We start from the raw sequence: 45236 nt of genomic DNA, 5'->3' as shown, positions 1-45236 counted from the left end.
CCAGAATCAAAGGTGCACAGCTGATCGTATGTATTGATGCCCACAGCGAAGTTCTCTGGAATCTTTTTCCCAAGCAGAATCATCTTGCGAGGTCTCGTTTCCGTATACAAGGCATCCTCCCAGTAGCAGTCGTCTCGGCTACTGAATTTCACAATCCTACGCCTTACTTCATCGGCATCCTCGCGGCTTATATATGCCACACCCATCATCTTTAGTTTTTTGTTCGTATCACTTCCGATATCTATGAGCTCCTTGTTCCTGTTTAGTTTAACTCTGCTGTGCGCATTCTTGCTATCCGACACCATATACCAAGAGTATGGTTCGCACTGTCCAAATGGATTTTCCTTGAACCAGATATCTGACGGAATCACATAGGTATTGCCAAGCTGCTTGCTTGCGAGTTTGAGGGAGTGGAGGTTCTCCTTACTCGCATAGTCCCTATTTGTAATCAGATTTACGCCATATTCATCCATGAGGTATTCAAAGCTTTCTTTCATGAATCCAACCACAACGTCAATCTTGGTGATTCCAGCTTCATGAAGCTGTCTGATTAATCGTTCAATCAGAACTTCGCCATGAACCTTGAGCATGGCCTTCGGATATACGGTGTTAATAGGAACCATTCTCATGCCAAATCCAGCTGCCAAAATCACTGCATTCTGCGGCTTCGATCCCGCTAGCAGCTCTTCCGCCTTTGCTGTAATGTTGTTGTCTGCACTTAGGAATCCGAGTTCTCTTAGTTTAACGATTGCACCGTTCACACTTCCTAGAGAAGCTCCATTAGCCTCTGCAACTTCTCTCTGTGTGGCTCTCGCGTTGCCTTTTAAAGTTTTCAGAACATCCAGTTCAATAGTAGATAGTTTTGTCTTCATATCGTATCTCGCAATTTATCATGAATTAGCTTGTTTGTAGTTTTTTGTTCGCTATATACAATATCATTATTTTCATGAACATGCAATATATGTATTTAATGAACACGTTTTTCTAGCCATAATATAATCCGATAGTTGAGTGCTGACAAAAAAGACCAGGCTTACGCCTAGTCTCTTTTATACTATTATTTTCATCCTGCGAATCGCTAGTGCGATTTAACGCTTTGGACTGAATATATTTCTGATATTCTTGGAATATCTAGTTCTGATTGCAACCTTTCCATTATTGGTATTTCCCTCAAGTGTAGTGAAGGTACCATCAGCATTCTTAGAAATCAGGAATCCAATATGGTCTCTATCACCACGTCCGCTATTGTGACCCTGACCTGACCAACAGAATACAATTACATCTCCAGCTTTTGCATCCTTGTAATCTACCCACTTGTAGTTGCTATGCATCCATTGCTCTGCATTAGGCACATATGCTGTCTTCTTGAAGTTAATTCCGCAGTTATACATAACATACGACACGAAAGTGTTGCACCAAGCCCACGAGCGATACTTTATGTTTCCGTTGTAGTACCAATCGTTGAATCTGTCACCGTTTTCGCCAAGGAACTGTATACCATAGTCGATAACGTTACTTGGCTCGCTCACGCTCATTACAGCACCTGATTCATCCGCAATGTATTTTCTACCCTTAAAAGTGAATGACTTGGTCATCATCACACCATCAGCGTTAAACACGTAATTGCGTCCAGCAATGTTCTTGATAGTATCTCTAACGAGAGCATAGTTGCTTTCGAGATAGTACCAATATCCACCGATCTGCTGCCACCCCTTCTGAGCTACGCCTGACCCATTAGAGTAGTACCAGTTGTTACCTTCTTTGAACCAGCCAGTCTTCATCGAGCCGTCATTAGCACCGCCAAGGTAATAAAGGCTTCCAGAGATTGTCTGCCAGCCTGTCTTCATAAGGCCAGTCCTGTCGAAGTAGTACCAGTATCCACCAACGGTGTTCCAGCCTGTCTTTGCAGAGCCGTCGCCAGAACCATTTAAATACATCCATTCACTACCGACTTTCTGCCAGCCTGTCTTCATTGCACCATCATTAGCTGCTCCAAGGTAGTAATTTTTACCACCTATGTTCTGTCTGCCAGAATACATGTATCCAGTTTCATCAAAATAGTACCAGTTTCCGCCAACGTACTGCCAGCCCTTCTTCATAGCACCGTCATTTGCACCACCGAAGTAATAGTACAGGTCATAAATTGTCTGCCAGCCTGTCTTCATTGCACCGTCACTAGATGAACCAAAGTAGTAGACCGAAGAGCCAACGTCAGCCATTCCATATGACATTACTCCATTAATCTGGAAGTAATACCATAATCCGCCAACGTACTGCCAGCCAATCTTAGCGGAACCATCACCCGCTGCACCGAGGTAGTAATAATATCTACCTACCTTCTGCCAGCCAGCTTTCATTAGGCCATCAGTTGGTCCAAAGTAGTATTTCTTACCATCAATATAGCAAAATCCCTTTTGCATTACGCCAGACTTGTTATAAAAACGCCATCCGCCAGCCTCTCTCTTCCATGTGCCTGTAACAGATGGTGCATCTGCAATATTATTGCTTGATGCAGCTGCTACTCTTGTCTCACGGGTTCTGTCCACCGCCTCTGCAGGCGTTTTGTTATTGGTGCCTTCCTGAGTTTCTGTAGCAGCTTCGCCCTGCTCAGTCTGTGTCACGGTTTCACTTTGTCTCGCTTCAACAGCTGTTTCATTAGTCACAGTCTCAGTAGTGGCATCCTCTTCAGTTGAAGCATTTGCTACTAAGCAAAAACTACAAACAAGCATCGACACACACGCAAATGTTAATGCAACATGACGCCAACGATTATTCATATGTGATATATAATTCGCTGTTTTTGCCATTAATTACCCCCTTTCCAATTAAAAATTGAATAGACACCGTAAATTCATTACACTATATAATATTTTTATTCTTAAATCAACCTAAAAGGGGGGCTTCTTGCCTGCAGCCCTTAATGTACATAAAACATAAAAGCAGGGCGAAAGTACTGTTTTTAAAGTTATCACCTATACTTCTTACCTTCTTCAGTGAGCACATAACGAGTTGCCCTTCCTACGCCCTGCGCCTCAAGGTACCCACCATCTACGATTCGGCCGAGCAACTTACTTGACTGCGAAGGAGTGAGCTTGCAAAGGTCTATCACGTCCTTTCGCCTTATTCCGTCAAATGCCCTCGCATACTGCAGTATAAGCTGCATGCTTCGGTTATAATTCTTCCCTCGCGGCTTTGCCGGCCTTAGACCATCTATTTCGAAACTGCTGAGCCACGGTTTCTCTTCGTAGCGAATACCAATCTTTCCAGTTTTGACAACGCTTCGCTTCGGATAATAAACTTTGCCGAGTTCACTCTCTTCCACACGGTACCCGCGCTCAATGTAATACTCTACATCTTTATCCTTGTCAGCAAAACCTACTGACATCTCCATCTTAGGAGGCGCGCATCAGCTTGTAAATTTTATAACGTCGATGACAATGTCCGAGAAGCCCATATTCTTGATGTATTTTATAGCGCTTTCGTTTAAATTAACCATTTTGCTTCCTTATCCTTTATGTCTTTATAATACTAATTACAAATATTATAGAAACATCTCTCTATTAATTCAATATTCGCTCCCTTTATTTGCTGCCGCACAAGTGAAGGGCTATCACCCTTATTCACAATTGATAGTTTTTAGACTGCCTGATTTGCTGCAACACAAAAGCAGGACTCTCACCCTGCTCCTGCATACACGTTTTTGTTTCTCTAACTGTGGCAAAAACGACAACGACTCTCGCCCTGCTCCTGCGTACACGTTATTATATCGGTATATTATTGCGTTATGTTATATTAATTTTCTTAACAGTTACGCCTCTGCCGATTCTTCTGAAAATGATCACATCAAGTTCAGACTCAAGCTCCCTAAGCGAACTTGTCAGCGATGGCTGAGTCATGTAAAGCTTCTCTGCAGCTTTATTTAGAGAGCCTTCATCAACTATTGTGATTATGTAGTGTAGTTGATTTAAAGTCATATGACAAGCCTCTTTTGGTAAACACTCTGTCCTTATCTATGTAAATTTAACTGAAGAAACGCTTAATCTCGATTTCTGCATTTTCAGGAGAATCAGATCCGTGAATTAGGTTCTCACGAGTACTGTGCGCAAAGTCTCCGCGAATAGTTCCAGCGGTCGCCTCCTCGAACTTAGTCGCGCCCATGATGATTCTCATGCCCTTAATGGCATTCTCACCCTCAACAATCATACCGAGAACCGGACCGGATGTCATAAAGGCAACGATTTCCGAGAAGAAAGGTTTATCTGCAAGATGTGCATAATGCTCCTTCAAAATTGCTTCATCGAGATTCATCATCTTGGCATCTACAATCTTGTAGCCCTTTCTCTCAATTCTGGAGATTACCTCTCCCATGAGACCTCTCTTAACGCAGTCAGGCTTAAGCATGATGTAAGTCTTTTCAATACCCATAGTTCTTCTCCTTTTTAAATGCTTCATTTAAATACTCTAGATATCCTTCTATAGTTTATACCACATGTGCACAGTCATTTCAGTAATATTCGGTTTATACCATAATAATCACCATTACTTTAAATAGCCTAGAAGTTCTTCTACAAGGATATGCACCGTTGTTCCCGGGTCATATTCCGATGCTTTTTACCTTGCTTAAACTTTGCCATTCGCCGTTTTGCATTCTTTATTGCTGCTTTCGTTCCTTCAAACGAATTCATAAGCTCAAATATATCTTCATCATTTTTATTATACGTTCCATTACCCAAATTATTTCTTGCGAATAATTCTTTCAGCTTTTCTTCCCAGTCACTTCTATGAAGTGCGGAATCGCTATAATGAAAATGTAAATATAGCCAGTATTCAAAAGATTGATTGCTCCAAGCTACATCATAGCCCTTACTTTTTGCCTCTGCTATCGCTTTATCAAAATCATTAAAGCCGTCTTTGTCGAATACAATCCATATGTTCTGATACATTACCTTAGCATTTTTAACTATTTTTTCAGTCTCTTCGATTAGCTTCCCCGTGCCACGACCTTGTCCTTTTATTTCTATATTAGGGATTTCATATATATCAATAGCACCTTCCTATTTTTCTGTAATTAGTTTTTTTATGCCATTTAAATATAAGGGTTCCGTTTTTTCACCTTCTGTAACAATCAAAAATGAATTAACTCTAGGTTTTAAAAATTCTCTTCTCCTTTTCTTTCTTACTTTCCCTTTTCTCTTTTTGAAAATATCATCAGAGCCCATTTACTCACCCACTTTCATCCTAAATTCTTTTAAGAACGGAATTCCCCCATAAACTCCTCCCAGATAATCTTTTTCAAACGAGGCATCAGACCTAACTTTATAGTCGGACAATGAGTATAGTTTAGAGTGTCCAAATTCATCTTTTTCGACAAACCAAATCTGATCTCTCCTAAAGAATTTTTTATCCATCAGTGTTGTATCGTGTGTTGTATAAATGAGTTGTGCTGATGAATCTGTATCATAAAATAGATCGATAATAAATTTGAGTAATAGCGGATGAAGCTTAATATTCAATTCATCTATAACAATCGTACTATTTCCTTCTATTGCAAATTGCGTATGAATAAATAGATTAATACTTTTTATTGTTCCCCCTGATTCACTATATAAAGGCAATGAATATTTATTTCCATCAGCACCAACATGATAGGTTGTAAATTCAATACTATTGTCAATTAGTTTATAATCAATATCCTTCATTCCTATATCTATCGCATTAAGAAATTTCAACAACAGTTCCTTTTTATTGTCAATTACATATGGCAAAAACTCCTCCATAATATATTGATTGTCATCAAAAGAACACGGTAAAATGTAAATTTTTCTAATGCTACCATATACGATTTTAAAAATATTTGACTCTAGCCTAGGTAGTTTATTAAAAAAAGTCAACACCAGTGTTTCTGATGGTATCTGGTTTTCAAATATTCTGCACTCACTGCGAACTGATGCCCCAAACTTTATTTCTCCGCCAACTCTTTCGAAAATGGTTGTTTTTCTTCCCGTATCAAAATTAACTACATAAAGCCACTCTGCAACGATTTCTTTATCATTATATTCAAATCCATATTGGTATTCGAACGATCCTTCAATTCCTATAATTTGAAACTCTGAATTTTCGTTTTTCCCATCAAAAGAAAATGGTGCATAATATTCACTTATTGGGCTTTTATCTCCCTCCTCATAACTATTCATTGAGTTCATAACTATATGACGAAATAATGATATAGCGGCACATAAATTTGACTTCCCGCTAGCATTTGCTCCATATACTGCTGCAACTTTAAGCAGCTTTTCTTTTCTTCCAATATCAATTAAGTTGCTCTTATGTTCTTTGTAAGCATTAATAGCTGTCATATCAAAAGTTGCTTCTTCTTTGAACGATAAAACATTTCTAACTGTAAATTGAACTAACATATTGCTACCTCCATTTTGTACATTGTACCATAACAATTATCTTATCTGTTCATTTTTACGATTTTTTCACATTTTTTGTATTGTAAATTTAAATCTCTCGCTTGTTTATTATTTATAATTTGTTTATAGCAAGGCATATCATTGGCTCTAATATTTATATACTACACTTGTTATTTGAACATTTTGATATATACGATACACCAACACGCTAACAAACCATTACAGAAACGACATAATCGAATGCTAATATAATGGTGCAAAAGGAATTAAGTGCATAAAACATTTTCTTTTGATTGTTCTTTCTTAATTAAATAATTTCGTAGTAGAAATGAACCGCTGTCGCCAAGCAGCGGTTCATTTTGTTTTTGTTTTAATCCCTCAGCATTCATCGCTCATAACGAGCACCATATATAAACCCTGATATTTTAACACATATCGCCATTTATTTTATTTGGATTAGACCATTGGTCGCTGTTGACAGTCCATCACAAACAATGTAAAGTTTTTGTTGATAATCAAAAGGAGAATGACGATGAAAGACACTAATTCCAGTTTTTCCAGCTACATTTTCAGCAAGCAGTTTCTGAGAAATGCACTCACAGTCGTGTTCGGAAACCTAATCTACGCAATCGGTGTAGCATTTTTCATACTACCGACCGGTCTAATCACTGGCGGAACGACGGGTATTGCGATTATAATGAATCACCATTTTGGGATAACGATTTCGCTATTCGTAGGAATCTTTAATGCGGTAATGTTTGTAATCGGTTTTGGGCTTCTCGGCAAAGAATTCGCTCTCACCACTATGATCAGTACATTTGCATTCCCGACAATTCTCGGCTTTCTGCAGAAAATCGTCGGTAGCTTCGTTCTTACAAATGACATGTTTCTCGCGTCATTATTCGGCGGCCTATGCATCGGAACTTCACTCGCGATAATTATTCGAATCGGAGCCAGCACCGGAGGTATGGATATCCCGCCACTTGTGCTCAATAAATACTTCAAGGTTCCGATTTCTATCAGCCTATATGTATTTGACTTCATAATCCTTATTGGTCAGATGATGTTCTCGCCAAAACGCACCAGCCTGTACGGAATCGTTCTTGTGCTCGTATATACGATTACACTGGACAGACTGCTCGCTATCGGAGCTGCTAAGACTAAGCTTGAGATCGTGACTAAGGCTTCAGAAGAGATTAAAAATGCAATTCTACACGATATCGACCGCAGCGCAACTCTGCTTCACGGCAAGACCGGTTACCTAGGAAGAGAGACTGACATAGTGATGACCATCATATCTTCAAGAGAGCTGTATAAGGTAGAGAAGCTCGTTCACGACCTCGATCCAGACGCATTTATTATCCTGAGCAAGGTTGGCAGTGTTCACGGTAGAGGATTTAGTACTGAGAAGAGGTATTTGGAGCAGAATTAGATTAATTTGAATTTTAATGCACTTAGAAAGCGGCTAGGATTTAAACAACCTTAGCCGCTTTTTATATTATGGCAGACCTCTTATTTTTGTTTTTTATGCTTATTAGTTTCTTTGTTTCCATTTGAAACCTTAACTTCTCCACTCTTGAAGATTAATCTGCTCTCTCCAGTCATACTGCTATCTTTACCACCTACAAACACTTCTTGCTTTGAAGCAGTAATTGTCGCTTCAAGTCTACTAGTGATTTTTCCTATATCAGCTTTATTAAGTGTACTTATAAACTTCTGAATCCCCTGCTCATTAAGCTGAGTCATACCTGCTGCCAGCTGTGTTGCTCCAGCATCTACCTTATTTGAGCCGTCATCGAGTTTTGCGATTCCGCTATTCAGATTTTCAAGCCCAGATACTAGTTTACTGCTTCCTGCTGCAGCTGCATCTACGCCTGCTGTGTACTGCTTAACACCGGCTATGAACATTTCTAATGAGTCTAGCTGTTCCTTGAGCGACTTTAGCTTTGCAGGAACATCCTTGCCCACAGCAATTGCAGAAAGCTTCTTCACATTGTCGCTTGCTCCCTGACTTGCAATCTCATACTCCTTGGCTGAAATTAGCAGCTTCGTTGCGTTAGCCTCCTGTGCCTGTAGTGTCTCCATATTTGTGCTACCACCTGTCAATCCCATCTCTACAGCGGTTAGCATAATTGTTTGTTGACCTGTTCCCGAAGCGAGTTGTTCATCTGTATATCCCGCTGTCTTGAGTGCTGTTACCGCAGCATTCTTATATTGATTAATATATCCCGCTGCTTTCTGCGCTTCCTTCGCTGTCACACCTGCTTGCTGTATATACTGTGCAACCTCAGCCGCTGTAGCTTCGGACTTGCCATCTGCCATCATCTTGTTATACGCAAGAGAGATGATGTTATTCTGTGTGCTTGTATCAGATACGCCTGCTGTAGATAGAGATGATCTCATCTTGTCTTCAGCCTTTGCTATAGCTCCATCTGAAATTCCTGCAAGCACCTTCGCATACGTTGAAGGAGATAAAACAATTGTATCGTCACCTAGCTGATCCTGCAGCTGCGTTGTAGCATTTGCAAAAATTTGCTTCTCAACTTGTGCTGCACCGTTTCTAAGCGATGCGCTATTTGCAGTTAACTGTTGTAAAGCACTGTTAAGCGAATTAGCTCCGCTCAAGACTTCGCTACTTCCTGACTTTAGTTTTGCAGTGCCATTTGCCAATTCGTCTGCACCGGATTTCAGGTCCTTGCTCCCCTGCTCTAGTTTATTCGATGCCTGTCCGAGTTTCTTAAGCGAATTTTCGAGCTTTGCAGCCTTTCCCTTCACACCGCTTAGATTTCCGTTCAGGTCATTTGCAATCCCGGACATAGCTGCGGTATAAGTTCCGTCTATTTCAAATTTCTCAGTGTGTGCATTGATAATCACACTATTTGGAATATCTAGCTTCGAACGGCTTATTCCAAGATTCTCATTCATATTTGGAAAAGCAACTCCCATAACGACTGTCTTATTGCCGTCATCTAAAGCCTTACCGTTAGAAACGGTTATATCGCTAAAATTATCATCGTTAAGTACGACACCACTCGCAACGGTATAAGGATGTTTAATTAACTTGCCGTTAACAATATCCGACTGGTTTACGGTATAATCGAATCTAATAGTTACATTTCCGGACTTTCCGGCTATTTCCTTTGCAGTCATTTTCTTATCGTTTAAATAGTATGTAATCTTGACATTAACCGGTAATCCTGAAGTTGGTGTTCCCTTATATTTGATAGACTTGCCATTTGCATCCCAAATGATATTATTGCCATTCTTCGAGAACTTCTCATGACCCGAAGTATTCTCGATATTTTTCAAGGTCGAGTAGTCGCTTATGCTGTCATGTTTATCGTTATTTGCAAGCTGCTCCGTAACCACTGATTCAATGATATTTCCATCTGCATCCATCGAAGTATATGTGGTCTCATTCTTGTCTTTCTGGGAAATAGTCTCCTTGCTAAGATTAGGATATGAAGATTCCATGGCTTTCTCGGTGCTGTTGGACTTCGTTACATCTGTTTCGTTCTTATTGCTCGCTGCCCCTACTGTAATTGAACCTGTCATATACATCATTCCTACCGCCAAACAAAGAGCCAGTGTGGTAGCCCCTCTTTTAACATTCTTATGATTTCCCATTTTATTCATCTCCATGCCTCCTAGATTTCGTTACTCTCTGAATGTGCCTTCTTGCTTTTCTTGTGCTCATATATATCCCTTAGCCCGCCTGTGGTATGACAAATCAAGCTGTCAAATGCCATTAGGAACGAAGGCAGTATAAGGATTACAGTTAGCATACTTATAATCGCTCCACGTGCCATCATCGTGCAAAGGGTACTAATGATTCCTATATTTGAATACATTGCTACCCCAATTGTCGCTGTAAAGAATCCGAGTGCACTCACTATAATTGATGGTATAGAAGAAGCAGCAGCCGTGCTTACCGCATCGCGCTTGTCAATCCCTAGCATTCTCTCAGTCTTATATCTTGTCGACATCAGTATCGCATAGTCGACCGTCGACCCTAACTGAATCGTACTGATACATACCGGAACTATGAACGGAAGTTCAAGTCCTGTGAACCCCGAGAATCCCATATTGACGTATATCGCAAACTCTATCGCTATTACGAGTATGAATGGTAGCGATACAGATTTTAGCACAACTAGGATTATCAAAAATACAAGCCCTATTGATATCCAATTTACAACTTTAAAATCCTTATCTGTCAGTTTTATTAAATCCTTCGTTGCCGGGGCTTCTCCGATTACGGTCGCTGACTTGTCGTATTTATGCACAATCGCTTTAACCTTATCTATTTGCCTATTACAAGCATTAGTCGAAACCTTGTATTTGGAATTAATGACTATCATCTGATGTTTGTCAGACATAAGACCGTTCTTAATAGAGCTTGGAATCATACTCCTTGGAATTGAAGGCCCAACGATTGAATCGATTCCCAGCACGCTTTTAACACCGTCAACCTTCTTAATATCATCGCTCATCTCCTTGCCGTCTAGTGCAGACATCTTTGAGTCAGCCATTACGATATAAGAAGTATTTATCCCAAAATCCTCACTTAGCTTGTTATTAGCTGTCAAGAACTGTGTCTTCTCTGCAGGTAGCTCGTTCTGTCCACTAGACAGCATCTTGGTGAAGTCATACACGATATTCTGATGATTATATCCATAAATAGCTGGTCCAATGAGCACACAGAATATTGCGATGTAAATTCCGTATCTACCTGTTAATCCGTGTGCAACTTTCGTCATATCCGGAATGAGTGATTTGTGTCTAGTCCTCTGTACCAACTTGTTAAACTGCAGTATGAGAACCGGCAGTACCGTTATACTTCCGATTACTCCAAATACAACTCCTTTTGCCATAACAATCCCAAGGTCTCGACCCATCGTATAGGTCATGAAGCAGAGTGCAAGAAATCCTGCAATTGTTGTAGCTGAACTACCGGTCACAGACACGAGTGTTGCATCAATAGCATCCGCCATCGCTTCGTTTTCCTTAAGTCCGGAATCGAGCTTCTCCATATAGCTGTGCCACAGGAATATCGAGTAATCCATTGTTACTCCAAGCTGTAGAACCGCTGCAATAGCCTTTGTTATATAAGAAACCTCACCGAGGAATATATTTGAACCCATGTTGTATAGAATAGCCATGCCAATGCTCACCATGAATATTATCGGTGCGATATATGAATCTAACAGCAGCATCATTGCAAGAAGAGATAGCAGAACTGCAACTGTAACGTACTTGAATTCCTCCTCTTCACATATGTTCTTAAGATCCTCTACCAAAGGGGACAAACCTGATATATATGTGTGCTTGTTGCTGACCTTTCTCATCTGATCAACGGCCTCGAGCGTCTTGTCGTCAGATGTTGAGTTATTGAAGAATACCACCATCATGCTCGCATCTTTATTTGACAAGTTCTTAGCTACTTGGTCCGGCAGCATCGACTTCGGAACTGTTGGATCCAATACATCATCGAGATTGAGAACTTCATCGACTCCATCAATTCTGCTGTATTCCGCTTTTAGTTGAGTGACATCGTCACTCTTCATGTTTTCAAGAACAACTATTGAGAATCCACCTTTACCAAATTCCTTCATCAAAACATTCTGACCTTTCATCGTATCCATCGTCGATGGAAGGTACGTCAGCATGTCGTAGTTAATCCTCGTCGTCTTGTAGCCTATCAACGATGGTATAAGCAGAAGCAATGACACAACGAGTATTATATGCCTATGCTTTACGACTTTAGCCCCTAGATTCATCGGTTTTTCCTCCTTGTGTATTTAACGGAGATTAATATAACATTTTTCTGACCATTAGTCAACTTTTAATAAACATTTAATTCAGCTTGTCTTTAATTGTCTTTCACATCCTTTTATTTTCAACATATATTTATGTTAGTGCTTTTAAAAAATCACCTTTACAGTTATTGACCTAAAGTCATTTAGTGGTGTATTATTGTAAAAATCACCAGTGCATGGTATATATAGTTTTGTTAACTTCAATTTGGAGGAGTATTTATGACCAAGAGGGTACTTAATAAAGAAAAAAAACGTACCGATATTCTTAATTCGGCATATGAACTGTTTACGACACTTGGATTTGCAAGAACCACAATCCTAGGAATCGCACTCAAAGCTGGAGTGGGAAAAGGAACTTTCTATCTATATTTCGATAGCAAAGAGGATGTTCGTGATACATTGATTGCCAGGAAGTCATCTGAACTTCTTCTAGATGCAGTTGAATCGCTTGAGAAGCACACTGAAGTAAGTGGCAACGAGCTTAGCCTTGCCGACAAGGTTGTTTATGCTACCGATTATCTTATAACTAAGCTTTCAAAAGATATTGCACTTTTGCAGTTTATATCTAAACACTTGAGCTGGGGGCTATTGAGCGGATCAAGAAGCATTAAGCATGAGGATGACGAAGTCCTCGACTTCAAAACGTTCTTCATGGATATTATTGAGAGGGAACAGATTCCGATTGATAATCCGGAACTCATGATATTTACAATTGTTGAGCTGATTAATTCCACATGTCACAATGTAATTCTCATGGGTGAACCTGTAACTTATAGTGATTACAAGCCTTATTTATTTAGAACCATAAGGCTGATAATTGAAGATGCGATTAATAGATAAGTAACCAATATAGGAGTAAAAAAGATATCCCATATTCTCAAATTATGTATATACTGTATAAGAAAAAAAGTGAAGCAGATGGATAGTGTTAGAGGCTTTATAGATAAATTACTACAATAAAACAGAGGGTTAACACGGGGCAAGAAGCAGGAATTAGTGCTATAAAATTAAGCAAAAATATGACACAATAAAAAGTATTGAGTGAAATAAAGCGGATTTTGTGGAGGTAGCAATGAATAAGATTACTTGTATTTGTTTAGGTGTTAGAGATATGGAAAGATCAATAAAGTTTTATAGAGATGGTTTAGGATATAAGACTGATTGCAAAGAAAATAATCCGCCAGTATGTTTTTTTGATACTCCAGGAACAAAATTTGAACTATTTCCTTTGAAACAATTAGCAAAAGATATTGATGAAAATAATCCGCCAAAGGGAAATGGGTTTTCTGGAATTACATTAGCATACAATGTTGAACATAAAGAAGATGTTGATAGTGTAATTGAATTAGTACGAAATGTTGGTGGAAAAATTGTAAAAGAACCACAAACCACTTTCTGGGGTGGATATCACGCATATTTTTCTGATTTAGATGGATATTATTGGGAGGTTGTATGGGGTTCAAATTTCAAGTTTGACGAAAATGGACTATTGAAATTTTAGTAATTTAGGAGAGATATAAAAATGGCTTCAAGTAAAGAATATTTAGAACTTATTTTAGAACAATTATCTGAATTAGATAATGTTAGTTATAAAACCATGATGGGAGAATTTATTATCTATTACAAAGGTAAAATTATTGGCGGAATATATGATGATAGATTACTTGTTAAACCTGTGCAGTCTGCGATAAATTATATGCCAAATGCGGTGTATGAGTTGCCGTATGATGGAGCAAAGGAAATGCTATTGGTAGATGATGTTGATAATAAGGAGTTTTTAATTGGCTTGTTTGACGCTATGTATGATAATTTACCTACACCAAAACCAAAGAAAAAGAAATAATAAAATCCCAGTTTGTCTAATTGAATAGAACAATTTTAGAAACAATAAATCACAAAAGTGTGCTGTTTTCTTACTCAATTTTCAAAATAAAAGGTGGGTTATAGAACAAAAAACAGAAAAAGGACGCTTGCGCATCCCTTTTCTGTAGTGTGTGTGTATTCAATAAAAGAAGGAAAGTTTGTATTAGAATAACAAACCTCATTGAACAATTAGAAGTATAGCACCTATTCAAACCCCTTGTGTGAAGATTATGTGAAATGTTTACTATAATTTATGTTCCTTTTGGGTCTATTTTTTTAAACATGCTTAATTTTAAACCTTTTTTGCATGTTTTTTGAAATAAATAATTATTTTGCCTGACTAAGTATTTTTGTAGATACAGTAGCTGCCTCTTCTGCGAGCTTCTCTGACTCTACTTTCCAGCTCTCTGCAAGCTCGCGATCAGGAATAAATGGTACATTTGCCGATACGTTAAACTCTGCCGCCTGAACTCCTGAATTTAAATTGAGGGCAGCTACATACAGATCGCTTACTAGCTGCTTGTTGGATCTGCCAATCAGACTATCGGTGAGTCTGAGCGCGCAGGTGCCCGCTCTCATGACTTTGAGCGGGGCTTCGGCTGCGCCGATCGAGGCGATGGCGATCGCCTCGCTGCGCGCTGCTTTCTCCTCATCAGTTTCCTTAGGCATTCCGTACGCATTAGCAACCTGTCCAAATGCTTTCTTATCTTCATCTACTCCAGCCATAAGCTGATCTAAGTATCCTTTTGCTTCCTCTATCGCTGCTACATTGAGCTCTTCAAACTCAGCATATTTCTTCTTACCAACAGTCAGGTTTGCAACCATCATAATCAGTGCTGCACCCTGTGCCGCTGTTAGAGCCGCAACCGCACCCCCGCCTGGAGTCGGCGCACCAGAGCTTAGAGCTTCAACATATTCATTTATCTTTTCATCGATTAGTCTGCCTGTCATGTCGTCCTCCGTTTTCCTTTTCCTATAGATTAGGATTCGTATTTACATTACTTGCACATCCTCCGTATAAGAGTGTCTGCATATATCTATTATAATTTTGTACGTGATAATACACAATGAGCAAGTAAAAATTACTTTTATTTGTAACAGATGTTACAGGTGTTTGCGTGTTAGAGATATATAATCAACTCAAGCGATGAGATTCGCACTTATTGTATAAACTACACATTAGATATAGGAGGTATTGATATGAAAGAGCCTATGAAAAATATATCCAAATCAGAAGTTTTAACACTTAAGAACGAAATTGTTTATCAGGATGGTCAGGTAGTGAGTAAGACACTCGCTCAGAACGATGCAGTTAGTGTAACACTATTTGCTTTTGACAAAGACGAAGAAATTAGCACTCATGAATCTGGCGGAGATGCTTTCGTAACATGCCTCGATGGAGTGGGGCGTCTCACTATTGACGGAATCCCACACGAACTTCACGAGGGAGAATCAATCGTTATGCCGGCTGGTCATCCACATGCGGTGTATGCTAAGGAACAGTTCAAGATGCTCCTTGTAGTGGTATTTTAAGACCTTATAATATTAAAATTATATCTGTTCAAGAATCCTCTTTGCTAGTTAACAGTAAAGAGGATTTTTTATATTTCTATCTTGTCTCTACTATGTTTAGTCTGATATATACTATCATTCTATATTTCAAATTACATCAGTCTAGTTACAAGCAGTATAATCAGCTCTATTTATTTTAGATTTGCAGTAAAAGAAAAGCCTTCTAACAAATAGCAAGATAATGGGTATAGTTCTTCAACTAAATGCCTTAAAATGACTCTTATAAATGAAAAGACTATTAAATCACTAAACTCTTTTGCAGGGCTGAACGACTTCTGCATTTTATTACGAAATAGCGAGATTATTTCTTTGCTCGAGTGCTTCTCGTACTCTATATCGGAAATTTTTCGAAATTCTAATATCCAAGAATCTCTTATATCAACAGGGACTTCAAAATCTAAGCATAGCAAACTGAGAGATTTGGGGGATATTTGTGTATCGCCAATTTCTATTGCTAATTCAGCTAATCCATCTTTTAATAATCGTAATTGATCTTCTAGTTCTAGTTCACACATGATAATCCTCCTTGCTTAAATATAAGCTATCCTATATATGCATACGGGCTTAAATCAACTCACCAAGAGATTCCTTATTTTATTTAGTCTATTATCATTAAGGTAATATATATTCTATAAAAAACTCCCGCTCATCTGAGTGGGAGTTTTTTTCATTATTATTCGATTTCAGAATCGAAAGGCATTAGAGCTACTACACGAGCTCTCTTAATAGCAGCTGTAACTGCTCTCTGGTGCATAGCGCATGTACCGGTAACTCTTCTAGGAAGAATCTTGCCTCTCTCTGTAGTGTACTTCTTTAGAGTCTCTACATCTTTGTAATCGATTTTCTTTTCTTTATCTGCGCAGAACTGGCATACTTTTCTTCTTCTCATGCCGCCGCGTCTCTTATTGTTCTCCATTCGACTTGTACTCCTTTCTCAAGATGTTTAGAACGGGATATCCTCTTCAGTTGCCTCAAATGAATCAGGCATCGAAGGCTCCATTGGTGAGCTAAAGTTATCGTTGAATGCATTAGTCTCACTCTCAGATCTGCTGCGATTAAATCCAGAATCGTTTCCGCTGTTGCCACCGCCGAGGAACTCGACGCTGTTCGCGATTACATCTGTTGTGTACACAGTCTGTCCTTCTCTGTTCTTGTAGCTTCCCGTTTGAATTCTACCATTGACTGCAACCTGACGACCCTTATTTAGATACCTGTCACAGTTCTCAGCCTGCTTGCCGAAAACAGTGATTCTGATGAAATCAGCCTGTCTGTCACGACCCTGTGTACCGGGTCTATCAACTGCGATACTGAAATGCGTAACAGCTGTCTGGTTGTTAGGTGTGTAAGTTAGCTCCGGGTCTCTGGTCAATCTTCCGATCAGTATTACACTATTCATAGCTTACCTCCTGACTTAGTTCTCGTCCTGGCAAACAATAATGTGTCTCATAACCGCATCAGAAATCTTGAGTCTTCTGTCAAGCTCCTTAGGTAGCTCAGTGCTAGCCTTGAAAGGAACAACTACGTAGAATCCTTCTTTCTTCTTGTTGATCTGATAAGCAAGCTTCTTGTTGCCCCATACATCAGCTTCGCCAGCCTCACCATCTTCATTGATGATGTTCTTAACGTTCTCAATCATGGAGTTCTTCACTTCCTCATCTAGAGTTGGGTCAAGAATGAACATTACTTCGTAATCTCTCATGTTTTCACCTCCTATGGCCTACGGCACCTCTCGGTGCAGGATTTGGCTTGCGTATTCAAGCCATACCGTTTAATTATACTGATTTATCATAGAAATTCAAGGTTTCTACGCTATTTCCTTGTACCTATTAAAAAACCGGTTCGCTTCACTGTGCTATTCCGACACACGAAATACTATATATTGTAGCAGCGTTTGTAACTTCGTCTGCATCTATTTGCAATCAATTTAAGCGTCAGCTTTGATGTAATCAAGATAGTTCTCTTGCTTTCCGCTAAACAACTGCTATATACACTTATTATCTTTCCGTTGCCGCCAGTCTACCAATTTGTGTCGCGATATATCCTGCTCCATAACCGTTGTCTATATTTACTACGGAAACTCCATTCGCACATGAGTTAATCATAGTTATGAGCGCAGATAGTCCGTGGAAATTTGCACCATATCCAACAGATGTAGGTACTGCGATTACCGGATTTCTCACAAGACCGCCGAGTACTGTCGGCAGCGCACCCTCCATGCCTGCTACTGCAATAACAGCATCAGCGCTGCGGATGAGATCGACTTTTGACAGGAGCCTATGTATACCGCTCACACCTATGTCATATACGCGAAGCACCTCCGCGCCAAAATATTCTGCAGTCTGCGCAGCCTCCTCTGCAACCGTAATATCGGCAGTGCCCGCACTGCAGACGGCAACAATGCCGCCAGCGCCAGTCCTCTTGTAGCCGCCAGCAGGCTCCACCTTTAAAATCCGCGAGACAGGATCATACACCGCTCCTGAAACAGCCGCCCGAACGAGCGCCGCCTGCTCCTGACTCGCCCGAGTCCCGAAGGCACAGCCGTCATTTGCCACCATCTTCTGATATATCGAAACGAGGTAATCATCCGGCTTGCCAGCGCAGAAGATAACCTCCGGGAATCCTGACCTCTGCTCACGCTGAGTGTCCAGCTTAGCGAATCCCATTTCATCATAGCTGTTGTTCTTTATCAGTGTTTCAGCTTCAGTCATATCCAGCTCACCAGCCTTATAGCTGTCTAATATCTCTGTAATATTCATATGTTTATCCTTATAACTTAATTCGTTTAATTCCCGTTTCCCTCTCATATGGTTTCATTTGTGCCAATTCTGCACGATTGACTGCCATAATCAAATTCTACATATACACTCAGCCCTTACAGCACTTCATTCATGCTGCCAACTCTATAGCCGAGAAGATCCATCGTTACGTATGCGAATCCTATTTCTTTGAACTTTGCTGCAACTTCCTCTCTGAGAGAAAGCAGCCTATTTAGTTCATCTGGCGCAACCTCTATGCGTGCCAGATTCTCACCGTGCATGCGAACGCGCATCTGAACGAAGTCGTAATCATTTAGTATTCGCTCAGCCTGCTCAACCATTCCAAGCTTCTCGCGAGTAATCGTCTCCCCGTAAGCAAATCTCGATGCTAGACATGCTGCAGATGGCTTGTTCCATGTCCATAGACCGTGCTCCTGAGATAGGTTTCTAATCTCCTGCTTAGTCATACCTACTTCTCTAAGCGGACTCTTTACATCTAGTTCCTTTAACGCTTGTAGCCCCGGTCTATAATCTCCTAGGTCGTCTACGTTTGAACCGTCAGCAATGTACTCGATTCCGAGTTCAGTTGCTTTCTCCTTTAGCTGTGTAAAAATCCCTTTCTTACATATATAACATCTATCTGGTGGATTCTCTTTGAAGCCTTCAATCTCAAGTTCATTGGTCTCTACCATAATCTGCCTGATGCCCTGCTCATTACAGAAGTCTACAGCTTCCCCAGTCTCCCTTTTTGGAAAAGAGCCAGACTGCGCAGTAACTGCAATCATTTTGTCACCGAGCACATCGTGTGCAACCTTTGCTAAATACGTAGAATCTACGCCTCCCGAGAAAGCGACAGCTAGGCTGCCGAGATTTTTTATGTATTCCTTTAGATTTTCTTCCTTCTGTCTCTCAGCTACAGATAGTTCCATATTCTTCACCCTTTTTTATTATTTATACCTATTTATCCATACTTACGATCCTATCGCACACGTGCTCAACCATAGGGATGTCATGCGATATCAAGAGCATCGTAAGTTGTCTTTCTTCGTGTAGTTCCCTGAGCAAATGCACTATCTCTGCCTGCGTTGGTACATCGAGCGATGATAGTGGTTCGTCAGCGATTATAAACTCAGGCACTGTGATAAGTGCCCTCGCGATTGCCGCCCTCTGACGCTGTCCTCCAGATACATCATAAGGATATCTGCTCATCAGTTCCTCATCAAGGTGGACATTCTTCATAACCTCAATCACCTTGCTACGGCGTTCTTCTTTACTTCCTAATCTTGTGATTACAAGGGGTTCAGCTATTATCTGCTCGATAGTCATGCGCGGGTTAAATGCTGATGCAGAGTCTTGGAAAATCATCTGTGCACGAATCTGATACCTATAAGCATTTCCCTCACTTCCCCATTCTATACTTCCGCCAGTCGGTTTAGTGAGACCCATGATGATTCTCGCCAAAGTAGATTTGCCGCAGCCCGACTGTCCCACCAGTCCGATTATTTCACCTTTTAGGATTTCTAGCGAGTACCCTTCTAGCACCTTCTTATATCCATGCTTCTCTGTCCTATATATCATGTCTATGTCTTTGACACTCACCATTTTTTCGGCTGGCTTCGTCTGATATGGCACTTCACTCTGCTCTAGCTCTTCTAGCCCCTCGCTTTCTTTACCAATGTCTCCATGGTAATGGCTTCCCTCTTTGCCATACTTAGAGTACCTAACCAGAGCTTTAGTGTATTCATGCTTGGGGTTTTCAAAAACCTCTTCTGCTGTGCCGTTCTCAACGAATTTTCCATCCTTCATGACTGCGATTTTTGTCGCTAGTCCACGTGCCAACCCGAGGTCATGGGTGATAAAAAGTATGCCCTTTCCCTTTTCTGTAGCAAGCCTCTTCAGCACAGATATTATCTGCTCCTGATTGCTCGGGTCGAGTGCGGTAGTCGGTTCATCTGCGATTATGAGCGCAGGGTCACATGCTAGAGCAACCGCAATAGCCACCCTCTGTCGCTGTCCTCCAGATAGCTGGTGTGGATAGCAAGATAGATATTTCTCAGCATCTTCCATGCCCATATCTCTTAGGAGTTCGGCTGCTCTTTCCCCATATTCTCGTTCCGATGCCGCTGACTCCGCATCTCTGTGAAGCTTCATGGGGTTAATAATCTGCTCACCTACTGTCCTCACCGGATCGAGTGAATTTAGCGGATCCTGAAATACTATCGCGGCTGCCTTACCCCTAATTTGCTCGAGTTCCTTCTCCCCCATCTTAGTGATGTCTTTACCCGAGAGACGGATGCTTCCCGACATATACCTCGCACGCTGTCTGTGCAACATAAGAATCGAGAAACATAGTGCTGTCTTTCCCGATCCTGACTCACCTACTATAGCCATGATTTCTCCCGGCCTCAATGTAAGCGAAACACCCTGAACTGCGTGAACTACACCCTGCTTCCCGTCGAAGCACATCCTGAAATCCTCGATATTAAGAAGTTCTGAGTTGCTTCTGTTTTCTGTCATTCTCTATTATTTCTCCAGTTTCCAGTCTGCTACGTTCCAGAAGATTCCAACTCCGTGGTGTCCGAGCATCGTGTCTTTAGTAATTCCGGAGATGTCTTTCTTAACCGCATAGTCTGCATCGATATATGCGATATATGTGTAAGGCATCTGCTGAGTCATATAAGAGAGGAACTGCGAGTAATATCTCTGTCTCTCTCCCTCGTTAGTGGTCGACCTAGCCTTTGCAAGAACATCATCTACTGTTGAGTTTGCATATCCTGTGTAGTTATCTCCTGCATCAGATGTAAATATCTTGTATGTATGATCGTCTGCGTCAAATGGGCTTCCCCATCCTATGATTGTCGCATCCTGTTTCTCCCAGTCGAGCTCTTTTCTCGCCTCGGCCTTTACAGACACACCGTGAGACTTGAGCTGCTCTGCGCACATCTTAGCCATATCCACACGAACCTGATCGTCTGCCATCGCAGTGATAGTGAACTTGAGTTCTACGCCGTTCTTCTCATAGATCCCCTTCTTGTTCTTAGCCCATCCGTCCTGCTGCAATAGCTGCTCCATCTTCTCTGGGTTGTAGCAGAACTTCTCGATATTGCTGTCGTTAAACTTGTTTTTTTGAATTGGCGAGTAAGCTACCTGACCTTCTCCAAGAAGTACACTCTTGATGATTGCCTCTCTATCGATTCCATAGCTCAATATCGTTGCGAGCTCTGGATAAGTCTTGAACAGCTTGCTTCCTGCAAAATTGTACGCGATTGCACGATAATCCGCTGTATTCATGCGGTATATGTCGAAATCCTTGCTGTCCTTCTCGAGACTCTTTGCCTGCTTAGGTTCAATTTGCGCCATATCCAGATCACCTGACTTCAGCTGTAGTAATCTGGCATCGCTATCCTCAACAATCTTGAAAATAATCCTCTTGATATGTGGTTTCCCCGCATAGTAGCCATCGAACTTTTCTAAAGTGATACTCTGTCCCTCATCCCAGCTAGTTAGCTTGTATGGACCTGCACCGACTGGCTTTTGGTTGAACTCAGCAGTTGCTAGCTTCTTGCCATTTAGTAGGTGCTTAGGCAAAATTCCGATAGTCATATAGTCTGCAAATACCACATTTTCCTTGCCAAGCTGAATAACAACTGTCTTCTTATCAGGACAAGTAATCTTAGTGATGTCCTGATAGTTTGATATAATCTCGGAATTATTCTTCTTATCGAGAATTGCCTCAAGCGTGAACTTAACGTCTTCTGAAGTAAGCTCTTTGCCATCGTGAAACTTTAATCCATCTCTTAAGTGGAATGTCCATGTGTGAGTAGCTGTGTCGTACTCCCATTTCTCTGCAAGTGCGGGTACGAGCTTATTGTCCTTGTCATGTGCTGTAAGTCCGGCGAATATCAAGGAGTTAATTTCTCCATGTTCATACAGAGCAGGATTAATAGCTGTGTAGTCATGGCTTCCGTATACGAGTGTTTCCGCATCATTCTCATCTTTAGAGCCACAAGCGGAAAGTGATATTGTCATAATTAGGGCAATAGCGAGAGCCGCTGCCTTTTTCAAATGATTTTTCATATGTATGTGTCCTTTCAGGTAAAATAATGTCTTAATCTATTGTCCAATCACGTGCCCGACATATGTGTCCTTTCAGGTAAAGTAATATCTTAATTTATTGTCCAATCACATGGACCGACATGTGTGCATTTTTTATATATTGCTATGTTTCGAGGTGTTGCATCCTCTGATATATTCTACAATCTCTGTGATGGAGACCAGAACGCTTATCAGAACCAGCCCCGGAATTATTATCATCCACCACTGATCAGATAACAGTGCGTCCTGCGATAGAGACATCAGACCTCCCCAAGACACTTCTGATATTGGGAGTCCAAGTCCCATGAAGCTAAGTGTCGACTCTGCTATTATCGCCGATCCAACATTGCTAACTGCCATGAACATGATTGCAGAAAAGTAGTTCGGGAACAAATGTCTACGGAGGATGTACCAGAAGCTCCCTCCGTACATCTCTGCGGCTATTACGAACTCACTTTTCCTAAGTCTAACCACCTCGCTTCGGATAATCTTTGACATCTGCATCCAATTAGTCACACCTATTACTATCGATAGCGACCAATAGTTTGCATCGCCCAAGATAGCCTGGAGTACGATTATGAGCAGTAGTCCCGGTATACTCATGAGTAAATCAACTGCTTTCATCATCAGATTATCAATGTGCTTGTTTGCCATACCGCTCAGTGTTCCATATACTGCAGCGATAAATGTTCCGATTATTGCACTCACAATTCCGATTATAAGGCTTGCTCTACCACCGTGGAGTATAAGTGTAAAAAGGTCTCTACCCAGATTGTCCGTTCCAAATATATGCCTAAATGAAGGAGCTAATCCGATTGCATTTTCATTCATATAGTTTGGCTTGTACGGAGCGATTACTCCGGCAAGTGCACTTGTGATTACAGCGGTCGTAAGTATCGCTACAGCACCCTTTGGCTTTGACTGTCTATTCATAAGAGCCCTCCCCGTGACGCATCCTCGGGTCGATCCTTTCACCGATTATCTGCGCTAAATGATTCGATATTACTACCACGCTTCCTGTGAGAAGTGTCGTCGCCATAAGCATGTTGTAATCCTTGTATAGGGCGCTCTCAAAGCTGAGCCTTCCTAGTCCTGGATAACCGAATACCATCTCTACCACATACGTTCCACCAAGGAGATGTGGAACTGCGATAGCCATAATATTAATCATAGGCGGCAAGATATTCTTTCTGCAGTATTTCTTGATTATCATGGTGCGAGGCACTCCTTCTGCTTTAAGTAAGAGTACATAGTCCTTACGCATTTCCTCAAGAAGCAGATTTCGAACCATGTATGAGTAGTACCACAGATGCCCTATAACAATTACGAATACCGGTAGCACAAGATGCCATGCCCTGTCTAATATATTCCCCTCAGCCCCATACGAGTAAGCCCCTCCAGTCGGCAATATGCGGAGATTTACTGCAAACACCAATATGCATATCAATGACAGGAAGAATACTGGAATATTTCCTGATATTACGCCCGACTTGCAAATGAATCTGTCAAGTTTTGTCCCTTCTCGTTCCGCCGAAGCTCTTCCGATTCGAAAAGCCAAGGAGAAAGTCAGTATATAGGAAATAAGTCCAAATACTATTGTGTTTCCGAGCACACTCCCGATTACCGAAGTAACCGGTCGCTTGTATTTATAAGACAGTCCTAGGTCGCCGTGTGTCACATCTTTAAGCCATATTCCGTACTGTACTGGAAGCGGCTTCTCTAGGCCTAAACTTTCACGAGCAGCAGCTTTCTGAGCTGCACTCATTCTATCTACACTATCTCCATACCATGAACGGAGAGGATCGCCGGGACAGAGCCTTGAAAGTGTGAACACTACAATAGAGAGAATCAGCAATATTAGTATCATCTCAGCGATTCTACATACGCCATATTTAAATTTATTCTTTCTCTCATTAGTCATATATTTATGTATGCTCCTAAATATTTGCGTATAAAAAGACCGGGTGCGACTGCTTCTGCAATCTATCCGGCCTTCTTGGTTTGGTTAATTTAATTTGATTATTATTCAGTTCTCTTCAACACCACAGATTCTTACGATTCTATCAACTGCATCTTCGATGCTGTCTTTGATCGGCAAATCTTTTGGACCAGCTATAATGGTGTTGCAGTGTGTGACTGGGATAAGCACTTTCGTGGCACTGCTCGAACCTACACTTTCTGAAATGACTGGAGAAATCTCTCCCAGCATCGCATTAGCAACAATTATTCCAATTGGACCCGCGATAATCTCTGCTTGCGCTGCACAATATCTGATAGCATTCTCGCCTGTCGCCGCTTTCTTAGCACCTGCTTTAATCATGGCATTCGTCGCCATACTATTGGTTCCTGCAGCTACTATATCTGCCTCTGGAAATTTTTCTAGTAGCTTAATCACAAGCTGACGCCCTATTCCACCGCCTTGCGCATCAATAACTAGTATATTCATGGTTTCGCCTTCCTTGCTTACCGAGTGCTTCATACACTCTATTGACATTATTGATTATACCATAGTTCAATGTGCTTTTTTCGATGGTAATGGTTACTTTGATGACATTCTGTATATTTTATTTTTATTAAATATTTTATTTTTTAAAGGTGCAGTTAGTTCGCTTATCGTTTATCCTTCTCATTATCTATATGAACTTCAGCCTTATCTTTTAGGAAGTTTGGCTGAAGCTCAGAGATTAGAATTGCAGTAAACATGAAGACAAAACCGATAGCCTTGTTAACAGTCATGTGCTCGTTGAATAATAATATGCTGAAAATAATTCCGAAAATATTTTCGAAGCTTAGAATTATAGACACACTTGTAGGCGACTCCGTTTTCTGCGATATAGTCTGGAACAGGAAGCAAAGTCCTGAACATACGATTCCCAGATAAAGCACTCCAAAAATAACCCTTTGATTTATCTCAATACTGCTTGACTGCTCCTGAGTTAGTGTAAATACCCATGCAAGCATTGCAGCTACCATGAACTGAAGCAAAGTGATTAACCCCGGATCCTTGTCTTTACCCCACTTAGCTATAGCTACAATCTGGGTAGCCCAGCATAGCGAGCTGAGAATTGAAATACTATCTCCAATACTTACACTAAATGTTCCTACAACAGATACTAAAATAATACCGGTTGCGCATATTGTTGCGGCTACGATGTGATATTTCTTCGGTTTCTCTCTGAATATCAGTCCTCCGATAAATGGCACAAATACACAATAAGCCGATGATAGGAACTGGCTCTTTCCCGGCATTTCAAGCATAACACCGGTAGTTTGTGTGAAGTATGCACAGAACAGAAAGCCTCCTATAATGAGACCTGATTTAATATAATTCTTATCTATTAGTTTTAGCTTCTTACGATAAATTAAAGCCAATACTATGCTGGCAATTGTAAAGCGCGTTGCAAGAAGCCTACCTGGCGGGATGAAGTCAGTTGAGCCTTTAACGACTACCATCGAACTTCCCCACGCAACTGCAATAAATAACAGTAAAAGTTTACCTTTAACACTACCTGTCTTTTGCATAAGACAACCCCTTTCATGTCTTTAGGTTCAGTAGAAGCAATTTCTGTATTATCTCGTTAGTTTAATTTCAAAATACCACAACATAATATGATTTCGTTGATTAATTATATTATGTTGTGGGGAACTTAACCAAAAATAATCCATTAACCTGGGATACGACGCAACCATATGAAATATGTCTTCGTTTCCCCTAACACAATAGCATATATTTTAACAGTATATTATATGAACTTTAGCATATCAACAAAAAATGCCTCGATCCCCGTTAGAGACCGAAGCAAATATTTGTTCACATTATTAAGAAATTTCTATTAGTTGAAACCTTATGTGAACCGAATAGATTGAATTGTTCAATCTATATCGTAGTTCCTTATGCTCTCTTTCTTCTGTAAGAAACAACTCCCGCAAGGGCTGCACCTGCAAGAGTGAGAACTAGTGAGACATTTCATTCAACAATGTTTTTTTACATAATCTCTGCACTGTCGAGCAAAATCGTAAAAGGACCGTCATTTAGAAGGCTAACCTTCATGTCGGCGCCAAACTCTCCACGCTCAACTACATTTACACGTTCCTTACACTTCTCGATTATATACTCGTATAAAGCATTGGCTTCGTCCGGTGCTCCCGCGTCGATAAAAGATGGCCTGTTTCCCTTCTTGCAGTTTGCATAAAGCGTAAACTGTGAGATGATGAGAAGCTCACCACCTACATCATCCAGGGATAGATTGGTCTTGCCGTTCTCATCCTCAAATATTCTGAGTTTAATCATCTTATCCACCATCTTATCAGCGGTACTCCTGTCATCATCCTTAGATATTCCGATAAGGACCATGAATCCCTTGCCAATCTTTCCAAGCTCGTTGGCGTGAGCCACTACGTTGGCGTGAGCCACCCTCTGTATTACAAATTTCATATGTCTTAAAAGCTCCTTATTTCCTTGATTTTTCGCACATATTCTCATAAAATTATAGCATTATATTGACATTATTACACGATATTTGGAGGACACAATGAACCCATTTAAGAATACAATTGCACTCAGCAAGATTAGAGCTGGTTTTCGTAAATATATGAAGAATGTACCGGCAATCAGAGCTGCTCAAGCTCAGGATGACCACGCTAAGGCTCAGCGCCTGATTCGTAAGGCAGAGGATGAGTTTTGTAATCATACCGGTAAGGCACTCGGCATCAAGGTTGAAGTTATAAATCCTGAAAATATTCCTGCAAAGAGCCCGTTTCTCGTCGTTGCAAACCATCAGGGTTATGCAGATATTTACGCGATGATTGAAGCTTTCCGTTCGACGCAGATTGGTTTTATCTCAAAGTCTGAAACCAAGAAGCTCAAACCGCTCGCTGATGTTATCCGTGGTACCCAGTCGGTGTTCATCGACCGTGGCAATCCTCGTTCCGCGGTAAAGACTCTCGCAGAAGTTACAGACCTGTTCAAAAAAGGGTATTCATTTGTAATCTTCCCAGAAGGTACGAGAAGTCACAGCAATGAAATGGGACATTTTAAAGAGGGCAGCTTTAAATTTGCCCAGAGAGCGGGCGTTCCAATCGTTCCAGTTTCGATTATCGATTCGTATAAGATTTTCGAGGAGCATAACACATTCTCTGGCGGAACTATAAAAGTAGTAATTCATCCAGCCGTTGATATCTCAGGACTACCTAGGCAGGAGCAGCTCGCAGCTCAGCATCAGGTTGAGGATACCATCAGGGCTGGCATAGAGAAATATCGCTAGTCCAAACAAATTCTACGGAATACGAACAAGACAAAACCCACTGCGCCATTTGGCACAGTGGGTTTTATTGTTAGCTGACTGACTTATCAATCTGCTCTTTGAGCATTATGCTCTCTTTCTTCTGTAAACAGAAATTCCTGCTATAGCTGACCCTGATAGAAGTAGTACCATGATATCAGCAAATGAATTTGAGCTTTCTCCTGTCTTGGTAGCACCTCTATATACTGGATCTTTCTTTGCCGCTCCCGGAATTCCCGGATTACCAGCTCTTCCCGGCTTTGTTATTACACCTGTTCCAGCACTTGGCTTAGAACCTGCATTAGTGAAGCTATTCTCTACAGCTCCATTTCTGAAGAATATCTTAGCAGTGTGATTGCAGCTAGCGAGAGTTTTTATATAATCCTTCTTGAAAGCAATCTTAGCGCTTCCCTTTGTCACAGTGTAATTATCAACAGACACCAGTACACCATCTACCGTAACGTGTGAGAAGTTGTCGTAAGTGTCTTCATCGTTTGTCTTTTCTTTTACCACGATTGTGAATGTCTCGTCTTCTCCGTTCCACTTCAAAGAATCTCCGTTTGCGATGTAGTACTCGGCATCCGGAATTTCACCGTACTCGATTACGTTGTTGTAGATAGACATTGTGTTCATCATGAACTTGACCTTGTCGTCGTCCTAGCTGAACTTAACCTTAATCGGCTTTCCATCCTTATCGATGTAATATACCTGTTTTACATTCTTTCCAGCAGGAACTTTGCGGGTTACTTCAAATGATCCATGCGCTAGCTTCGAGATTTCCACGCGAGCCATGTTAATCGTGTCAATATCGACAACCTCGTAGTCTTTTCCTTCAAACTCTGTTACAGCGTTATTTGGCAAGACTCTCTCATTCAAACCGTACTTACCCTCTGTTCCGAAGTTCAGTCCGGTGATCTGCACATTGTCGTCGTAGCTAGAAATTACTGAATCATGCTTATGGTCATCCGCCTTGTCAAATATTGTAAGCGATAGAACGTTTCTACATCTCAAGTGGTCGTATGGGTGCTTTCCAGAGTTCCACTCCGACTTATCCTTTACAGTAAGCGGGAATGAATCCATTGCGTATGTGTTTCCTTCAACCTCAATTATGTAGTTGTTGTCCTAGATGAGGTCACATTCGATAAATCCATCCTCGTCTAATGTTACCGTCACTGTGTCGATTGGGCTGGTAAACTTGAATTTCACATTAGGCGCAGGAGCTTCATTATCCTGTTTGTCCTTATAAAATACAGGCAGCTGAACTTTTACTCGCTTCTGATTACCCAATCCGGTCGTAGGCTTAGTACGCTTCGTTAGAACTAACTTGTCTACAGTTTTGCCATCTACCTTGTAGTTCTGAGGCATAACCCCACTCTTGTTCAGCGTGATATATGCGTTATCCATCTCATATTCGCTGTCGTGAATGGAAATAATATAGTTATTATCCTTAACTAAATCCACATCCTTAAGCTTTGAGTCCGCCGACACTGCATTAGCTTCATACTGCTGTGTTGTGCTGTCGTAAACGGAGAACTTAACCGCTTTAATTACAGGAACTTCGTGGCCATTTTCTTTTGATTATATTCTTTCTTAAATAAGTCATTACTTCTCCTTGCTTCCCATCTTAATTAATAGTAGTAACTAAAAAACTCTTAATCATTGACTACTTTAATAAGCAATCTTGGATTAAGAGCTTTGAGATTTTAGTTTACTATTCAAAAAATTATTTTTTAAATAGATATTTTCAATGCAGAATTAGTATAAATATACATTTTTTATCTACCACTATGATCGAATCCTTTAGAAACGGCGTTGTTATTATTAGGTAAAATAACACGGGAGTTATTCAGAATCTCAATCTGTTTTTTCATATCCTTAATACAAAGTATAGCCAGATTCATTCCGAAGTCCTGTCTGAGCACTAGTCTCTGTACATCAATATCCTTGATATTCTCTGGCATTGGATATGCCGGTACCATCCACCCCTGCATACGTAGACGATCTGCTAAATCATAAAGTGTCCACTCTACATTAACATCATTTTTGAGTTTCCAGCAGACAATTGGAATCTGCTCTGCACCCTCAAGCACTTCAAAAATACCCATCTTCTCAATCTCGGAAGCCATGTATCTCGCAACCTCGATAGTACGCTCATGGATTTCTTTGTATCCCTTAAATCCATTTCTAAGTAGCATATAATACTGTCCGACAATCTGCGATGCGCTACGAGAGAAGTTGATAGCCATAGTTGCTTCCTGACCGCCTAGATAGCTTACCCAGAAAATCATATCCTCAGGGAGCGCTTCCTTACTGCGCCATATTATCCAGCCAACTCCCGGATATACGAGCCCGTACTTATGTCCAGATGTGCTTATTGACCACACGTTCTTGAGACGAAAGTCCCACTCTAAATCTGGTTCAATAAATGGAGCAACCATACCACCAGAAGCTGCATCGACATGAATACGAATAGGCATATTAGGATGTTCAGTGTTGTACTTCTCGACAAGATTATCGAGAGCCTTTACATCATCATATTTCCCTGTATAAGTTATACCAAGTATAGCTACAATCCCGATAGTATATTCGTCAACATAATCCATTACCGTATCCATATTTAGTGACATGTGATCAAGATCTATTGGCACAGTTCTCATCTCTATGTCCCAGTAGCGGCAGAACTTTTCCCAGCACACCTGGTAAGCCGATGAAATTACGAGATTTGGTCTTCTCTTAGTAAATCTATCTACACCAGCAGCATCTGCAAGCTTTTTCCATCTAAAGAGCATTGCTAGTCCACCGAGCATGCACGCTTCAGATGATCCAACCGTTGAAGTTCCGAGCGGTTCTTCACTTTTGTCTACATTCCACAACTTTCCAATAATGTCTACGCATCGATTTTCAAGATCTGCGGTCATTGGATATTCATCCTTATCAATCGCATTCTTTTCAAAATTCTCAGCCATCAGTTTTGTTGCCTCTGGTTCCATATATGTCTGACAAAATGTTGCAAGATTCTGTGTCGCATTACCCTCAATGCTTAGGTACTGTCTAATCATCTCTGCCGCAACAGCAGGAGCAACAGGTTCATCATTAATCTTGTCCTTTGGAATTGCAGAACCACTAATCTCAGTACCGAAAATAGGTGTACGGTACCCCGTATCATCATTCAAAGAAGATAGACTATCATTAAATTTTACTTCGTTATTTTCCGAATTTTTCATTTCCGTACCTCTTTTCACTATTAATTAATATTTTTTAATTTATCTTTTTTAACTTAATTATATTATTGCTTATAATTATTTATTTTTTACTGCTTTTAGCTTTTCTGTTCGAAGACCATCTGTATCTATTTGAGTAAATAATCAATGGTGTAGCCATCGAGATGATAAAGAATACTATCAATATAATTTGATATACCCTGTTATCTGCAGCCGTAAGCTTTGATGAAGGGAAGAATGAAATAACCAGTGTTGCAATAGTCATAAATAATCCAACTGCTGCAACAATAAGCTTAACTGCATTTCCACCAGGAATATGAAATTCACGTTTACTGTCACCTTTTCTAAGTATCAATACAAAGTATCCTAAGAAAAAGAGTACATAAGCAGCTAGATATATTACAACTGTAAGTCCGATAGCAGTTAAGTATCCGACGGATGAATCAGAACCACCAGAGATAGCAATTGAACCACAAAGTACAGCATCCCAAATTGTTACAATAACAGCTTGAACCATAATTGTGAATACCGATACTCCGTTCTTATTTGTCTCGGCAAATTTCGCTGGGAGAATGCCATCATTTGCAGCTTCAAGTAATGCTTTTGATGGACCCACAATCCATGCAGAAATCTCTGCGAAAACTCCTAGTGCTAATAGAAGAGCGATAACGAATACAAGCCAACTAAACTGCTTTCCAAAATGAATAATATATATATTTTCGAAAGTCTCAATTACTCCATAAGAGAGATTTCCATTTAATGTTTTAGCTGGAAGCGTAGTTGCAACTGCTAGACCACCGAGTGCATCCAAACATATAGTTAATATCGTCAGCATAATCATAACTTCAGGATACATCTTATTTGGTTCCTTAAGTTCATGAACATGTGATGCAGATGCTTCAACACCCATGTAAGCAAGAATAAATGATGCAAAGATTACAAGAGTATGTGTATCAGAAAAATTAGGTACTAGCGATTTTGCACTTAAGTCTATCTGCGATTTTCCACCAGTCATAAAATAGGCAACTAAGCCTATAATAAGAACTAAAATTGGAATTGCAATTCCTGCGGTTAAACCAATTTTTGAGATTTTCTCAGTGTACTTAGTTCCTCCAAGTTGAGTAAATGTTAAAGCCCACACGATAATCGCAACACCAAAGAACATTGCTAACGGATTCTTGTATAAAGCATCTAATTTGAATACATAAGCCAGAGCAGCAAGGATGAAAAAGCACATGGTTACAAATCCAACTGTTATCTGAAACCATTGAAAGAACAGTGCCGAAAATCCCCATCTCTGACCAAGAGTATTTCCTACCCAAGAATATATTCCACCTTTTTCCCATCCATCGACAGTAGCCATCTCCGCTGAACAAAGCGAAACTGGCAGAAACCAAAATAAACCTCCTATTATTAAGAAGAACACTAACTTAAATCCAGAAGATGCAAATGATGGATATTCATATACAGTCATAACCATCGAAGCAGTCATTGCGAAAAAGCCAAAGACTCCAAGCTGGTGTATTTTTCTTTTCTTATTTAATTCTTTATTATTCATATTAATACCCCTTTCTTGCCTTTATATTCCTCGCTATACTTAAGCCTAATATTAAGTATACTTGCTAGCTCAAAATATTTAATCCTTCACACGTTCGTTATATACCTATCTATTATACAATTCAAGAAAATAAAAAATTGTTTTTTTAATATGCAACCTCCATATTTAGCACTTGACTTGACAATTCAAGATATATTATTTCGATATGAATGTCGGATAGAGGGTAAATAAAGATAGGTTGGGTAACTACTCTATTATCACACTAATAGTAGTCAATTACCTCAACATTCATTCATTTTCATTATAGAAGTTCTATAATTCTATCGTTAAGCCTGTCATAAGTTTTTAAATCTTCGTCTGTAATTTTTATGTCTGCATATCTAGCAAGTTCACACAGCATTTTAAAGATATCTTTTGAATTCTTTCCTTCTAAATTGCATATAGATTCATCTGTTATGCAAGTAATGTTATGAGCCGCACGATTACGTACACTTTCTTCTATGTCTCTTATTTTGTAAATAATCTTTTTAATGTTTAAGTCGATTCCACCCTTGCCATTTTAATCAATAATTGCAATATAGTCAAATGACTTTACATATTTATTGGTTTCTTTTACCCAAGCTGAACCCGACCTCTTATCAAATCTGACTAATGAATTTAAGTCAACAATTTGCGTTTTCTTGATGATCATCTCTAGTAGTTTTAAGAATACGGGTGAAATAGATCGAATATAATCCGCATACTCCTCTTTCTCTAGCTTGATTTTCATAATCATAAGATATTCAAAGATGTTCCAATGGTCGCCCTGCTTAATTGGATAAATATCGTACTTTACCGACTTTGCTTTCTTCTCACAGTTTGATTTATCAAGCTTTAGCCTAGCAGAGCCTGCTTCTATTAGAGAGATTGCATCCTTGCTAATATAATCTCTAACACTATTAGCAACATCTAATGCCGCTCTATAGTCATATGCTTCTATATGCTCTTGGATGATGCTTCTTCTAATCTCAGTATTAAGATTAGTTATATTGGACTTGGCACATCTATTTTCAAAGGTTTCGTCTGAATTATCTAAATTTAATTCCCACTGAAGCTCAACATCGTAGTCGCCTTTCACGTCTTCGTGTGTATTAACTTCTTTATTCGGGCTTGATACCTGAATAGGAATCATAGGTCTTTCGGTAAATGCTGTTAATGTTTGTAAAGCACTTTTCATAGCAGGGGAGCCCGAGGATATGTTAAGAAGCAACTCATCCTCTTCTTCAATACTGCTACATAAATCCTCAAGTATCTCTTTAAAGTCGAGAAGAATCGGGTCAAATAAGTGAACATCTACAAGATCCTCTCTTATCATCCACTCAAACTCTATTTTCTTACCCATCATTTCTTGTAGCTTATTTAGGCAATAGGAATATCTATTATCCGTGTTTTCATATCCATTAATCTCTTTTGAAAGAAATAGAATCACTTTGTCTGGTCTATATTCTCTAATTATGTGCAATAACGCCCCGTCTCTCTGACTAGATATTGGATCTGTACTTCCAACTGGTGAAAATAGTATTCTTTTCATAACAACCTCTCTTCTTTGTGTTTAAAATTAAGACTAACACTAAACTACAATAACTTCCTCTTCATATACGCTATACGATTCACCGAGCAGTAGCACCTCATTGCTACTATTTAGCCGGTAAATTCTTACATTATCTTCATTTGAAATAATCTTCTTGATGCCCTCTATAATTTTAATATACTGACTTTTATTTATTAATGCTTCAAAGGCAGATCTTTGAACTCGTGTGCCGTAGCTTTCGAGTAATTTAACCATCTTAGTGCGCCGCTTGTTATCTATTATATCGTAGATGATTAAAACCAACTTCTTATCAGCATCTTCAATTATATCAGTAAAATCATATCGTTCTATGTTTATTAAGCTCATCATTAAACTAGCGTATTATTACTGGCGCATATTCGTTGACATCTTTGTTTGCTATTGCAATTCTCATCCTACGGCATTGTTCTTGAATGGATTTCCTCATTGTTCTTTCGGCCTGATCATAGAGAAGATATCGGCTGGTTCTGTTCATAGTTTTTTCAAACTTATTTATGAACTTAGATAACCCTTCTCTCGTTAGGAATACACCTTGAGAATCATCTGCATATTCAAAATGTTCCGTTTTAATCTCATGTCCTTGCACCAAGCTGAGTACAGTTGAATCTACTATCACGCTTCTCCACTCTTCCATTAGGTCTGAAACCAAGGCTGGGTGATTTGCATAATTTTTATGCAACACAGCATAATACGGAGACATTCCTTCATTCTCAACTTTTGGGTATATCTCATACATCAATAATGTATATCCAAGACTCAACATAGAGTTAAATGGGTCTCTTGGCGGTCTTCTACTTCTCCCATTAAATTTAAAATCCGGCTCTATTATTTCACTTAATGCCTCAAAGTACGTCTTTGCTGCCATTCCTTCATAGCCCAGTAATCTTTCCACTACGTCTGCACATTCTGCTTTATCACGGTATATTTTCATATCCTTTATCAGCATCTCTAGCTTGACAGTGTGTTCCTTCGCATATCTTCTAAGCACCACCTCTTGATTCCTAATCTTCGCAGAAACAATCCGTTTGCATAATTCCAGACCAAACAGGGTATCTCTAAAGGTATCTATTTGTTGTTCTAAAACTTCTACTTTATGATGAGCTGTTGATTCAAGTCTACCAAAATACTTGCCTTTACCCGAGAAGAAGCTGACAGATATACCGTTCGTTAGACAAAACTGAATACACTGTGTACTTAAAACGGCATTCCCAAATACAGTAATACTTTCAACTGTCTGTTTCGGAACCGACCTCACGGTCTCATCCCTGTTTTTAATGGTAAGCCGTCCTCCCTCGACTCCAACTTTCGTTTCACCGGTAGTCACATATATATGAGCCATATTTCCCTCCACAAATGAATAATTACAACGGCTTATTGGTTCGTCCCCTCTCGGAGTTTTCATTTTCTAATTGGCAAGTAATCAGACTAAAGAGTTTAGAAAGTCAGTTTTCGTCCCCTCTCGGGGTTTTAGTTTTCTAATTAACAGATTAAATAATCATAAAAAGAGAATTACACACCTTTTTTCGTCCCCTTTCGGGGTTCTCGCTTTCTAATAATGAACAGAACCCAGAGTTTGTGAACTGGCGTGCAAAGTTTCCGTCCCCTCTCGGGGTTCTCGCTTTCTAATTAATGACAAGCAAGCAAAAAGAACGCCAGCTACCTATATGTTTTCGTCCCCTCTCGGGGTTCTCGTTTTCTAATGTTTGGCTAGATTCTATTTGATTAATGGTATGCGTTGGTTTTCGTCCCCTCTCGGGGTTTTCGTTTTCTAATAAAGGCATAGTGACGATTTCGTAGAAGCTGATTGGTTTTCGTCCCCTCTCGGGGTTTTCGTTTTCTAATCCTATCTCTTTTCCTTAAATTCTTTGACTCATGCACTTATGCATTGTTCTTTCTTTTATCAATTACAGCTACAACTATAGCCAGAATTATGATAAGTAGCTCTATTAGCATAAGTTCAAACTGCAAGACAAGTAAAATACCTAATACTGGAAATAGCATAAATAACGCTACAATATAAGCTACGCAAAAACCAGTCATACTCTCATCAGTATTTGAATCAATTCTACGCACAGTAAGAAGCAGATAGGCTAAAGTAAGCAATTCAACTAACAACATTCTTCTTAACATGGTTTCGCTATATCCAGAATTCCAAACTATATAATACGCAATTGATTGTAGTATAAGCATTATACTGCTACATGTTAACATCATTTGATTTTTCTTCATTTTATCTTTCCACCTCTATTTCTTTCAAATAACGCAGTCAAGATCTCTCAAGACCAGACTAATAAAGTTTTCGTCCCCTATTGGGGTTCTCGTTTTCTAATGTACGCTCTCGAGGTTTATAAGGAATTTAACCGCAAACCGTTTTCGTCCCCTCTCGGGGTTTTTGTTTTCTAATATTTTGGTTCTGCCAGCGCTTTAGATTTGCCAAGCTTGAGTTTTCGTCCCCTCTCGGGGTTTTTGTTTTCTAATGAATACCTCCCAGAGTTTAAACTCCAGAAGGTGACTTTGTTTTCGTCCCCTCTCGGGGTTTTTGTTTTCTAATTATTTATAGTTTGATTTGATAGTCAGATTTAGAAGGTTTTCGTCCCCTCTCGGGGTTTTTGTTTTCTAATTCCAAAAAACTATCGAACTATTCACGGACACATTCTTAAAGTTTTCGTCCCCTCTCGGGGTTTTTGTTTTCTAATGCCTACGCAGTAGTGGTTGAAGCAAGAAGCTTAGGTTTTCGTCCCCTCTCGGGGTTTTTGTTTTCTAATTATGAATTACGAAAGAGAAGAAATGATAACAAAAGGTTTTCGTCCCCTATCGGGGTTTTCGTTTTCTAATATATATGGCTAACTTATTATTAACTACTTTTGATGTTTTCGTCCCCTATCGGGGTTTTCGTTTTCTAATGAACACCTAATGCACAGACGAAAGCAACAGAGAAAGTTTTCGTCCCCTATCGGGGTTTTCGTTTTCTAATGGCGTGTGTTGGACAAGTGTGATTTCAACGTTTTCCTTTTACTTTTGCGGCTTAAACTTATTTTTATCATTCTTATCCAACACACTTTCATAATAATCGGCTCAACCTATTAAAATTTCAACAACGGCTTAAAGTTTAGAAATTTTTATACTGCATGGTCCCATTTGCACTAGTTCACCATCATATTCTGTCAATTTTACAATATGAGGTGATACCCCCAGCTTATAATCATCATAATGTCTGTGCTCGTCTCTTTTATCATTACTAACAGTGTTATTAATGATGTTACCTATTATTTTAACCTTATCGGCTTCGTTTTTAAGTAGAGAGCTTGTCACCGTTTTTGTATGATAACCTGCACCCCCACCTAAATAAATTACATTGCCATAGTATGGAATTTCCTCCTTAAATTTGAGTAGGAACTCTTCATTGTAATTATTAAGGAAGTTCTCAACTGCATTTTCTATGTATGAAATATCTTTTTTAAATAGTGCCGTATCAATAGTTAGATTGAACTCAATTTTCGTTTCTGGCTTTATACATTCTCTGAATATAGGTAGCCCATCACCAGGATCGCCATCTAATTTAGCGTCTATCTTCTGGCATAATGTAAGATTATTAAAAGACAAAGGCTTGCTATCAGATATTTTTATTCCACTCATGACATCATTTACTGCATCATCATATTTGCTACCTTCTCGATTGATGGTTCTAAAATATTTAATATCCAGTTTATTTGCTTCTCCACTGAGCTTATTTTTATTATCCCCTGCATCAGGTTTTCTAAGTGCACTAATTACATCATCATTTGAGTTCGTGTCTTTTTCAATACTTTGGGATAATAATACATTTCTAATTGCTCCCTTTATACTACTTCCCGGTATGTATGGCTTACCATATCCATCCTTTATAAAAGTCTGAATACCCCTAACCTTATTTACATCAACTATATTCTCACAATCTAGAGAGTACTTAGATGTTTGGTGAATTATGTCATTAATAATCTTATTCTCTTTGGCCCATTCAAATAGCCCTCCTCTTGCATTTGAAAGCATAAATTTTTCAAAAGAGGATAGCCAATTATTATTACTTAGATAATTAAAAAGCTTTATCTCATCAATTATATGGGCTGTATTATCGCGTCTATTTAAAATCCATTCTTTTTTCCCAATTTCATGACCAGAACCTATATAAAGCGGTCCAAGTGTCTCAATCGTAATTATATATCTCTCAAGATAGTTACTATTTACCATTGCTGACCTCCATAAAAATAGGATTCGCATAACGATAGACCGGATGTTTCCCTTTAATTGCGACATCTTTGATTAAGCCTTTAAATGGTCTACTAAAAACTGATCCCGCGCGAAATAAGTAAAAGTCTTGCTTCTTAACAAGGTTATCGGAGTATGTGGAAGAATTTATAAAACCACTCCTTTTAGATAAAATATAGTTTGAATTTTCGCACACATTTTCAAGATCCATATCATCACACATACCTACTGATAAGCTCATTACACTTGAAGATTCTTCTGCTCTCTCAATTTTATCAGTAAGGCTAACCGGTAGCTTTACTTGTTCCGAATTGAATTTACCAAGACCGGAACTTACTTTTCCACCAATTCCCACATAGCTTAAACTATGAAGCAATTTAGTAATCATATTAAGAGCGTCCTCATCACTATATCCTACGATTAGGTATAGTCCCGCACCTTCAGAAAATAAATACGTTCCAACCGAATATGGCTTAGTATCCTCATTAGTCTGGATAACCGCTCTCGTTATAATATCCGACTTACCAAGATTAGATAATATCTCAGACTCTCTTCTAATATCCATGCTTCCATCTAGATATTCATCTATGAGATTTACATTGATAAACTCTAATTTTTTTGCCTTTTTCTTGTCATCAATATTTCTTTCGCTTTCGATAGTTATCATTGGCTTAGGAATGTAATAACTATCTCCGATAAAAGGAAAGGCATCAGACAATTTTATCTTTTCGTTCTTTACATAAGATACAAGTTCTTCTATGCACTCCAATTTAACAGCCTCATGGCACAGAGCAGAAAAAATTGTATCCGCATATATTTTGTTATCTGAATTTTCTAAGCTTCCATTACCAAAATGTACTGATGTAGAGAAAACTAGCTTAAATCCTGTATACTCCATGACTATTTCCTTTTCAGTAATTCATTGCACTTATCAAGTATTTCTTTATTTATGTCACCTACAACACAATCCACATTGATATTATCTATTGTTACTCTTCCATATCCGCGTGATCCGTGACCTCCGATATAGTCATAGCTCAATAGTTTTAATCCAAGGGCTACTGTCTCCATATCTTCAAGTATTTCTTTTTCATTCTCTTTTTCAACATTATAAATTATAGTAAGTGGAAATTTAGCACCTCTTACGACACGCTCTATTTGCCTTGGATTTGCCTCTGCAGTTATTGGATTAATTGTATTTTCCTCTTTAACCTCAGTGCCATCTTCGACATCATTCTTTTTAAGCTCCTCTATATTCTCCATTATCATGTCTGAAAATATGAGTCTGCTTGGTTTTGGGTGATTATTATTGCCTGCACCTGCACCAAATAATCTTGTAACCTTATCGTCCTGATCATTAAATTTGGGAACTATATCGTCATTGGAATATGCTTTTGCTACCAGGCTTCTGATTTTTCCCTTTAGAGAACTCCCCGGTATATACGGGATTCTTAAGAGTGCATCCTTTGCTACAGGGGAAATCATAGCTCCTATCACTGAAAATCCATCGGAAGCTCCAATATGCATTCCTGTTTCCACATTAATTGTTCCTGTTATTTTAATCTTGCTATACATATCTTTTACCTCCGTTATTTATCTCTTCCACCATAGAACTTATGAAAAGCAACCAGCGATTCCATGTACTTACAGAATATAAGTGCTTGTTCCCTGCTATTTCCTATACTTTCCAGATGATTCATAATATCTGCTTTTTTAATAAAATCTACGACAGTTTTCTGCTTTTCTTTTAAATCACGCCCATACTCATATGCAAATTTCATTCTCACATATTGAATATAACTCATTATTTCATCAGAAAGCTCTTCCTCTCTATATTTAATCAGCTTGTTATAGAGAGTATTAGTTAGCTCTAGCATGTTTCTAATCTTTGATGTAGTAATCATCGGTGTTTCTGAAGTTTCTCGTGGATTTTTTCCGCCTTTCTTCATAATTTTGTTTTGGATTACATCTTCAGCGAGACTTGCGAAATTTAGTTGTGTTAATCGTTCCATCTTTACTTCTCCTCTTCCTTTCTATGTAGATATACATAAATATAAATTGCAGTTATAAGCTCTCGTCTATTTTCACCTTTAGGGTCATTAGATATCCACTCATATAATTGTTTTGAAAACGCTTTGTATTTTTCTTCTTTCTCATCTGAATCCTTTGCACTTGCCTGCATCCTTCCCAGTAAGTATGCAAGTCTTGCAAGATTTATTATGTCATCAAGGTTTTTTATGTAATTCAAGAGCCTATATATTGCTGCCATGCCTTTCTCATCATCTGAGAAGAATGACTCAATCAACACATATTTTTCTCCCATTACACGGCTATTAAAAATATCCCATTTGTAAGTCTGTTCACCACAATCAAACTCGTACTTGCAATCTTGGTTGTAGACATCCTCAAACAATGTGACTGCATTTTTATCTTGTACCCTCTTTGAAGCTTCTTCCAGCAGTCCTGTCTCTCTTGCGATAGCCTTTACAGGATATTTCTTCGGGAAAATTCCTATTCCTGCAGATATAGTTAGGGTTCCTTGTGAATACTTTTTTAGTGAATCAGACAAGTCTATTGCGAGACCTATTACGTCATCCCAAGCACCTACTATAAATACATCGTCTCCACCTGAATATACAATAGTCGCATTTCGCTTTGACGGCTTTGAACCATCTATCATGTATTCTCCATTTTCAAGAATATTATTGATATGGAGTTTGAAGAACATGCTTAATTTTCTGGAGAAGCTGGCTGTTCTTGACAGACTTGTGTGTTCGGGCTTAAACCCGCTTATAAAAGTTTTGCCAAGATTATCTACATCAGCTCTTAGTACTCCTAGCTTATCAATTCCTGTTGAAGCTTTTGCTAGTGCCTCGAACGATGATTCTGACGAGTAATCGCCTACCCATAATCGAGTCGCTACATTTACTACTGTGTACATTTTATTTTTGCTATAAGACCGCACATAACCGCTTCCGCTTGTATAAATTCTATGCTTTAGACTTTCTTCATCCTCCATAAGCATATACTTATCAAATGGCAACTTTATACAATTCTTAACCTTATCTTTCTCTTCGATAACTGTTACAAACCCGAAAGATTTATTCAGAATATCTCTGGATATTCTCTTAAACGAATCGCAATACTCACAGATATCTTCAGCAGTTAGATGATCCACTCTTCCGCAAACTTTACACTCCCTCGTAGATTCTTCATTTCTAAAAGAATTCATGCGTCTAATCTCATTTGCCGAGTAACGAGATATTTTTTCATTTGATAACGCTTTAGAAACTTCTTTAAATAATTTTTCATATGATCCTTTAGGAGAATTCTTCAGAGTATTTGCCGAGCAAGGCTTGTATCCCATAGCAACATACAAATCAATCCCATAGTTATCAATAAACCACTTTTTCGTATCTGCTTTAAATGTCTTTATCTTTTCTATAACTTCATCTGTGTTAGGAAGCAAGATATACGCATGGCCACCACCCGAATAGATGAGATTAGCTCTAGATAAATTAACTGATTCAAGCAGCTCGTCTATAATGTGTTCCAGCATTATTTCCAGATAAAATGACTTGGAGCGCAGACTTTTCAAGGCTTCTGAACTATCAACCTTGTATATGAAGTTCTGAATTCCCGATATGTCCATGCTGAATAGTAGAAAATAATCTTCATCATAAGATTTGTTACAGTCATCTACAAGTGCCTTCTTATGATTCTTTATTCCCTTACTTTCAAGATACTGATATACACAGCTACCTATGGCCGCAGTAATTTTCATTTGGTCATAGAGAGATATGTCAGCAAGTTGATTAATGTCTGATGAAGAAGGGATATATGTGAGTTCCCCCTCGAGTAGTGACAGTAGTGAATTTACATATTCACCGGTTATCTCAAATTTCTTAATACCATTCTTGATATTATTTATTATATTTTCATACTTCTCTTCAGAATAATTAATGGTATTATCTACTGGATAATTGATTTCTCCACTTTCGTTTACTTGCTCCGGTTCATATACTTTTGTTTCATTATTACCATTGATTATGTTAAATACTGACTGAAGTGGAGCGATTCTATTTGAAACATCATATTCTTTTACTGCGTACTTTCTATCATCTCCTAGGGTTTCTCTAGTCGCAACATCATTCGCCCAGCAAGTTATATATGCAGGTGAATCTTCTGAAATACTCGCCCCAGTTAAACTATTGTAATGTTGAAATTTAAGTTGTTCTAATATTGATTCATTATTAATACCGGCATCTTTAATAAACTGATATCCTTTTTCGCAATTATTCATTTCAGCGTTATTTTTGCATAGCACTATGCCGATATCGTGGAACAATCCTCCAAGGATAATTTCAATCTGTTTAGCGTTCACAAATTACTCCTTTCTTGCTTTCGGAAAGACATTAATCGCTCCCATTCCTATAGCTGTTTTGATACCTACTCCTGAATACTTACCGCACTCACAAAGCATATTAATTAAATTTACAAACTGCTTATTCCCTCCAATTTTTATGGTTATACTTCCAATAAATGACGGAATCTTAACACCTTCAAGATGAAACATCTTACTTCTGAGGTTATACCCTACAATGCTTACACGCTCTCGTATTTCCTCCATTATTTCTTCTGAAAATATTTGAGTTCCCTGTGATACGCAATCATGTTTATTAATCAGACTCATGAAAATATGTTCAACTGTTGGATAGAATTGGTAAGTGTCGTTAACTTTAAATGCAGTTGGCGTTAAAAAATTAATTCGGACTATTCTCGGACAATCGCCAAAATATGTTTTATCGAGTACTTCATCATATTCTATTGCACCAATTTCATATTTAACAACATTTACCTTTTCATCTTTGTATTCCAGATAGATTTCATTAGGCTTCGAAGCAATTATCTTGTCGATTATGTTTTCTTTTGCTTCTTTTGTTAAAGTCGTAATAATCCACTCAATTGTATCGTCTTTTATTTCAACATGTTGTGTATACGGTTTGAGCCCATTTTCATGAAGGGTTATGGCATAGTCTGAAGATATAAACTGCATTAATGCACCGTGAAGAATAGAGGATATATTCAAATCATATCCGTTTTTGTTTTCTAGAATAATATTTAATTTGCAGAACATAGTTCCTCCATAACACAAAAAAAAATAAAACCGCAATCTGATTATACCATTATTGTATCTATATAAATACAAGTCTGTGCTTTTTATTATAAATTAATTCTATTTAAAATTATTACTGATTCTATATTAATATAAAATTAAACAACCCTCTCTCGTTTAAGAAGACAGGGTTTGAAATACACTATGAATGTAACTACATTGCGTTTATTCCTTGAGCCAATTTACATTCAAACTGCTTGTTTATCTCTTCGTTTAGTTTTACTCGCCATGAAGCTGCAAGGTTTGGATGGAATGCTCCCGCTCTAAACGACTTACCGAGATCTGACTGGGCTGCGTTTATCTGTTCAGCTGTGTTATCTCCAGTGCTGAATAGATTATTTGTAGCATTTTCTATATCATAATTCCTTAATAAGAAATTAGAAAGCTCGAATACGAGCTTTCTGAAAATTGTCTACTGACTTTGCTTTGCTAAACGCTCCTGTTCCGCTAGGCGCTCCTGCTCCGCCTTCTTGTCCATCTTGAACTGTTTACGGAATTCTTCTATAGAGCTAGGTAGCTCTGTAATATCCGATTTATTGAAAAGTAAATAATAAGCTCTATCCTCATCGTAAGAATGATTATCACCTTTTGGATAACCCAATACATACTGTCCTTTTGCGGTTTTAATAACTTTTCGCTCTGCAGTTCTGCCATTTTGTTCCGCGATATATTTTTCTACATCAAATATTCCAGTGCAATAATAATTAATCCTATTCTTTTTTACTGCAGATACATCTTTAAATTGTACATATGCACTATCTGTTGTCTCTAAAATATAATTGCCATTCTTTACCCTGTATTTACCAATGTATATATATATTTCCGGACAGCTTCTATACCCATCCTCAAAATAGTCTTCATCTTTCCTCCTGCTGTCATCATACATTAGCACATATGTCCCATTCTTTTTAAATTCAATATAATATCTTGGATCATCTTTATCAGGGTATTCAGTATAGTACCCGCTCATGTACACAGTATCGTTCTTTATTTCTGTAGTTCTTTTTGGCAACATAATAATCACGATAGTAGAAACGAGTAAAATCAATATTATGCAAGCAGCAGTTATTCTTTTATGTTCTATTAGTTTTACCATGTCCGCACCTCGCTTCAAAATCAGCTACTCTCTTTCTCCATACTATCTTATCGTTATAATCCAATTTTTTAGGCGCTTTAAATACCACACTTTCTCCATTAGCATCTTTTAACTGATTCCCATTCTTATCAAGCACACATTTAGAGTTCTCTCTAAACTGCGGTTCGTAATTTGGGTTCGAGGGTTCCACATCTAGCACCGTATGTACTTTGTCATTGCTACGTGCATAATTGAAGCTAGAGCAGTTTACCTTAGCATCCTGTGTAGCGTCTTTGTCCAAGAGTGTAAGAAATTTACCATCCCCATTAATTATAAACTCTGAACGAAATCTGGCATTAGTAACAACTTTTAGGTTTATTCCTCCATTTGCGTAACTGTGTCCATCTGGATAAATATACTTTCCTTTTTCAGAATCGTAGTACGCTTTCTGGTGAAGTCTTGCAGATTCCTCTGCTGTCCAGTTCCAGATTTTCTCTTTTACTATATAGTTGATTAGTTTTTCTTTATCTGTTCGGCCTTCGTAGTTGT

Annotated in this window: 46 protein-coding genes, 1 pseudogene and 1 CRISPR repeat array; of the genes and pseudogenes, 6 read left to right on the top strand and 41 right to left on the bottom strand. The window is 38.9% G+C overall.

Annotated elements, in window-relative coordinates:
* The 8 genes from AXF17_RS09365 to AXF17_RS01850 all read right to left on the bottom strand — a co-directional run.
* Nucleotides 1-872 (bottom strand): NTP transferase domain-containing protein (locus AXF17_RS09365; protein ID WP_237049057.1); only part of this gene is annotated, 872 nt, incomplete at its 3' end.
* A 216-nt stretch (nt 873-1088) separates the two neighbouring features.
* Entirely contained in the window at nt 1089-2807 is a 1719-nt protein-coding gene (locus AXF17_RS01875) for a hypothetical protein (protein ID WP_094233560.1), read from the bottom strand.
* 161 nt (nt 2808-2968) lie between these two features.
* Entirely contained in the window at nt 2969-3385 is a 417-nt protein-coding gene (locus AXF17_RS01870; RefSeq protein WP_094233559.1) for a hypothetical protein, read from the bottom strand.
* Between the two features lie 397 nt (nt 3386-3782).
* Nucleotides 3783-3974, bottom strand: a complete 192-nt coding sequence (locus AXF17_RS01865; protein WP_094233558.1) for a LysR family transcriptional regulator — start codon at nt 3972-3974, stop codon at nt 3783-3785.
* Nucleotides 3975-4020: 46 nt separating this feature from the next.
* The gene (gene ndk, locus AXF17_RS01860; protein WP_094233557.1) at nt 4021-4425 is read right to left on the bottom strand and encodes a nucleoside-diphosphate kinase; all 405 of its coding nucleotides are present in this window, start codon (nt 4423-4425) and stop codon (nt 4021-4023) included.
* A gap of 140 nt (nt 4426-4565) precedes the next feature.
* On the bottom strand, nt 4566-5015 hold the full coding sequence (locus tag AXF17_RS09360) for an RloB family protein (RefSeq protein ID WP_330398549.1): 450 nt from the start codon (nt 5013-5015) through the stop codon (nt 4566-4568).
* A gap of 39 nt (nt 5016-5054) precedes the next feature.
* On the bottom strand, nt 5055-5219 hold the full coding sequence (locus tag AXF17_RS09355) for an RloB family protein (RefSeq protein WP_237049056.1): 165 nt from the start codon (nt 5217-5219) through the stop codon (nt 5055-5057).
* The gene (locus tag AXF17_RS01850; RefSeq protein WP_094233556.1) at nt 5220-6416 is read right to left on the bottom strand and encodes an AAA family ATPase; all 1197 of its coding nucleotides are present in this window, start codon (nt 6414-6416) and stop codon (nt 5220-5222) included.
* Nucleotides 6417-6948: 532 nt separating this feature from the next.
* Between AXF17_RS01850 and AXF17_RS01845 the strand changes: the two genes are divergently transcribed.
* Complete coding sequence (locus AXF17_RS01845) at nt 6949-7848, top strand: YitT family protein (protein ID WP_094233555.1); 900 nt, start codon at nt 6949-6951, stop codon at nt 7846-7848.
* 80 nt (nt 7849-7928) lie between these two features.
* Here AXF17_RS01845 and AXF17_RS01840 read toward each other — a convergent pair whose 3' ends face one another.
* Entirely contained in the window at nt 7929-10052 is a 2124-nt protein-coding gene (locus AXF17_RS01840) for a hypothetical protein (protein WP_207651571.1), read from the bottom strand.
* A gap of 11 nt (nt 10053-10063) precedes the next feature.
* Nucleotides 10064-12196, bottom strand: coding sequence for an efflux RND transporter permease subunit (locus tag AXF17_RS01835; protein WP_094233553.1), 2133 nt, complete (start codon nt 12194-12196; stop codon nt 10064-10066).
* A 258-nt stretch (nt 12197-12454) separates the two neighbouring features.
* Here AXF17_RS01835 and AXF17_RS01830 point away from each other — a divergent pair, with 258 nt between their 5' ends.
* The 3 genes from AXF17_RS01830 (at nt 12455) to AXF17_RS01820 (ending at nt 14078) form a co-directional block, all read left to right on the top strand.
* Nucleotides 12455-13075: a TetR/AcrR family transcriptional regulator gene (locus AXF17_RS01830; RefSeq protein ID WP_094233552.1), complete on the top strand. Its 621-nt coding sequence runs from the start codon at nt 12455-12457 to the stop codon at nt 13073-13075.
* Nucleotides 13076-13307: 232 nt separating this feature from the next.
* On the top strand, nt 13308-13736 hold the full coding sequence (locus tag AXF17_RS01825; RefSeq protein WP_094233551.1) for a VOC family protein: 429 nt from the start codon (nt 13308-13310) through the stop codon (nt 13734-13736).
* Between the two features lie 21 nt (nt 13737-13757).
* The gene (locus AXF17_RS01820) at nt 13758-14078 is read left to right on the top strand and encodes a TfoX/Sxy family protein (protein WP_094233550.1); all 321 of its coding nucleotides are present in this window, start codon (nt 13758-13760) and stop codon (nt 14076-14078) included.
* Nucleotides 14079-14425: 347 nt separating this feature from the next.
* Here the strand turns inward: AXF17_RS01820 and AXF17_RS01815 are convergent, their stop codons facing one another.
* Nucleotides 14426-15049: a cyclodeaminase/cyclohydrolase family protein gene (locus AXF17_RS01815; RefSeq protein WP_094233549.1), complete on the bottom strand. Its 624-nt coding sequence runs from the start codon at nt 15047-15049 to the stop codon at nt 14426-14428.
* Nucleotides 15050-15298: 249 nt separating this feature from the next.
* On the opposite strand from AXF17_RS01815, the gene AXF17_RS01810 reads away from it, so the two are divergent.
* Complete coding sequence (locus AXF17_RS01810; protein ID WP_094233548.1) at nt 15299-15631, top strand: cupin domain-containing protein; 333 nt, start codon at nt 15299-15301, stop codon at nt 15629-15631.
* Nucleotides 15632-15801: 170 nt separating this feature from the next.
* On the opposite strand, the gene AXF17_RS01805 is transcribed toward AXF17_RS01810, so the two are convergent.
* The 13 genes from AXF17_RS01805 to dtd all read right to left on the bottom strand — a co-directional run bounded on the left by AXF17_RS01805 (nt 15802) and on the right by dtd (nt 26956).
* A complete protein-coding gene (locus tag AXF17_RS01805; protein ID WP_094233547.1) occupies nt 15802-16185 on the bottom strand; it encodes a hypothetical protein in 384 nt (127 codons plus the stop codon).
* A 158-nt stretch (nt 16186-16343) separates the two neighbouring features.
* Nucleotides 16344-16586, bottom strand: a complete 243-nt coding sequence (rpsR, locus tag AXF17_RS01800; protein ID WP_094233546.1) for a 30S ribosomal protein S18 — start codon at nt 16584-16586, stop codon at nt 16344-16346.
* Between the two features lie 27 nt (nt 16587-16613).
* Nucleotides 16614-17066 carry a single-stranded DNA-binding protein gene (locus AXF17_RS01795; RefSeq protein WP_094233545.1) on the bottom strand — a complete coding sequence of 151 codons (453 nt, stop codon included), beginning with the start codon at nt 17064-17066 and terminating at the stop codon, nt 16614-16616.
* Between the two features lie 15 nt (nt 17067-17081).
* Complete coding sequence (gene rpsF / locus AXF17_RS01790) at nt 17082-17369, bottom strand: 30S ribosomal protein S6 (protein ID WP_094233544.1); 288 nt, start codon at nt 17367-17369, stop codon at nt 17082-17084.
* Nucleotides 17370-17664: 295 nt separating this feature from the next.
* On the bottom strand, nt 17665-18426 hold the full coding sequence (gene larB, locus AXF17_RS01785; protein WP_094233543.1) for a nickel pincer cofactor biosynthesis protein LarB: 762 nt from the start codon (nt 18424-18426) through the stop codon (nt 17665-17667).
* A gap of 116 nt (nt 18427-18542) precedes the next feature.
* Nucleotides 18543-19355, bottom strand: coding sequence for an ATP-dependent sacrificial sulfur transferase LarE (gene larE, locus AXF17_RS01780; protein ID WP_094233542.1), 813 nt, complete (start codon nt 19353-19355; stop codon nt 18543-18545).
* A gap of 28 nt (nt 19356-19383) precedes the next feature.
* Complete coding sequence (gene nikE, locus AXF17_RS01775) at nt 19384-20943, bottom strand: nickel ABC transporter ATP-binding protein NikE (RefSeq protein ID WP_094233541.1); 1560 nt, start codon at nt 20941-20943, stop codon at nt 19384-19386.
* A 6-nt stretch (nt 20944-20949) separates the two neighbouring features.
* Nucleotides 20950-22503, bottom strand: a complete 1554-nt coding sequence (locus AXF17_RS01770; RefSeq protein WP_094233540.1) for an ABC transporter substrate-binding protein — start codon at nt 22501-22503, stop codon at nt 20950-20952.
* 132 nt (nt 22504-22635) lie between these two features.
* Nucleotides 22636-23454 (bottom strand): ABC transporter permease, encoded by an 819-nt coding sequence (locus tag AXF17_RS01765; protein ID WP_094233539.1) that lies wholly within the window; start codon nt 23452-23454, stop codon nt 22636-22638.
* A complete protein-coding gene (locus AXF17_RS01760; protein ID WP_094233538.1) occupies nt 23447-24442 on the bottom strand; it encodes an ABC transporter permease in 996 nt (331 codons plus the stop codon). Before AXF17_RS01760 ends, AXF17_RS01765 begins: the two co-directional genes overlap by 8 nt.
* Nucleotides 24443-24547: 105 nt before the next feature.
* Nucleotides 24548-24967, bottom strand: coding sequence for a DUF3842 family protein (locus AXF17_RS01755; RefSeq protein WP_094233537.1), 420 nt, complete (start codon nt 24965-24967; stop codon nt 24548-24550).
* 164 nt (nt 24968-25131) lie between these two features.
* Nucleotides 25132-26043 carry a DMT family transporter gene (locus AXF17_RS01750; RefSeq protein ID WP_094233536.1) on the bottom strand — a complete coding sequence of 304 codons (912 nt, stop codon included), beginning with the start codon at nt 26041-26043 and terminating at the stop codon, nt 25132-25134.
* Nucleotides 26044-26506: 463 nt separating this feature from the next.
* Nucleotides 26507-26956, bottom strand: coding sequence for a D-aminoacyl-tRNA deacylase (gene dtd, locus AXF17_RS01745; protein ID WP_094233535.1), 450 nt, complete (start codon nt 26954-26956; stop codon nt 26507-26509).
* A 97-nt stretch (nt 26957-27053) separates the two neighbouring features.
* Between dtd and AXF17_RS01740 the strand changes: the two genes are divergently transcribed.
* Entirely contained in the window at nt 27054-27785 is a 732-nt protein-coding gene (locus tag AXF17_RS01740) for a lysophospholipid acyltransferase family protein (protein WP_094233534.1), read from the top strand.
* Between the two features lie 105 nt (nt 27786-27890).
* On the opposite strand, the gene AXF17_RS01735 is transcribed toward AXF17_RS01740, so the two are convergent.
* The 17 genes and pseudogenes from AXF17_RS01735 to AXF17_RS09120 form a co-directional block, all read right to left on the bottom strand.
* A complete protein-coding gene (locus tag AXF17_RS01735; RefSeq protein ID WP_094233533.1) occupies nt 27891-28439 on the bottom strand; it encodes a hypothetical protein in 549 nt (182 codons plus the stop codon).
* A gap of 21 nt (nt 28440-28460) precedes the next feature.
* Nucleotides 28461-28883 carry a hypothetical protein gene (locus AXF17_RS01730; protein ID WP_094233532.1) on the bottom strand — a complete coding sequence of 141 codons (423 nt, stop codon included), beginning with the start codon at nt 28881-28883 and terminating at the stop codon, nt 28461-28463.
* Between the two features lie 42 nt (nt 28884-28925).
* On the bottom strand, nt 28926-29291 hold the full coding sequence (locus AXF17_RS01725; protein WP_094233531.1) for a hypothetical protein: 366 nt from the start codon (nt 29289-29291) through the stop codon (nt 28926-28928).
* Nucleotides 29292-29578: 287 nt separating this feature from the next.
* Nucleotides 29579-31027: a glutamate decarboxylase gene (locus tag AXF17_RS01720; RefSeq protein ID WP_094233530.1), complete on the bottom strand. Its 1449-nt coding sequence runs from the start codon at nt 31025-31027 to the stop codon at nt 29579-29581.
* 79 nt (nt 31028-31106) lie between these two features.
* Nucleotides 31107-32582 carry an amino acid permease gene (locus AXF17_RS01715; RefSeq protein WP_094233529.1) on the bottom strand — a complete coding sequence of 492 codons (1476 nt, stop codon included), beginning with the start codon at nt 32580-32582 and terminating at the stop codon, nt 31107-31109.
* Between the two features lie 301 nt (nt 32583-32883).
* Nucleotides 32884-34152 (bottom strand): annotated as a pseudogene (gene csm6, locus AXF17_RS01705) (type III-A CRISPR-associated CARF protein Csm6).
* 39 nt (nt 34153-34191) lie between these two features.
* The gene (gene cas2, locus AXF17_RS01700; protein ID WP_094233526.1) at nt 34192-34521 is read right to left on the bottom strand and encodes a CRISPR-associated endonuclease Cas2; all 330 of its coding nucleotides are present in this window, start codon (nt 34519-34521) and stop codon (nt 34192-34194) included.
* Nucleotides 34522-34525: 4 nt separating this feature from the next.
* Nucleotides 34526-35530, bottom strand: coding sequence for a CRISPR-associated endonuclease Cas1 (gene cas1, locus AXF17_RS01695; protein ID WP_169711295.1), 1005 nt, complete (start codon nt 35528-35530; stop codon nt 34526-34528).
* 539 nt (nt 35531-36069) lie between these two features.
* Complete coding sequence (locus AXF17_RS01690) at nt 36070-36420, bottom strand: hypothetical protein (RefSeq protein WP_094233524.1); 351 nt, start codon at nt 36418-36420, stop codon at nt 36070-36072.
* Between the two features lie 65 nt (nt 36421-36485).
* A CRISPR array of direct repeats spans nt 36486-37165; the repeat unit is 35 nt; unit sequence GTTTTCGTCCCCTCTCGGGGTTTTTGTTTTCTAAT.
* A 128-nt stretch (nt 37166-37293) separates the two neighbouring features.
* Complete coding sequence (csm5, locus tag AXF17_RS01685) at nt 37294-38418, bottom strand: type III-A CRISPR-associated RAMP protein Csm5 (RefSeq protein WP_157682520.1); 1125 nt, start codon at nt 38416-38418, stop codon at nt 37294-37296.
* On the bottom strand, nt 38408-39334 hold the full coding sequence (csm4, locus tag AXF17_RS01680) for a type III-A CRISPR-associated RAMP protein Csm4 (RefSeq protein WP_094233522.1): 927 nt from the start codon (nt 39332-39334) through the stop codon (nt 38408-38410). The genes csm5 and csm4 overlap by 11 nt, the downstream gene beginning before the upstream one ends.
* A gap of 2 nt (nt 39335-39336) precedes the next feature.
* Nucleotides 39337-40011, bottom strand: coding sequence for a type III-A CRISPR-associated RAMP protein Csm3 (gene csm3 / locus AXF17_RS01675; protein ID WP_094233521.1), 675 nt, complete (start codon nt 40009-40011; stop codon nt 39337-39339).
* A 14-nt stretch (nt 40012-40025) separates the two neighbouring features.
* Nucleotides 40026-40448 carry a type III-A CRISPR-associated protein Csm2 gene (csm2, locus tag AXF17_RS01670; RefSeq protein ID WP_094233520.1) on the bottom strand — a complete coding sequence of 141 codons (423 nt, stop codon included), beginning with the start codon at nt 40446-40448 and terminating at the stop codon, nt 40026-40028.
* Nucleotides 40449-40450: 2 nt separating this feature from the next.
* Nucleotides 40451-42820 (bottom strand): type III-A CRISPR-associated protein Cas10/Csm1, encoded by a 2370-nt coding sequence (gene cas10 / locus AXF17_RS01665; protein WP_094233519.1) that lies wholly within the window; start codon nt 42818-42820, stop codon nt 40451-40453.
* A gap of 3 nt (nt 42821-42823) precedes the next feature.
* The gene (gene cas6 / locus AXF17_RS01660; RefSeq protein WP_094233518.1) at nt 42824-43573 is read right to left on the bottom strand and encodes a CRISPR-associated endoribonuclease Cas6; all 750 of its coding nucleotides are present in this window, start codon (nt 43571-43573) and stop codon (nt 42824-42826) included.
* Between the two features lie 451 nt (nt 43574-44024).
* Nucleotides 44025-44708, bottom strand: coding sequence for a glycoside hydrolase family protein (locus AXF17_RS01655; protein ID WP_094233517.1), 684 nt, complete (start codon nt 44706-44708; stop codon nt 44025-44027).
* The coding region (locus AXF17_RS09120) for a DUF3114 domain-containing protein (protein ID WP_169711294.1) at nt 44686-45236 on the bottom strand (551 nt) is incomplete at its 5' end. The genes AXF17_RS01655 and AXF17_RS09120, both read right to left, overlap by 23 nt.

The organism is Mogibacterium pumilum (assembly GCF_002243385.1).
Classification (GTDB): domain Bacteria; phylum Bacillota; class Clostridia; order Peptostreptococcales; family Anaerovoracaceae; genus Mogibacterium; species Mogibacterium pumilum.
The sequence above is the reverse complement of the archived record's forward strand: the minus strand, read 5'-3'. Positions and strand labels throughout refer to the sequence as shown.

What these genes read in the sequence shown, in the direction of transcription:
- cas1 (WP_169711295.1), bottom strand. Translation starts at nt 35,530, where the DNA reads ATGGCTCATATATATGTGACTACCGGTGAAACGAAAGTTGGAGTCGAG.
- cas2 (WP_094233526.1), bottom strand. Translation starts at nt 34,521, where the DNA reads ATGATGAGCTTAATAAACATAGAACGATATGATTTTACTGATATAATT.
- csm5 (WP_157682520.1), bottom strand. Translation starts at nt 38,418, where the DNA reads ATGGTAAATAGTAACTATCTTGAGAGATATATAATTACGATTGAGACA.
- rpsR (WP_094233546.1), bottom strand. Translation starts at nt 16,586, where the DNA reads ATGGAGAACAATAAGAGACGCGGCGGCATGAGAAGAAGAAAAGTATGC.
- larB (WP_094233543.1), bottom strand. Translation starts at nt 18,426, where the DNA reads ATGAATATTACAGAGATATTAGACAGCTATAAGGCTGGTGAGCTGGAT.
- AXF17_RS01805 (WP_094233547.1), bottom strand. Translation starts at nt 16,185, where the DNA reads ATGTGTGAACTAGAACTAGAAGATCAATTACGATTATTAAAAGATGGA.
- AXF17_RS01825 (WP_094233551.1), top strand. Translation starts at nt 13,308, where the DNA reads ATGAATAAGATTACTTGTATTTGTTTAGGTGTTAGAGATATGGAAAGA.
- csm4 (WP_094233522.1), bottom strand. Translation starts at nt 39,334, where the DNA reads ATGGAGTATACAGGATTTAAGCTAGTTTTCTCTACATCAGTACATTTT.
- AXF17_RS01740 (WP_094233534.1), top strand. Translation starts at nt 27,054, where the DNA reads ATGAACCCATTTAAGAATACAATTGCACTCAGCAAGATTAGAGCTGGT.
- AXF17_RS01755 (WP_094233537.1), bottom strand. Translation starts at nt 24,967, where the DNA reads ATGAATATACTAGTTATTGATGCGCAAGGCGGTGGAATAGGGCGTCAG.
- AXF17_RS01720 (WP_094233530.1), bottom strand. Translation starts at nt 31,027, where the DNA reads ATGAAAAATTCGGAAAATAACGAAGTAAAATTTAATGATAGTCTATCT.
- AXF17_RS01830 (WP_094233552.1), top strand. Translation starts at nt 12,455, where the DNA reads ATGACCAAGAGGGTACTTAATAAAGAAAAAAAACGTACCGATATTCTT.
- csm3 (WP_094233521.1), bottom strand. Translation starts at nt 40,011, where the DNA reads ATGTATAGCAAGATTAAAATAACAGGAACAATTAATGTGGAAACAGGA.
- AXF17_RS01820 (WP_094233550.1), top strand. Translation starts at nt 13,758, where the DNA reads ATGGCTTCAAGTAAAGAATATTTAGAACTTATTTTAGAACAATTATCT.
- AXF17_RS01875 (WP_094233560.1), bottom strand. Translation starts at nt 2,807, where the DNA reads ATGGCAAAAACAGCGAATTATATATCACATATGAATAATCGTTGGCGT.
- AXF17_RS01870 (WP_094233559.1), bottom strand. Translation starts at nt 3,385, where the DNA reads ATGTCAGTAGGTTTTGCTGACAAGGATAAAGATGTAGAGTATTACATT.
- AXF17_RS01730 (WP_094233532.1), bottom strand. Translation starts at nt 28,883, where the DNA reads ATGGATTCATTCCCGCTTACTGTAAAGGATAAGTCGGAGTGGAACTCT.
- rpsF (WP_094233544.1), bottom strand. Translation starts at nt 17,369, where the DNA reads ATGAGAGATTACGAAGTAATGTTCATTCTTGACCCAACTCTAGATGAG.
- AXF17_RS01815 (WP_094233549.1), bottom strand. Translation starts at nt 15,049, where the DNA reads ATGACAGGCAGACTAATCGATGAAAAGATAAATGAATATGTTGAAGCT.
- AXF17_RS01655 (WP_094233517.1), bottom strand. Translation starts at nt 44,708, where the DNA reads ATGGTAAAACTAATAGAACATAAAAGAATAACTGCTGCTTGCATAATA.
- AXF17_RS09355 (WP_237049056.1), bottom strand. Translation starts at nt 5,219, where the DNA reads ATGGGCTCTGATGATATTTTCAAAAAGAGAAAAGGGAAAGTAAGAAAG.
- AXF17_RS01715 (WP_094233529.1), bottom strand. Translation starts at nt 32,582, where the DNA reads ATGAATAATAAAGAATTAAATAAGAAAAGAAAAATACACCAGCTTGGA.
- AXF17_RS01835 (WP_094233553.1), bottom strand. Translation starts at nt 12,196, where the DNA reads ATGAATCTAGGGGCTAAAGTCGTAAAGCATAGGCATATAATACTCGTT.
- ndk (WP_094233557.1), bottom strand. Translation starts at nt 4,425, where the DNA reads ATGGGTATTGAAAAGACTTACATCATGCTTAAGCCTGACTGCGTTAAG.
- AXF17_RS01760 (WP_094233538.1), bottom strand. Translation starts at nt 24,442, where the DNA reads ATGACTAATGAGAGAAAGAATAAATTTAAATATGGCGTATGTAGAATC.
- AXF17_RS01865 (WP_094233558.1), bottom strand. Translation starts at nt 3,974, where the DNA reads ATGACTTTAAATCAACTACACTACATAATCACAATAGTTGATGAAGGC.
- AXF17_RS01840 (WP_207651571.1), bottom strand. Translation starts at nt 10,052, where the DNA reads ATGAATAAAATGGGAAATCATAAGAATGTTAAAAGAGGGGCTACCACA.
- cas6 (WP_094233518.1), bottom strand. Translation starts at nt 43,573, where the DNA reads ATGTTCTGCAAATTAAATATTATTCTAGAAAACAAAAACGGATATGAT.
- AXF17_RS01850 (WP_094233556.1), bottom strand. Translation starts at nt 6,416, where the DNA reads ATGTTAGTTCAATTTACAGTTAGAAATGTTTTATCGTTCAAAGAAGAA.
- AXF17_RS01845 (WP_094233555.1), top strand. Translation starts at nt 6,949, where the DNA reads ATGAAAGACACTAATTCCAGTTTTTCCAGCTACATTTTCAGCAAGCAG.
- AXF17_RS01690 (WP_094233524.1), bottom strand. Translation starts at nt 36,420, where the DNA reads ATGAAGAAAAATCAAATGATGTTAACATGTAGCAGTATAATGCTTATA.
- AXF17_RS01765 (WP_094233539.1), bottom strand. Translation starts at nt 23,454, where the DNA reads ATGAATAGACAGTCAAAGCCAAAGGGTGCTGTAGCGATACTTACGACC.
- csm2 (WP_094233520.1), bottom strand. Translation starts at nt 40,448, where the DNA reads ATGGAACGATTAACACAACTAAATTTCGCAAGTCTCGCTGAAGATGTA.
- AXF17_RS01810 (WP_094233548.1), top strand. Translation starts at nt 15,299, where the DNA reads ATGAAAGAGCCTATGAAAAATATATCCAAATCAGAAGTTTTAACACTT.
- nikE (WP_094233541.1), bottom strand. Translation starts at nt 20,943, where the DNA reads ATGACAGAAAACAGAAGCAACTCAGAACTTCTTAATATCGAGGATTTC.
- larE (WP_094233542.1), bottom strand. Translation starts at nt 19,355, where the DNA reads ATGGAACTATCTGTAGCTGAGAGACAGAAGGAAGAAAATCTAAAGGAA.
- dtd (WP_094233535.1), bottom strand. Translation starts at nt 26,956, where the DNA reads ATGAAATTTGTAATACAGAGGGTGGCTCACGCCAACGTAGTGGCTCAC.
- AXF17_RS01735 (WP_094233533.1), bottom strand. Translation starts at nt 28,439, where the DNA reads ATGATGAACACAATGTCTATCTACAACAACGTAATCGAGTACGGTGAA.
- AXF17_RS01795 (WP_094233545.1), bottom strand. Translation starts at nt 17,066, where the DNA reads ATGAATAGTGTAATACTGATCGGAAGATTGACCAGAGACCCGGAGCTA.
- AXF17_RS01750 (WP_094233536.1), bottom strand. Translation starts at nt 26,043, where the DNA reads ATGCAAAAGACAGGTAGTGTTAAAGGTAAACTTTTACTGTTATTTATT.
- AXF17_RS01770 (WP_094233540.1), bottom strand. Translation starts at nt 22,503, where the DNA reads ATGAAAAATCATTTGAAAAAGGCAGCGGCTCTCGCTATTGCCCTAATT.